Source organism: Oryzibacter oryziterrae (assembly GCF_021864535.1).
GTDB classification, from domain to species: Bacteria; Pseudomonadota; Alphaproteobacteria; order Rhizobiales; family Pleomorphomonadaceae; genus Pleomorphomonas; species Pleomorphomonas oryziterrae.
The window spans coordinates 1-55,606 of record NZ_JAKJIC010000013.1 but is presented as its reverse complement, the minus strand read 5'-3'; the positions used below and the strand labels follow the sequence as shown (position 1 = coordinate 55,606).

Genomic DNA, 55,606 nt, shown 5'->3' with positions numbered 1-55,606 from the left:
TCAAGGACACCACGTCGCGCTGGGGATCGGCCTCGGCACGCGGCGCGCTGGCCTTTTCCTGGCGTCTCGTGATGGCGCCGCCCTTCGTGCTCGATTACGTCGCCGCCCACGAGGTGGCGCACCTGCGCGAGATGAACCACTCCGACCGCTTCTGGGTCCTGTGCCGGCAACTGGCGCCCCGCACCGAGGAGGCCAAGGCCTGGCTCAAGGCGCATGGCCGGGAGCTGCACCGGGCGGTCTGAGGCGCCTCAGTTGCCGAACAGCGTCTCGAGCAGGCTCTTTTCCTTCCGCGTCGGGCCGCCGCTCACCTGCGGCGGGCCGGCGGGAATGTCGGCGGGCGGCATCAGTTGCGGCGCACCCGGCTGGGGCGCCATCTGCTGTGGCGGCGCCAGTTGCTGCGGGGCCATCTGCTGCGGAACGATCTGTTGCGGCACCGGCTGCTGGCCGGGGATCTGCGGGCCCTGCATGGGCAGACCGTCCGTCTCGCCCAGCGCCGTACCGACATTGACCGGCGGCGCCACCAGATCGATGCCGGGAAGCGGGCGGACGTCCAGGCTCGAGGTCGCCTGCGTCATGAAGCGGTTCCAGACGATGGCGGTCAGCGAGCCGCCGGTGGCCTTCTTGGTGGGCGAATTGTCGTCATTGCCGAGCCAGACGCCGGCCGTCAGGCCGTTGACATAGCCGATGAACCAGGCATCGCGGAAATCCTGGCTGGTGCCGGTCTTGCCGGCCACCTGCCGGTCCTTGAGCAGCGCCTTCTGACCCGTGCCCTGGGTGACCACGGCGCCGAGCATGCGGTTCATGGTGCCGACCGCCTGTTCGGAGATCACCCGACCGGGGCCGTCGCCCGAGCGCTTGAACAGCACCTGGCCGTCCTTGGTGCGGATCTCGTCGATCACATAGGGAATGACGCCCCAGCCGCCGTTGGCGAAGGGCACATAGGCCGAGGTGATCTCGAGCGGCGTCACCTCCGCCGTGCCGAGCGCGATCGAGGGATTGTCGTGCAGCTGGCTGACGATGCCGACGCGGCGCGCCGTCTGCACCACATTGGCCGGGCCGAGATCGGCGGCGAGCCGCGCCGCCACCGTGTTGAGACTGAGCGCCAGCGCCGTGGTCAGCGTCACCGGCCCCATGTACTTGTTCTCGTAGTTCTTCGGGCTCCAGCCCTTGATGGAGATGGGTTCGTCGACGACGACGCTGTCCGGCGTATAGCCGTGCTCGATGGCGGTCAGATAGACGAAGGGCTTGAAGCTCGATCCGGGCTGGCGGTGAGCGTCGACGGCGCGGTTGAACTGGCTCTCGGCGTAGTCCTTGCCGCCCACCAGCGCCTTCACCGCCCCGTCATTGTCGATGGCCACCAGCGCGCCCTGGCTGGCGGCGTGCTTGGCGCCCTCCTTGGCCAGCGTCGTGCGCAGCGCGTCTTCGGCGGCCTGCTGCATGCGCATGTCGATGGTGGTGTAGACCTCCACGTCCTGCTTCACATGCGAGACATAGCCCGGCAACAGGTCCATCACCCAGTCGGCGGCATAGTTGGCGGCATTGTCATTCTGCGCCGACTTGACCGGTGCACCGCCCTTGGCGGCGAGATCGGCGTCGGCGGCACTCACATAGCCCTCCTCCACCATGGCGCCCAGCACGGTGTGGGCGCGTTCGGCGGCCCGCTGAGGCGAGTTGGTCGGCGCATAGCGCGAGGGCGCCTTGAGGAGGCCAGCAATGGTGGCCGCCTCGGCCAGATCGAGATCCCGGGCCGACTTGCCGAAATAGCGCCGCGCCGCCGCGTCGACACCAAAGGTGCCGGCGCCGAGATAGACGCGGTTCAGATACATCTCCAGGATCTCGTTCTTGGAGAATCGCCATTCGAGCCACAGCGCCAGCACCACTTCCTGCAGCTTGCGCTCGATGGTGCGATCGGGCTGCAGAAACAGGTTCTTGGCCAGCTGCTGGGTCAGCGTCGAGCCACCCTGGACCACGCCGCCGGAGGTGAAGTTGGTGACCAGCGCGCGGGCAAGACCGATGGGATCGACACCCAGGTGGTAATAGAAGCGCCGGTCCTCGATGGCGATCACCGCCTTGGGCAGGAAGGGCGACATCTGTTCCAGTCTGAGCTGCTCGCCGCCGGTGTCGCCGCGGTTGGCGATCAGCGCGCCGGAGGCGTCGACGATCTCAACGTTGGGCGGTCGGTCCGGCACCTTCCAGTCGTCGAGCTTGGGCAGGGTGAAGAACACATAGGCGAGCAGGCCGGCGGCGGCGATGCCGCCCCAGAGCGCCATGACGAGACCCCAGTAGATGGTGCCGCGGATCAACCCGACCAGCGACAGGCTGCGGCGGGCGGGGCGGCGCTTGCCGCCGTCCCCCTTCTGCCTCTTCCTGCGCGGGCGCTCGACCATCTCGTCCTGCTCCTCGCTGATCTCGCTCAACGCCTCGAACAGTGGTTCGTGGCGATCGTCGTCGGACGCCCGGCGGCGACGCGCCTTGGTCGGCAGCTGCTCCGGGGCAAAGCGGTCGTCGGCGCGGGCCGACAGGCCGCCGTCACGCTTGTTGTCGCCGAAAGAGGGCTCGATCCGCCCCCGGCCCGTGCGTGACCCCTTCATACCCGTCCTGTCCCTGCCTGGCTGCATCGTTCGAAATGGTCGCCCAATCCGCGAATCGGTCGCGAAGATCCTTCCCGTTCCATCATAAATGCGGCGGTTTAAGGGGGCCTAAAGGCATGGCGCCCCGCTGCGCGTTGGTCGTTGTTGACAAGCCCCCCCGAGGGGCGCATCAGTGAAACTGCATTGGGTTCCCCCCGCATGGGGGGTGAAAAGGGAATGCGGTGAGACCTTCGGGCCGATGCCGCAGCTGCCCCCGCAACTGTAAACGGATAGCCGCATGCCATTTTGCCACTGGTCGACGACCGGGAAGGCGGCAGACGGCAGCAACCCGTGAGCCAGGAGACCTGCCCGCTGCCATATGTCCGCGATAGCCGCCGGTGGGGCGGGAAAGGATGCCGATCGTGCCTGAAGATGTGGCCCTCACGGGCCCTGCACCCAATGTTTTACCTCCCGTCACCTTGCATGTGTGCGTCACCTGCCGTGCGGCCGAGACGGCGGCGGATGCGCCTGCCGATGACCTGCGCCCCGGTCGCCGCCTCTACGAAGGGCTGGTGAGCCGCGCCGAGGGGATCTCCGTCGTCCCCGTCGAATGCCTCGGCGTCTGTCGCCGTCCGGCCAGCGTCGCCCTGTCGGCGCCCGGCCACTGGACCTATGTGCTGGGCGACGCCGCGCCCGACGATCCCGACGGCCTGCTCGGCGCGGCCCGTCTTTATGCAGCCGCGCCGCAGGGCATCGTGCCCTGGCGCGACCGCCCCGCTCTCCTCAAGAAGGGCATCGTCGCCCGCATTCCCCCGATTTCCCAGCCGGAGTGAACTCCTTGAACGCTTTCTCCAAGGTGCCCGTCACCATCGTCACCGGCTTCCTCGGCGCCGGCAAGACCACGCTGATCCGCCATGTGCTGGAAAATGCCGGCGGCCGCCGCCTGGCGCTGATCATCAACGAATTCGGTGACGTCGGTGTCGACGGCGACATCCTGCGCTCCTGCGGCATCGACAGCTGCCCCGAAGACAATATCGTCGAACTGGCCAACGGCTGCCTGTGCTGCACCGTCGCCGACGATTTCCTCCCCGCCATCGAGGCGCTGCTCGCCCGCGCCGACCGGCCTGACCATATCATCGTCGAGACCTCCGGCCTTGCCCTGCCCAAGCCGCTGGTCAAGGCCTTCGACTGGCCGGACGTCAAGGCCAGGCTCACCGTCGACGGCGTCATCGCCGTGGTGGATGGTGCCGCCGTCGCCGCCGGCCGCTTTGCCGACGATCCCGAGGCAGTGCTGGCCCAGCGCGCCGACGACGCTTCCATCGATCACGACAATCCGCTGGAAGAGGTCTACGAGGACCAGCTGCTCTGTGCCGATCTCGTGGTGCTAAACAAGGCCGATCTCCTCTCCCCGGCGGACCTCGCCGAGGTGCGCGCCTCCATCGCCGCCAGCCTGCCGCGCGCCGTCAAGACGGTGACCGTGCACGAGGGCCAGGTGGACGCCGCCCTGCTGCTCGGCCTCTCGGCCGCCGCCGAGGACGATCTTGCCAACCGGCCATCCCATCACGACGCCGAGGGCGAGCATGACCACGACGATTTCGACAGCTTTGCCGTCGACGTCGGCGCCACCGCCGCCCCGGATCTGCTGCTCGCCCGCCTGAAGGCGGTGACCGAGGCGCATGACATCCTGCGCATCAAGGGCTTCGTCGAGGTGACCGGCAAGCCCATGCGCCTGCTGGTGCAGGGGGTGGGCGCGCGCTTCCGCTCGAGCTTCGATCGTCCCTGGAAGGCCGGCGAACCCCGCGCCTCCCGTCTGGTGGTGATCGGCGAAAAGGGCATTGACCGCGCCGCCATCACGGCGGCGCTGGCCGGCTGATCCTCCCAATCTCAAGGCACGTCCGCCATGCACATTCTCGCCGAACAGATCCGCTCGCTGGACGACACCGTCCAGGCGGTGGACCTCGGCCAGAGCCCGGCGGACGTGATCTTCCTCTCCTTCTCCGACAGCGACCTCGGCCTGATGGCCGCGGTTTACGCGGAGCTTGCGGAAGAGGCGGCCCCGCCTCAGTCCCCTCCGCCATTGGGTGCGGATGTTGGCGGTGTGCCTGGTGAAGGCACACCCAGCAGCTCCGTTGACTCTGCGATCCAGCCAGTCCCTAGGCCGAACCATTCTCCAGTCAGCACTCCCTTCCAACCCGCGTCCCCTCCCCCCTTGTGGGGGAGGGACAGGGAGAGGGGTAACGCCCTCCCAACAGCCGCATCGCCGGACCAGGACACACTCCACGCCGCCTCACCGACATACGCCCCGGCACCGGACGATGGCGGAGCGGCACCCCTCTCCCTGTCCCTCTCCCACAAGGGGAGAGGGGACGCGGTTGGGGGCGGTGTGACCGGTGAAGCGACGTCCGACCGGGACCAGGCCGACATCGCAGCAGGCTCCAGCCCCCATCCAGCCAGCACCACGCTCCAACCCGAGTCCCCTCTCCCCTTGCGGGAGAGGGACAGGGAGAGGGGTGACGACCTTCCCGCTGCCACCCCGTTCAACGACAAGGCAATCCAGTCCCAACCCGACATCCTGTCAGACGTTGGTGGAAACCTACCCCTCTCCCTGTCCCTCTCCCGCAGGGGGAGAGGGGACGCTGTTGTTGGCGGTGTGCCCAGTGAAACGGTGTCCAACCGGGACCAGGCCGACATCGCAGCAGGCTCCAGCCCCCATCCAGCCAGCACCACGCTCCAACCCGAGTCCCCTCTCCCCTTGTGGGAGAGGGACAGGGAGAGGGGTGACGACCTTCCTGCTGCCACCCCGTTCGACGACAAGGCAATCCAGTCCCAACCCGACACCCTGTCAGAAGTTGGCGGAACCCTACCCCCCACCCTCCGTCTCGCCAATCTCGCGGCACTGCGCCACCCCTATGCGGTCGATCTCTATCTGGAGAAGACAGCGGCGCATGCGCGCGTCATCATCGTGCGGCTGCTCGGCGGCATGGACTACTGGCGCTATGGCGTCGATGAACTCTCGATGCTGGCCAGGGCGCGAGGCATTGCGCTTGCCTTCATCCCCGGCGACGATCGGCCCGACGCCAGGCTGACCGAAGCGTCCACGGTGCCGCCGGACGATCTTGGAAGGCTCGAAGCCCTGTTTGCCGAGGGCGGGCCGGACAATATCCGCAAGGTCTATCGCTGGATCGACCGCCGTCTCGCCGGCGATGCGACAGCCCAGCCACAGGGCGACTTAACCGCGACATCCCAGCCCGCCTGCGGGCGCCTGGCGCGACCAAAGCGTGACATTGGCGCCGCCGCGACACCGCGCTATCGGGCACTCGTCGTTTTCTACCGTTCGTTGCTAAATGCCGGCGACATTGCCCCGATCCACGCCCTCTGCGACGGCCTGGAGGCGCGCGGCTTCGAGGTGGTGCCGCTCTCTGTCACCAGCCTCAAGGATCGGACGATCGCCACGGACTTGTCGCGTGAAATCAGGGACTTCGCGCCAGATGTCATCCTGACCACCACCGCCTTCTCCGCCCGTCTGGATGCCGGCGGTACTCTGCTGGACGCTGCCGGCGTGCCGGTGATCCAGGTGCCGATGGCCGCCACCTTTGCCGCTGCCCGGGCCGGCAACAGGCGCGGCCTCACCGCCACCGATCTTGCCATGAACATCGTCCTGCCCGAGGTGGACGGGCGGATTTCCGCGCCGGCGATCTCCTTCAAGGCCGAGGATCGGCGCAGCCAAGCCCTTGAATTCACGCGTGTTGTCCATGCGCCCGACGCAAGCGGCATTGCGGCGGCAAGCGAGCTTGCCTGGCGCTGGGCCCGGCTCGGCGCCAAGCCGAGGGCGGAGCGAACCGTCGCTCTCGTCCTCTCCAATTATCCCGCCAAGGGCGGACGCACCGCCTATGCAGTCGGCCTCGACGGTCCGGCCTCCATTGTCACCATCGCCGACGACCTCAGGTTGAGCGGCTATGCCGTTCCGGCCCTGCCGCCGCCGGCACAGCTGATCGCGGCGCTCGAAGACAAATCCGCCCGCATTTGCGTCGATCTTGCTGACTATCTTGACCTTTTTTCGTCTCTCCCCGGCGCGCTCCGCCAGGCTATAATTGAGGCCTGGAGCGATCCTGCCGGCGATCCGGATTTTTGCAACGGCGCCTTCCATCTCCCGGCGCTGATCGCTGGCCGCCTGATCGTCGCCGTGCAGCCCGACCGGGGACGGTTCGACAGTCGCGCCGCCGATCATCACGACGCCAACCTGCCACCGCGCCATGCCTACGTCGCCTTTTATCTGTGGCTGCGTGAGCGGGCGGGGATAGACGCGATGATCCACCTGGGCGCCCACGGCACGCTCGAGTGGCTGCCCGGAAATTCCGTCGCCCTTTCAGAGACTTGCGCCCCGCTCGCCCTGACGCGCGGTGTCCCCGTCGTCTATCCCTTCATTGTCAACAATCCCGGCGAGGCCGCCCAGGCCAAGCGGCGGATTTCCGCGGTCTGCCTCGGCCATCTCACCCCGCCGCTCCAGCGCGCCGGCACCCATGGCGACCTCACCGAGCTGGAAGCGCTGGTCGATGAATTCTCCGCCGCCCAGTCGCTCGATCCGCGGCGGGCGAAGCTGCTGGCCGACGCCATTCTCGACAAGGCGGACGTGCTTGGCATTGCCGAGGAAGCCGGTCTCAGCGCCGATCTTGATCGCCCCGAGAAGCTCGCCAGGCTCGACGCCTGGATCTGCGACGTCAAGGACATGCGCATTGCTGACGGCCTGCATGTCTATGGTCGTCCGCCTGAAAAAGCCCGGATTTCCGCCCATCTCGCCGCCCTTGGCAGTGACGATGCGAGCCTTGGCGAGGCGCTCGCCACCTCTGCCGCGTCGGAGCGGTCCGGCCTGATCGCAGCCCTCGACGGCCGCTTCGTGCCCCCCGGTCCCGCTGGCGCGCCGGGGCCGCAGCGTCGCGACGTGCTGCCCACCGGGCGCAACCTCTATGCCCTTGATCCCAGGGCGATTCCCACCCGTACCGCCTGGGAGATCGGCTCCCGCACCGCCGAGGACGTGGTGGCGCGCTATGTGCAGGATCACGGCGACTGGCCGCGCTCCATCGTGCTCGACGCCTGGGCCAGCGCCTCCATGCGCACGGGGGGCGACGACCTGGCCCAGGCGCTCGCTCTCCTCGGCGTCCGTCCGGTCTGGGACGCCGCCACCGCCCGCGTCTCCGGCTACGAGATCCTGGCGCCGGCCCGGCTCGGCCGGCCGCGCATCGACGTCACCTTGCGGATCTCAGGGCTTTTCCGGGATATTTTCGAAAGTCAGATCAACCTCTTCAACAGCGCCGTTGCGGCTGTCGCTGCGCTCGACGAGCCCGAGGACGTCAACCCGCTGGCCGGCCATGCGCCCGGTCCGCGCGTCTTTGGCGCCGCGCCCGGCAGCTTCGGCAGTGGCGTCAACGCCGCCTTCGACAGCGGCGAAACCGACCGCGACCGGCTGGGCGAGCGCTATCTTGCGGCCTCCTCGCATGCCTATGGCGCTGAGGCCGATGCGCCGGCGCTCGAGGAATTCTCCAACCGGATCAAGGGCGCCAGCGCCTTCGTGCATGTGCAGGATCTCGACGGCCAGGACCTTCTCTCGGGCGACGCCTTCGTCGGCCACGAGGGCGGCTTTGCCGCCGCCGCCGCCGCCCTTGGTGCCCGGCCGACGCTTTATCATGTCGACGCGACGTCGCCGGAGCGGACCCGTGTCCGCACGCTCACCGAGGAAGTCTCCCGCGTCGTCCGGGCGCGCGCCGCCAACCCGCGCTGGATCCACGGACAGATGCGGCATGGCCACCGCGGGGCGGCGGAAATCTGCGAAACCGTCGCCAATCTCTGCGCCTTTTCAGCCACCTCTGACGCGGTTGGTACGCGTCAGTTCGATCTGTTGTTCGACGCCACCTTCGGCGATGATCAGGTGCGGGATTTCCTGCTGTCCGCCAACCGCGAGGCTGCCCGCGCCGCGATCGCCCATCTCAATCGGGCGCTGACCGACGGACGCTGGCAGAGCCGCCGCAACTCCGTGCTGGGGCGGCTCGCCGAGACCGAGGAGAGACTGGCATGAACGACGCGCATGTTCCGTTCCACGTCAAGGGCTGGTGCCCCGGAGCGCTCGCACCCATGCCGACCGGCGATGGATTGCTGGTTCGCATTCGGGCGACCGGCGGGCGGCTCAGCCCCCTCCAGGGCCAGGCAATCGCCTCGTTGTCCCGGCGTTTCGGCAATGGGATCATCGACTTGAGCCAGCGCGCCAATCTGCAGCTGCGCGGCGTGCAGGAACACCAGCTCAGCGAATTGCATTTCGAATTGCGCGCCCTCTGGCTGCTCGACACCGACCCGTCCGTGGAGGCGATCCGCAATGTGGTGGCCTCTCCGCTCTCCGGGCTGGATCCGCAAGCGGAGATCGACGGCACGCTGATCGACGGCGCCCTGGAAGCGGCACTGGTGGCCGATCCCGAGCTCAGGGCCCTGCCGGGCAAGTTCGGCTTCTCGGTCGATGACGGCGGACGGATCGGCCTGCAGGACGTCTCCGTCGACGTGCGCCTGATCGGCTGGCAGGGGCGGGTGATCATCGCGCTATCAGGCGAGGCCGACCAGGCGGCCATTGTCGATCTCCAGGATGCCGTGCCGGCAGCGGTTGCCGTTGCGCGCACCTTCCTCCGGCTTGCGGCCAGCATCACCCCGCCGGCCCGGCGCATGCGCACGCTGGTGGCGGCCATCGGGGCTGAACGCATTCTCACCGAAGCTGGCTTCGACCAGCTGTTTCCCGCCGACGAACTGCCACCGCGGCGCACCCATGCCAGCGAGCTGATCGGCGCCTTTCCGGCTTTCGTCGGCGTTGCCGCTCCCTTCGGGCGCCTCACCGCCGACCAGATGGAACTCCTCGCCGACGTGGCCATGCTCGATCTCAGGCTGACGCCCTGGCGGCTGGTCCTGCTGCCCGGCGCATCGGCCGAAGATCTCGAGCGGTTGCGCCAGGGCGGACTGATCGTCGAGCCCGCCGACCCGCGCCTCGGCATCACCGCCTGCCCGGGCCTGCCCTCCTGCTCGTCGGCCGAGGTGGATACCCGCCTTGCCGCCGAACGCCTCGCCCGGCTCAGCCCGCCGGTTCAGGCGGAAAACTGGCTGCATCTATCGGGCTGCGGCAAGGGCTGCGCGTCCATGGCCGAGCATCCGGTGACGCTGGTCGGGCGACGCGGACGCTTTGACCTAATTGTCGATGGACGGCCAGACGGCAAAGTCTTAAGGCATGACCTGACATTGGCCGAGGTGGAGGACATGCTGTCCTCGGAGACAACATTTGACGACATCACGGCCCTGGAGACGCTTGATCGATGAGTGAGACGGACCGGACTTCCTATATCCGCGACGGAGCGGACATCTATCGCCGGTCCTTTGCCATCATCCGGTCCGAGGCCGATCTTGTCCGCTTTGCGCCCGAGGAAGAGAAGGTGGCGGTGCGGATCATCCACGCCTGCGGCATGGTGGAGGCGGCGGCCGACATCCATTTCGCCCCCGGCGCGGTCAGGGCTGCCAAGGCGGCGCTTGCCGCCGGCGCGCCTATCCTGTGCGACGCCAAGATGGTGGCCAACGGCGTCACCCGCGCCCGCCTTCCCGCCGGCAACGAGGTGATCTGTACGCTCGACGACCCGCGCGTTCCCGACCTCGCCAAGGCGATCGGCAACACCCGCACCGCCGCGGCCATGGAGCTCTGGCGCGAGCGGATCGGCGGCTCGGTCGTCGCCATCGGCAACGCACCGACGGCACTGTTCCGCCTGTTCGAGCTGCTCGACGAGGGCGTGCCACCGCCGGCCGCCGTGATCGGCATGCCCGTCGGCTTCGTCGGTGCCGCCGAATCCAAGGAAGCGCTGATCGCCGACAATCGCGTGCCCTGGCTGGTGGTGCGCGGCCGCAAGGGCGGCAGTGCCATGGCCGCCGCCACCGTCAATGCTTTGGCGAGCGAAGCGGAATGACGAACCTTTCCCCCAAGACGGGCACGCTGCATGGGGTCGGCGTCGGCCCCGGCGATCCCGAATTGATGACGGTCAAGGCGGCGCGGCTGATCGCGACGGCGCCGGTGCTCGCCTATTTCGCCAAGAAGGGCCGGCGCGGCAACGCGCGCGCCATCATCGATCCGCAGGTGCGGCCGGGCACGCTCGAAGTACCGCTCTACTATCCGCTCACCACCGAGATGAGCTTTGCCGATCCGCTCTATGTGCGCGAGGTCGGCGGCTTCTATGCGGAGGCCGCGGCCGAACTGGCGGTCCATCTGGAGGCGGGGCGCGACGTGGTGCTGGTGGCCGAGGGCGATCCGATGTTCTACGGCTCGTTCATGCACCTGTTCATCCGCCTGAAGGACCGCTTCCCGGTGGAGGTGACGCCGGGCGTGACCGGCATGGCCGGCTGCTGGGCGGCGGCGCAACAGCCGATGACCTGGGGCGACGACATCCTGACCGTGCTGCCCGGCACGCTGGACGAGGCCGCCCTCACCGAGCGGCTGGCGGCCACCGACGCGGCGGTGATCATGAAGCTCGGCAGCAATTATCCCAAGGTGCGCAGGGCCATCGCCCGCGCCGGCCTTCTCGCCCGCGCGCTTTATGTGGAGCGCGGCACCATGGCCGGCGAGAGCGTCGAGCGGCTCGCCGACAAGACGGACGAGACCGCGCCCTATTTCTCGCTGATCCTCATTCCCGGCGAAGGACGGCGGCCATGAGCGGAGCGATCGAAGAAGGCAAGGGCAAAGCAATCGAGGCAGGCAGGAGCGGGGCGATCCTCGTCGTCGGGCTCGGCCCCGGACCGGACTGCTGGGTGACGCCGGAAGTGTCCGAGGCGCTCGCCCGTGCCACGGATCTCGTCGGCTACATTCCCTATGTCAACCGCTGTCCGGTGCTCGAGGGACAGGTACGGCACGCCTCCGACAACCGCGTGGAGCTCGACCGGGCCCGGCTTGCCATCGATCTGTGCCGGCAAGGCCGGACGGTGGCTGTGGTCTCGGGCGGCGATCCCGGCGTCTTCGCCATGGCGGCGGCGCTGATGGAGGCGCTCGACGCCGACCCGGCCGCGCGCGATCTCGACGTCACCGTCATGCCCGGCGTCTCCGCCATGCAAGCGGCGGCCGCCCGGCTGGGAGCGCCGCTCGGCCATGATTTCTGCGCCATCTCGCTGTCGGACAATCTCAAGCCCTGGGATCTGGTGGCTCGCCGATTGACCGCCGCCGCTCAGGGTGACTTCGTCATCGCCCTCTACAATCCCGCCTCCAAGGCGCGCCCGACGCGCATCTTCGAGGCCTTCGATCTCCTGCGATCGCTCAAGTCCGCGGAGACGCCGGTGGCCTTTGCCCGTGCCGTCGGGCGACCGGATGAGGCCATCGTGCTGACGACGCTCGGCGCAGCCGATCCCGGTGTTGTCGACATGGCGACGCTGGTGCTGATCGGCTCGTCCGAAACGCGGCTGGTAGAGCGGCCCGGGGCTACGCGGCCCTGGCTCTATACGCCGCGTTCGGCGACGAGCACCGCGTCATGAGCGTCGACGGCGCCCATCAGCAGGTCGAGATCGTGGAACACCGGCAGATTGCCGTCCTGCGGCGGCTCCACCAGGATCACCGGCAGGCCGAGCGAGCGCGCAGCCGCGATCTTGCCATAGGTGGCCAAGCCGCCCGAATTCTTGGTGACGACAACGTCGACGGCCTCGCGCTGCATCAGGCGGATCTCGCCGTCGGTCTCGAAGGGGCCGCGTTCGAGGATCAGCTTGTGGTCGGGCAGCGTCACGCCCTCTGGCGGATCGATGGTGCGGATGAGATAATGATGCTGCGGCGCCGCGTCGAAGGCGGAGAGCCCGAGCCGGCCCACCGTCAGCAGCACGCGGCGCGGCGCCTCGCCGATGGCGAGCGCGGCCTGTTCGAGCGATCCGACCGTCGTCCAGCGGTCGCCGGCAACGGCGGTCCAGGGCGCGCGGGTGTAGCGCAGCACCGGAATGCCGACCGCACGGCCCGCCTGGAGGGCATTGCGGGAGATCTGGGCGGCGAAGGGATGGGTAGCGTCGACCAGAAGGTCGATGGCTTCGTCATTGAGATAGTCGATGAGGCCGGGCACCCCGCCGAAGCCGCCGATCCGCGTGCGCAGCGCCTGTGGCGCGGGTTCGCGGGTCCGGCCGGCCAGCGACAGGCAGGCCCAGATGTCGCCCCGCACCGCCAGCCGTCCGGCGAGACGGGTGGCTTCGGTGGTGCCGCCGAGTACAAGTATGCGCATCGTCTCAACCTTGCAGGAGACCGATCGTGACCGCGCCCCATCCCTGGCTTACCCTGGTCGGCATCGGCGAGGACGGCCTCGACGGCCTCAGTCCTGCGGCAAGCCGCGCCGTCGCGCAAGCTGAAATCCTGTTCGGCGGCCGCCGTCACCTCGATCTGGTGCGCGCGCCGGTCGACAAGCGGCGTCCCTGGCCGTCGCCGCTGACCGACGCCTTCCCCGAAATCGAGGCGCGGCGCGGTCGGCCGACGGTCGTTCTGGCAAGCGGCGATCCCTTCTTCCATGGCGTCGGCTCGCTGATTGCCGGCTTCATCGACCCTTGCGAGATCCTTGCCTATCCCGCCCCCTCGGCCTATGCGCTCGCCGCCGCCCGCCTCGGCTGGGCGGGCCAGGATTGCGTGCGCGTAACGCTGCACGGCCGGGCGCTCGAGCGCATCCTGCCGCATTGCCAGCCGGGGGCCTGTCTGATCGCCCTGTCCTGGGACGGCTCGACGCCGCAGAAGCTGGCGGCGCTGTTGACGGCCCGCGGCTTCGGCCGCTCCGTGCTCACCGTCCTCGAAGCCATGGGCGGGCCGCGCGAACGCGTCCGCGCGACGCTGGCGCAGGACTTTGCATTCGGGGAAGTCGACCCGCTCAACACCATCGCCGTCGAGGTGGTCGCCGACGTGGAAGCGCGCATCCTGCCTCTGACGGGCGGGCTGCCCGACGACTGGTTCGAGCATGACGGCCAGATCAGCAAGCGCGAGGTGAGGGTGCTCACCCTGTCGGCGCTGGCGCCGCGGCGGGGCGACTTTCTCTGGGACGTCGGCGCCGGTTCAGGGTCGGTGGCCATCGAATGGATGCTGGCCGATCCCACCTGCCACGCGGTGGCGATCGAGGAGAATGCCGCCCGCGCCGCGCGCATCGCCCGCAATGCCGCCTGGTTCGGCGTGCCGGACCTGCGCATCCTCGAAGCCCGCGCGCCCTCAGGCTTTGACAGTCTGCCACCGCCCGACGCCATCTTCATCGGCGGCGGGGCCGGCGATCCGGATGTGCTGGAGAGCTGCATTCACCGGCTGAAGGCCGGCGGCCGTCTGGTCGTCAATGCGGTGACGCTGGAGACGCAGGGCGACGTGCTGGCGGCGCAGGGCCTGATGGGCGGCGAAGTCCGGCAGCTCTCGGTGTCCCGGCTTGAGAAGATCGGCGGCTTTCACGCGCTGAAGCCGGCGCTGCCCATCGTCCAGTGGATCTGGGAAAAGCCATGAGCGGCGGGAGGGGCAAACTTGTCTTCGGCCTCGGCTGCCGGGCCGGGGCTGCGGCGGACGACGTGCTGGCCTTGATCGCCAGGGCGGTTGCCACTGTCGGTCCCCCGGACGCTCTGGCGACACTCGCCGACAAGGCAGGCGAGACCGGTCTCAAGGCCGCTGCGGCGCAGCTCGGCGTGCCGCTGATCGCCCTGCCCCGTGCCGCGCTGGCCGCCGAGACCACGCGCGTCGAGACGCCGTCGGACGCCGCATTGCGCCATCTGGGCCTGCCATCGGTTGCCGAGGCCGCCGCGCTGGCGGCGCTTGGCCCCCGCAGCCGCCTCATCCTGCCCCGTATCGACAATGGCGCCGTCACGCTGGCCGCCGCCCGGGAGATCTCCATGACCGTTCATTTCATCGGCGCCGGCCCTGGCGCCGCCGATCTCATCACCCTGCGTGGTCGCGACCTGATCGCCCGCTCTCCGGTCTGCCTCTATGCCGGCTCGCTGGTGCCGGAGGCGCTGCTCAGCCATTGCCCTCCGGGCGCCCGCATCGTCGACACGGCGCCGCTGTCGCTTGAGGAGATCGAAGCGGAATTCGTCCGGGCCTTCGCCGCAGGCGAAGACGTGGCGCGGCTTCACTCGGGCGATCTGTCCGTCTGGAGCGCGCTCGGCGAACAGACCCGCGTGCTCGACCGGCTCGGTATTCCCTATACGGTGACGCCGGGCGTGCCGTCCTTTGCGGCGGCCGCCGCGCTGCTCAAGCGCGAGCTGACGCTGCCGGAAATCGGCCAGTCGGTGGTGCTGACGCGCACCTCGGGACGCGCTTCCTCAATGCCCGAGCGCGAGACGCTCGCTGCCTTCGCCGCCACCGGCGCGACGCTCGCCGTGCATCTTTCCATCCACGTGCTCGACAAGGTGGTGGCCGAGCTCACGCCCTTCTATGGCGTCGATTGCCCGGTAGCCGTGGTCTATCGCGCCAGCTGGCCGGACGAGCGGGTGATCACCGGCACGCTTGCCGGCATCGAGGCGGCGGTTGCCGCCGACCGGCCCGAGCGCACGGCGCTGATCCTGGTGGGGCCGGTGCTGGCAGCTGAGGACTTCCGCGCCAGCGCGCTTTATTCCGTCGATTACCAGCGGCGCTTCCGCGGTCGCGACCGCCGCGCCGGCGACGATTGATCACGCCGAGCGAAAGCCCGTGGTGGCGAGGATCCCGCCGCTTCGATCGAACAGGGCGACTTCGAGCTGGACCGGTGCGCCCCTGAGCGTGGCGGCGGCGGTCTGCCAGCCGCGCTCGGCGACGGCGGCGGCAATGGCAACGCCGGCGTCACGACAGATGTCCAGCACCTCGAGCGCCGTATTGGCGGCCCCGATGGCGCCGCATGTACCGGCGTCGGCACCAAGCGCCGCCGCCAAGCCGGCCAGGAAGGCGTGGTCGACGGCGCCGCGCTTGGAGTGGACGTCCAGCATGCCCTGGGCGAGCTTGACGCCCTTGGCAAAGCCGCAGGCGACGGTGACGCGCGGGACGGGGTTGAGGCGGATATATTTCAGCATGCCGCCAATGAAATCGCCCATGTCGATGAGTTGCACCTCATCAAGCCCATGCAGCACCTGCACGGCCTGTTCCGAGGTGTTGCCCGTCGCGCCCGCCACCTGTTCGAAGCCCATGGCGCGGGCGACGTCGATGCCGCGGTGGATGGCGTGGATCCAGGCGGCGCAGGAATAGGGCACGACGATGCCGGTGGTTCCCAGCACCGACAGTCCGCCGACGATGCCGAGGCGGCCGTTGAGCGTGCGTTGTGCCAGGCGTTCGCCATCGGCGATGGAGATCTCCACCACCACGTCCTCGGGACCGCCGATCACAGCGCGGGCCTCGGCAAGCGCCGTGGCGATCATCTGCCGGGGGACCGGATTGATGGCCGGTTCGCCGACGGCAAGCGGCAGGCCGGGGCGGGTCACGGTGCCGACACCGGGTCCGGCGCGAAAGCTCAGGCCACGGCCGGGTTCGCCGACCGAGACGCGGGCGAGGACCAGCGCACCATGGGTGACATCGGGATCGTCGCCGGCGTCCTTGACCACGCCGGCGCGCGCCCAGCCGTCGCCTGTTTCGGTGACGGCGAGCGCGAAGGCCGGCCTTTCACCGCCCGGCAAGGTCACGGTGACGGGGTCGGGGAAGGCGCCGGTGATCCAGGCTTCATAGGCCGCGCGCGTGGCAGCGGTCGCGCAGGTCCCCGTGGTCCAGCCGCGCCGCAGCGCCGGCGCGCCCTCGCCTTCGGTGGTATCTGTCAACGGCTCGCTCATGGCCCCAAAGAGCGCATTTGCAACGCGTCAGTCAATGACCCTGCCGATTTCAAACTCTAGAGCCTGGCCTGATCGAAGGCGGTGCCGGCGATTTCCGTGCAGAGCGCGTCCCATTCGCAGCCACGGCAAGCCGCGCGCAGCGAGCCGTCGGTGAAGGCGCGGCGCAGCGCGGCGATGCGGTGGCTGTCGAGCTGCAGCACGTCGCCCACGCTCAGCGGACCGTCGAGGCAGGCGCCGACCGCTTCCAGCGCCTTGGCGTCGCGCTCGAAGGTGGAGGCATTGCCGCAGTGGGCTTCGGCATCTTCAAGGCAGAGCGGTTCGCACAGATCATCCGGTCCGGTGACGATCCGCAGCAGCGCGCCACGGCCGATGGCGGCAACCACCTCGTCCATGCGCTGCACGAAGGCCGGCGAATAACCGACGCCCTTGTAGGTGAGGATGCAAAGGAGATGATGCCCCCGAAGACTGATCTCGGTTGCCAGCGTCATGGCGTCGTCCGTTCCAGAAACGAACCGGGCCGCGTGGGCCGGTCCTTATGTTTTCGTTGTGACCTGACTATGCCATCGCAGTTTTCGATTGGCATGCGAATGAATACGCAGACCGCGGCAACCCGGATCTGCGCTGAGTGCATGCGCGCCTTTCAAAACGACAACGGCGGCCCGAGGGCCGCCGTCGAAAGGACTTTATGGGATCGCCGTTCTCAGCCGGCAGCGCGACGGTCACGTTCGCGGCGACGCTCGGTCGACGGCTGATAGGCGATGCGCGCATGGAAGGCGCAATAGGGAATGCCAACGTCCGACTTGCGGCCGCAGAAGAAGAAATCGGGCTTGCCCGGATCGCCAACCGGCCACTTGCAGGTGGACTCGGTGAGATTGAGGATGGTCACGCGCTCGAAAGTCGGCGGCTCGATCTCGGTGACGCGCGCCGGAAGCAGCGCCTCTTCGGCCATGGAGTCGGCCTTCAGCGCCGTGGCGCCGATGCTGACCGGACGGGCGGTTGCCTGCGTCACGCGGCCGGAGGGCTGCGACTGCACGGCGGCGCGGGCCGGTGCGGCCTTCACCCTCTGCCCGGTGGCGGGAGCGGCGGTCGGACGCGAGGGTTGAACCTGCGGCTTGGCACGACCGGACAGACCGAGACGGTGCACCTTGCCGATGACAGCGTTGCGGGTCACGGCCCCGAGTTCCGCCGCGATCTGGCTTGCGCTCAAGCCTTCCGACCACAGCGTCTTCAGCCTCTCGACGCGCTCATCGGTCCAGGACATTTTGCTTACCCTCTCAGTTGCCGCGTCACCTGCGGAATCCCATGAGGCACGCCCGATCCATCATCTGGTTCGGAAACGCCAAATGCATCCGCGAATGTCTCGCTGGGTGACACCGCCACGAGATCTCGTGGTGGCCAAGGTCAAACTACAATACCAGTTGACTCGCACGCAACGCTCGGCGACTCACCAACTGTGCCCAAAATGACTTTTCCCCAAATATCGTGGCGAGGATTTGACCGTCCTGCCAATTGATCGGGGGAAGCTTCACAAAGCCTCAGCCCCGCCGCGTTTGTGGCGCCTTTCCCCGCAAAAACGTTGACAGAGCGCCGCTTTTCCGGTGTATAGAGCGCCCATGAGGCCGCGCCGCCGATAAAAGGGGGCGCGGCCTGAATTTTTCTGCCGGTCCGCGTGGCTAGAATGCGGTCGGCAAGAGCCCTGACCCCTCATCGACCCCAGCAAAAGAAGGACCTCAGTCATGACTGCCTCCGGCTCCACCTCTCCGCTCTACGCGACTTTCGCCCGCGCGGATGTGGCGTTCGAGCGAGGCGAGGGCTGCTGGCTGATCGACACGCGAGGAGAGCGCTGGCTCGACTTCGGCTCCGGCATTGCCGTCAACGCCCTCGGCCACGCCCATCCGCATCTGGTCGAGGCGCTGAAGGCGCAGGCCGAGAAGGTCTGGCATGTGTGCAACGCCTTCCGCATTCCCGAGCAGGAACAGCTGGGCGCGCGGCTCGTCGCGGCATCCTTTGCCGACCGGGTGTTCTTCACCAACTCCGGCGCCGAGGCGCTCGAATGCGCCATCAAGACGGCGCGGCGCTATCATTTCGGCAAGGGCCATCCGGAGCGCTTCCGCGTCATCACCTTCGAGGGCGCCTTCCATGGCCGCACGCTGGCGACCATCGCCGCCGGTGGCCAGGCCAAGTATCTCGAGGGCTTCGGCCCGAAGGTCGAAGGCTTCGACCAGGTGCCCTTCGGCGATCTCGACGCGCTGAAGGCGGCGATCGTCCCGGAGACGGCAGCCATCCTGCTCGAGCCCGTGCAGGGCGAGGGCGGCGTGCGTCCCTTCGATCCCGCCTTCCTCAAGGCCGTGCGCGCGCTCTGCGACGAGCAGGACCTGATGCTGATCTTCGACGAGGTGCAGACCGGCATCGGCCGTTCGGGCCATCTCTATGCCTATGAAGGAACCGGCGTGACGCCCGATATCCTCGCCTCGGCCAAGGGTCTCGGCGGCGGGTTCCCGGTCGGCGCCTGCCTTGCCACGGAAAGGGCCTCGGCCGCCATGACGGCGGGCGTGCATGGCACCACCTTCGGCGGCAATCCGCTCGCCATGGCGGTCGGCAATGCCGTGCTTGACGTGATCCTCGCCGACGGCTTCCTTGACCGCGTCAAGGCGGCCAGCCTGCGCCTCAAGCAGGCGCTCGGCCAGGTGATCGATCATCACCCGACCGTGTTTGCCGAAGTGCGTGGCGAGGGCCTGCTGCTCGGGCTCAAGTGCCTGAAGCCGTTGCCCGAGGTGGCCGCCGCCTTCCGCGGCCAGCATCTGCTGACCATTGGCGCCGGTGACAATGTCATGCGCCTGCTGCCGCCCCTCATCGTCTCGGATGAAGAGATCCAGGATGCCGTCCGCCGGATCGACCGCGCTGCCGCTCAACTCGAAGCCGCCGCGACCGACACCGCCCCCAAGAAGACGGCCTGATCCAGAGGTTCACCATGACTGCCCATAGCACACCCAAGCATTTTCTCGACCTGACCGAAGTGTCCAGCGCCGATCTGAGACGCATCCTCGACCGTGCCGGCGCCATCAAGGCGGCCCTCAAGGCGGGCGATCGGGACTTCCGCCCGCTGGCCGGCAAGATCCTCGCCATGATCTTCGAGCGGCCGTCCACCCGCACGCGCGTGTCCTTCGACGTGGGCATGCGCCAGCTTGGCGGCGAGACGCTGATGCTGACCGGCGCCGAAATGCAGATCGGCCGCGGCGAGACCATTGCCGACACGGCGCGCGTGATGTCGCGTTTCGTCGACGCCATCATGATCCGCATTCTCGATGTCACCGCCCTGCATGAGCTGGCCGAGAATGCCACGGTGCCGGTGATCAACGGCCTCACACGCGGCTCGCATCCCTGCCAGATCATGGCCGACCTGATGACCTTCGAGGAGCATCGCGGTCCCGTGAAGGGCCGGACGCTGGCCTGGACCGGTGACGGCAACAATGTTCTGAACTCCCTGGTGCATGGCGCCGCGCGCTTCGGCTATGCCATGCGCATCGCCACGCCCAAGGAATTCCCCGCCGCCACCGGCCCGATCGAATGGGCGCGCGCCAACGGTGCCACCGTCGAGGTCACCAACGACCCTTACGAGGCGGTGGACGGCGTTGACGCCGTGATCACCGACACCTGGGTGTCCATGGGGGACGAGGAAGGCGAACGTCGGCGGCACAACATCCTGGCGCCCTATCAGGTCAACGACCGCCTGATGGCCGCCGCCGCCAAGGACGCGGTGTTCATGCACTGCCTGCCGGCCCATCGCGGCGAGGAAGTCACGTCCTCGGTGATGGACGGCCCGCAGTCCATCGTCTTCGATGAGGCGGAAAACCGCCTGCATGCCCAGAAGGGCATCCTTGCCTGGTGCCTGGGAGCGCTTGATTGATGGCAGAGACCTTGCTCGAGGCTGGCGACGACACTGTCCTGCCCTTTGCCGTCGAGGCACTGGATGCGCGCGGTCGCGTGGTGCGCCTCGGCCCGGCGGTGGACGCAATCCTGCATCGCCACGACTATCCGCCGTCCGTCTCGCGCCTGCTCGGCGAAGCGGTGGCGCTGGCTGCCCTGCTGGCAACGTCGATGAAGTTCGACGGCCGCTTCATCCTGCAGACCCAGTCGGACGGCCCCGTGCACATGCTGGTGGTCGATTACGAAGCGCCGGACCGCATCCGCGCCTGCGCCCGCTTCGACCGCGAGGCGGTCACCGCCAGCGTCGCTGCCGGGCGTGACCGGCCCGAGCATCTGCTCGGCACCGGCCATCTCGCCATGACGGTCGACCAGGGGCCGCACATGAGCCGCTATCAGGGGGTCGTGCCGCTGGACGGCCGGTCGCTCGAGGATGCGGCGCATCAATATTTCACCCAGTCCGAGCAGATCCCGACGCGCGTGCGCCTCGCGGTCTCGGAAGTGCTGACGCGCGAACCCGGCCAGGAGCTGAAGCGCCTGTGGCGCGCCGGCGGCATTCTGGTGCAGTTCCTGCCGGAGGCGCCCGAGCGCATGCGGCAGACGGACCTGCATCCGGGCGATGCCCCCGAGGGGATCGAGGCGCATGTGCTCGACGAGGACGACGCCTGGGCGGAAGCGCACAGCCTCGTCGACACCGTCGAGGACGACGAGCTGACCGATCCGCGTCTTGCGGCGTCCGAGCTGCTCTATCGCCTGTTCCACGAACGCGGCGTGCGCGTCTACGATCCGCAGGGCTTGCGGGAACAGTGCCGCTGCTCGCGCGAAACGGTGGCCGGCATGATCGCCAGCTTCTCGCCCGAGGAGCGCCGCGACATGGTGGAGAACGGCCGCGTCGGCGTCACCTGCGAGTTCTGCTCGACCCATTACGATTTCGACCCGGCCGAGTTCGCCGATCAGGCCGACTGAGCGCCGCGCGGGTCACTGAACACAAAAGGGCGGTCTCTGAGGGGCCGCCCTTTTGCTTTCCGCACGGTGCAGTCGCCTTGTACCAATTCCGCCCAAGATGCTGACGCATCGACTCATTGAAGATATTTCTCATCTGCATCAAGGGCATGAGACATTCGAAGGCGGGATACCGAGAGTCATTTTCAATGACACTCGGTATTAGAGGACGAAATGCGCCGCTTCCTCGATCAAGGCCTCGGCCAGGGCCTCGACCTGACGGGTCAGGCGTTCGTTGGTGGGCTCGCCGCTCGCATCGAAGGCGCTGCCGACCGACGGCAACACCAGCTGATCGGTGAGCACGCGGCAGCCTAGGCCAAGCTCCATCACTTGCCGCAGATGAACAAGCGCTCGCGAGCCGCCGTAATAGCCCGGCGAGGCTGAACCCAGCGCGAAGACCCGTCCCTTCCAGGGGCTGGGGCTGCGCGGGCTTTCAGGCTTCAGCCGACTCATCCAGTCGAGCGTGTTCTTGAGAAGCGGCGTGATCGACTGGTTGTATTCCGGCGCGGCGATGAAGATGCCGTTATGGCCCGTGAAGAGTTCGACGAGCTTGCGGGCATTGTCCGGCACGCCCTCGGCGGCTTCAAGGTCGCCGTCATAGAGCGGCAGCGGGTAGTCGGCGAGCGAGATCTGCCGCACGTCGGCGTCGCGCAAGGCGATGGCCTTGGTGACATAGGCGGCCAGCGCGGCGTTGAAGCTCTGGCCGCGCGCCGAGCCGGCGAGCGTGAGGATGCGGGGGCGGGCACGGGCCATCAGGCGGCTCCTGGAATGGGGCAGCTCACGCCGGTGCCGCCGAGGCCGCAATAGCCGCCGGGGTTCTTGGCAAGATACTGCTGGTGATAGTCTTCGGCGAAATAGAACGGCTCTGCGGGCAGGATCTCGGTGGTCACGGTAGCCGGTCGGCCGGCGGCGGCGAGCGCCCTGGCATAGTCGGCCTTCACCGCTTCCGCCGTGGCGCGCTGGTCTTCGGAGAACACATAGACGCCGGACCGATATTGCGTACCCACGTCATTGCCCTGGCGCATGCCCTGCGTCGGGTCGTGGCTCTCGAAGAACAGGCGCAGGAGATCGGCATAGCTGACCACGGCGGGATCGAACACCACCTGCACCACCTCGTTATGGCCGGTCATTCCGGTGCAGACTTCCTGATAGGTCGGGTTGGGCGTGACGCCGCCGCTATAGCCGACCATGGTGGAGAGAACACCGGTCCGTTTCCAGAACAGGCGCTCGGCGCCCCAGAAGCAGCCGAGGCCGAACAGGGCGATTTCGCTGCCCGCGGGATAGGGCCCCTTCAGGGGCGAACCGTTGACGAAATGATGCGAGGCGGTCGGCAGCGGCGTCTCCCGTCCGGGCAGCGCGTCCGATTGCGAGGGCAGCGTGAGCTTCTTGCCCCACCTGTCGAGAAAAGTCATGGATCCCTCCTTGCCCACGGCCTCGTGCCTTTCGCATCAACCGGACCGACCACTCCGATGGATGACGGCGCCTGCCGTGGACTGCCCAATATAGGCACGATTCCGGCCAAAGCCAGAGCCGGACATGCCCGCGCGTTGCCGTCACAGCCAATCTCGGGGTGGTCCGGCCTCCTTCATTGCGGTAAGACGATGCACCGGCCGACAGAGCCGGACCCTGTGGACAGGACTGGAACCGCCGTGGCACCCCGCATCCTCGACCGCTCCCTGATCAGGGGCTTCGAACTCTTCCGCGACATGACCGAGGACAATCTCGACGCCGTGCTGACCACGGTGCAGGTGCGCCGCCTCGCGCCCGGCGACACCGTGTTCGAGCAGGGCGAGGCGGCGCGCGAGTTCTTCGTGCTGCTCAACGGCCATCTCAAGGTGATGCAGATCACCAAGGACGGTCAGCAGGTGGTGGTACGCCATGTGCATCCGGGCGACGTGTTCGGCATCGCCAAGGCGATCAAGCGCAACGACTATCCCGCCACCGCCGAAGCTGTGACCGAGAGTCTGGTGCTCGCCTGGTCGGCGAGCCAGTGGCAGGATTTCGTGGCGCTCAATCCGGCTCTCGCCGTCAACGCGCTGGAGGCGGTGGGCGAGCGGCTGCATGAAGCGCACACGCGCATTCGCGAACTGTCCACCGAGGAAGTGGAGCGGCGCGTCGCCAATGCGCTGCTGCGCATGGTGCGCAAGGCCGGCACTGCCACCGAGGACGGCATGCTCATCGACTTTCCGGTCACGCGGCAGGACATTGCCGAGATGACGGGGACCACGCTGCATACGGTGAGCCGCCTGCTGTCGGGCTGGCAGGATCAGGGCCTCGTCAAGAGCGCCCGGCGCAAGGTGACTGTGACCAACGTCGACCGGCTCAAGGCGATTGCCGATCAGACCTGACGGCTTCGATACCGAAGGCGGCGCCGGCGTGCAGCAGCGTCTCGACGAAGCTGTCGGCGTAGGACCGTGGCACGGCGAGGTGATAGCCGTCACCCCGCTGGGCGAGCTTCAGGGCGATGCCGTGGGCGTCGGTGCCGACAACGCTGTCCATCGGCAGGCTCTCGAGATCGAGGCGCACCAGACGGCTGAGGCACTCCCGGCTGGCAAGCCCGCTCAGGCGCAGCTCGGCCAGGTCGTCGTCGTCGCCCGGGGGCAACAGCGTCAGGGTGAGCGCCGGCGCAGCGGCGCCGACCGTCCGGGGCGTTGCGAGCGAAAAAGCATCCCTTGCCTCAAGCATCCTTGCCCCCTTCCGCCCGGCCGATGAAGGGCAGGCTCACGATCCTCGCCGGAAAATCCGTGCCCCGCATGCCGTCCCAGATCCGCACCGTGTCGCCGAGGCGATCGGGGCCGCCCTTGACCATGGCGAGCGCGATCGAAGTCCCAAGCGTCGGGGACCAGGCGGCGGAGGTGATCCAGCCAAGGTCGGCGTCAACAGTGGCCGGACCGTCGCGACCGAGCACATGGGCGCCGCCGCGCAGCCGGTTGGCAGGATCGACAGGGATGAGACCGACGAGGCGCGGCCGGTCGGCCCGCATCAGCTCGTCGCGCTGCGACAGCACGCGGCCCACGTGATCCTTGCCGAGGTCCATGAGGCCGGCCATACCGAGGTCATGGGCGGTGGTCTGGCCGTTGATCTCGCTGCCGACGGCATAGCCCATCTCGATGCGCATCACCGCCATGGCCTCGGTGCCATAGGCGGTGATGCCATGGGCTGCGCCGACGTCCATGAGGCGCGCGGCCAGCGCGGCACCATGGCGAGCGGCGACGGCGATCTCGAAGGCGCGTTCGCCGGAAAAGGACAGGCCGAACAGCCGCACCGGCACGCCGCCGACGGTCGCCTCACGCACGGCCTGGGGCGGCAGGCTGTGGGCGTCGACTGTAAATTCATCCAGGAGCGCCGTCAGCACGGCCTCGGCCTTGGGCCCGGCAAGCGCCATCTGCGCCCAGCGCTCGGACTGGTCGGCCAGCGACAGGTCGAGCTCCGGCCACAGCACCTGCCGGCAGAATTGCATGTGGCGCCAGACGTCGGCCACGTGCACCGTCGAGACGAAGACGAGGAAGCTCTGCTCGGTCAGACGGGCGATCATGCCGTCGTCTTTCAGGAATCCGTCCTCGCGCAGCATCAGGCCATAGCCGCAGCTGCCGACCGCGATGGCGCTCGGCCGGGTGGCAAAGACGCGATCGAGATAGGCGCCGGCGTCCGGTCCTTCCACCACGAACTTGCCGAGCGTCGACACATCCGTGAGCCCGACGGCCTTGCGCACCGTCGTCACCTCGCGATTGACCGTCACCTGCCAGTCGCTCTCGCCGGCGCGCGGGAAATATTGCGGTCGCTTCCACTGGCCGACGTCGGTGAAGACGGCGCCGAGCCCTTCGGCCCAGGGGTGCAGCGGCACCTTGCGGACGGGGCGGAAATGGCCGCCGGCGCGGGCGCCGGCCACGGCGCCGAGCGCGATCGGCACCACCGGCGGGCGGGCGAGTGTCACGCCGCTTTCCGCCATCGGCCGCCCTTCCAGATGGGCCATGATGGCGATGGCGTCCACATTGGCGGTGCGGCCCTGGTCGGTGGCCATGCCGAGCGTGGTGAAGCGCTTGAGATGCTCGACCGAGCGATAGCCCTCGCGGTGCGCCAGCACCACGTCGGAGGCGCAGACGTCATTCTGCGGATCGATGAAGACCTTCGCGCCGCTGTCTTCCAGTGTCGGCTTCCAGAACAGCGGCACCAGCCCGCTCGGCGTGTCCGGCAGGCCGGGCAGCGCCGGCGCTTGCGCGGCAAAGCCGAGGTCGGCGAGATCGACGAGCGTGCCGGCGATGGCCTGTTCCAGCCCCTCGCGCAGGCCATAGATGCCGGCGGCCGCGCCGATCGGGCGGATGCCTCCGGCCGGCTCCGGCATCACGAAGCCGGCGATGGCCTCGCTCCATACCGGGCGACGGCCCAGGTGGCCCATCAGCTGGATGGCCGGATTGAAGCCGCCGGAGAGGCAGAGGAGATCGGCGTCCAGCCACTCGCTCGCGCGGCCATGGCGGATGCCGACGGCGCTCAGCGACTTGCCGCCGCGCGTACCGATGACCGCACCGCCGGAGATGACGCGGGTCCGGCGGGCCACACCCTCCATGCCCGCCGGAACCTCGTTCCGCGGGTCGAGGACAGCAACCAGCTCGACGCCGGCGGCGAGCAGGCTCTCCGCCGTCTGCCAACCATCATCGGTGGCGGTATGGACAACCGCCTTGCGGCCGGGCACGGCGCCGAAGCGGTTGACGTAACTGCGCACGGCGGAGGCCAGCATCACGCCGGGCCTGTCGTTGCCGGGGCAGAGCACCGAGCGTTCGCCGGCCCCGGTGGCGAGCAGCACGCGCCGGGCCGTCAGCGTCCAGCGACGCTGGCGCACCTGATGCGGGCCGGGCACGGCGTGGTGGTCTGCCACGCGCTCGATGGCGAGGAAGGTGCCATGGTCGAAGGCCGCCGCCACGGTGGTGCGGCTCAGGACCGTGACGTTGGGAAGTGCTGTCAGCTCGTTCGCCCAGCCGGCGACAAGAGCCTGCAGCTCTTCCCCCCCATCCGCCAGCCAGCGACCGCCGAGGCGGAAATCGTCTTCGGCGAGGATCACGCGGGCGCCGCTGCGGGCTGCCGTCAGCGCGGCGGTGAGGCCGGCCGGGCCGGCGCCCACCACCAGGAGGTCGCAATGGGCGCTGGCTTGCTCGTAAGCGTCGGGATCAGGCAGACCGGAGGCGGCTCCCATGCCGGCGGCGCGGCGGATCATCGGCTCGTAGAGCTTCTCCCAGAAGCTCGCCGGCCACATGAAGGTCTTGTAGTAGAAGCCGGCGGCGAACACCGGCTTCAGGAGGCCGTTGACGGCGAGGAGATCGAAGTCGAGCGACGGCCAGCGGTTCTGGCTGCGCGCGATCAGGCCGTCATGGAGCTCGGCGACGGTGGCCTTGACGTTGGGCTCGCGACGCGCGCCCTCGCGCAATTCGACGAGGCCGTTGGGCTCGTCATGGCCGGCGCCGAGAAAGCCGCGCGGGCGATGATACTTGAACGAGCGGCCGACCAGCCGGACGCCGCTCGCGATCAGCGCCGAGGCGAGCGTGTCGCCGGCAAAGCCGGAGTAGGACTTGCCGTCGAAGGTGAAGGACAGCGGCTTGTCGCGGTCGATGAGCCCCTTGCTGGGATGGCGGAAGCCGGTCATGGCCTGTCCCCTCCGCGCGCGGCCCGCACGTCATGAACCTCGTGGCTGCGGGTGTCGCGGCGCACCACCAGCCAGGTGTCGCAGGGACCATGATACCAGTATTCGTCATGCGGGCCGGCGGGATTGCGGCGGGCGTAGACATAGTCGGTGAAGGCCGCACGCGCGGCGGCGCTGTCGAAATCGCCACTCAGCCGGGGGCGGGCCTGTTCGGCCTCGCCAAGGACATGGAACTCGTGGAGATCACGGCTCCCGCAGGTGGGGCAGGTGATGCGCATGTCCTCTCTGTCCTCAATGCAGGTTGGGCGTCGGACCGACGCCCTTTTCATCGATCAGCGCCCCGCGCGCAAAGCGGTCGAGGCGATAGGCCGAGGCGGCCGAGTGCAACTCGCCGGTGGCGAGCAGGTGGGCAAAGCACAGGCCCGAGGCGGGCGTCGCCTTGAAGCCGCCGTAGCACCAGCCGCTGTTGATCTTCAGGCCCTCGACGGGCGTGTGGTCGATGATGGGCGATCCGTCGAGGCTCATGTCCATGATGCCGCCCCAGGAACGCAGGATCCTCAGGCGCGACAGCATGGGCATCATGGCCAGCGCGCATTCGGCCACGTCCTCGAACACCGGCAGGCCGCCGCGCTGGGCATAGGAGGGGAAGGGATCGAGGTCGCCGCCGAAGACGAGACCGCCCTTGTCGGACTGGCTGATGTAGAAATGACCGGCACCGAAAGTGACGACGCCATCGACGAGCGGCTTGATGCCTTCCGATACGAAGGCCTGCAGCACGTGCGATTCCATGGGCAGACGCAGATCGGCCTTGGCCGCCAGCAGCGACGAACTACCCGCCACCGCCATGCCGACGGTCCTGGCGCGGATCGTCCCGCGCGTGGTCTCGACGCCGACGACGGCGCCGCCCTCGCGCAGGAAGCCGGTCACCTCGCAATTCTCGACGATGTCGACACCGCGGCGGTCGGCGGCGCGGGCATAGCCCCAGACGACACCGTCATGGCGGGCGGTGCCGCCGCGCCGGTGCAACAGGCCGCCCTTCACCGGGAAGCGGGCATTGTCGAAATCAAGATAGGGCACGCGGGCACGCACCGCCTCGCGGTCGAGCATTTCGGCATCGACACCGTGCAGGGCCATGGCATTACCGCGCCGGGCATAGGCGTCGCGCTGGCCGTCGCTATGGTAGAGGTTCAGCACCGAGCGCTGCGACACCATGGCGTTGAAGTTTATGTCCTGCTCCAGCCCTTCCCACAGCTTCATGGACAGCTCGTAGAAGGGAATGTTGCCGTCGAGCAGGTAGTTGGAGCGGATGATGGTGGTGTTGCGACCGGCGTTGCCGCCGCCGATCCAGCCCTTTTCCAGCACGGCCACATTGGTGATGCCATAGCGGCTGGCGAGATAATGGGCAGTGGCGAGCCCATGCCCGCCGCCGCCGACAATCACCACGTCATAGGCGGGTTTGGGAGCCGCCTTGCGCCAATGCTCGGTCCATCCCCGCTGGCCGTTCAGCGCCTCCTTCAGAAGCGCGAAGCCGGAAAACCCCATGGTCGTCCCCCGATCAACAATCCAGCGTGTGCTGGCGTTCCCAATGGCTGAGGTGGGCGGTGTATTCGTTCCACTCCTGCAGCTTCATCTGGGTGTAGGCCTTGGTGAACTCGGGGCCAAGCCTCTCCTTCAGCACCGTCGAGGCGGAGAAGACGCGGATGGCGTCGAGCAGGTTGAGCGGCAGCTTGGGCACGTCGCCGGCCAGATGACCGTCCGCATACATGTCGATGTCGAGCCGCTTGCCCGGATCGATGCGATTGGCGAGACCGTCGAGGCCGGCGGCGAGGATCGCGGCCTGCAGCAGGTAAGGATTGGCGGCGCCGTCGGCGAGGCGCACTTCGAAGCGGCCGTCGTCGGGAATGCGCACCATGTGGGTGCGATTGTTGCCCGAATAGGTGATGGAGTTCGGCGCCCAGCTGGCGCCGGACGAGCTGCGCGGCGCATTGAGGCGCTTGTAGCTGTTGATGGTGGGATTGGTCAGGGCGCAGAAGGCTTCGGCGTGCTTCATGATGCCGCCGAGGAAGTCATAGCCGAGCTGGGAAATGCCCAGTTCGCCCGAAGGGTCCTCGAAGGCATTCTCCTCGCCGCGCCACAGCGACACGTGGGAATGGCAGCCGGTGCCGGTGTGGCCAATGAAAGGCTTGGGCATGAAGGTGGCGCGCATGCCGTGCTGTTCGGCCAGCGACTTGACCATGTATTTGAAGAAGGCATGGCGGTCGGCGGTGAGCAGCGCCTCGTCATACTCCCAGTTCATCTCGAACTGACCGTTGGCGTCCTCGTGGTCGCTCTGGTAGGGCTTCCAGCCCAGGGTCAGCATGCACTCGGAAATCTCAGAGATGATGTCATAGCGGCGCATCAGTGCCTGCTGGTCGTAGCAGGATTTGACCTGGGTGTCGGCGTCGTCGGAAATGTGCGAGCCATCCGGCTTGATCAGGAAGAACTCGCATTCGACGCCGGATTTCATGGTGAGGCCGAGCTCGGCGGCGGCGGCAATGTTGCGCTTGAGCACCTGGCGCGGCGACTGTTCCACCAGCTTGCCGTCCATCCACAGATCGGAGGCGAGCCAGCCCACTTCCGGCTTCCACGGCAGCTGGATCAGCGACGCCGGATCAGGCCGGGCGAACAGGTCCGGATGGGCCGGCGTCATGTCCAGCCAGGTGGCGAAGCCGGCAAAGCCGGCGCCGGCCTTGACCATGCCGTCGATGGCGGCCGCCGGCACCAGCTTGGCGCGCATGACGCCGAGCAGATCGGTGTAGGAGATCAGGAAATTCTTGATGCCACGCTGGCGGGCAATCTCGGAAAGCGTCTCGGCCATGGTTCCCCTCGGTTTTTTCTGGCGATGGCACTTGAGATGAGATGCAAGGGGAATGCCCGGCTCCGTCCATGTGGCTGGGCATTCCGATAATCATCAGGCTTCCGGCTGATTGCTTGGCAATGCCGGAAGCAACTTTCGGGGAAATCCCTGTACCAAACGGAATGTCTCCGAAGAGGGCCTACGAAATTCCGGCTTGATCAGCCGGATTTCCTGTCAGAAGCCGGTCTTGCCCGGGATCCAGCTGGTGCCGGCCAGCGGCACGCCGGCCATGGCCGACGCCTCGATGGTGAGGGCGCAGAGATCCTCCGGCTCGAGGTTGTGCAGGTCGTTCTTGCCGCAGGCGCGCGCGATGGTCTGCGCTTCCAGCGTCATGACCTTGAGATAGTTGGCGAGCCGCCGGCCGGCGGCGACCGGGTCGACGCGGGCGGACAACGCCGGGTCCTGGGTGGTGATGCCGGCGGGGTCCTTGCCCTCGTGCCAGTCGTCATAGGCGCCGGCGGTGGTGCCGAGCGCGTTATAGTCGGCCTCCCAGCGCGGATCGTTGTCGCCGATGGCGACCATGGCCGCCGTGCCGATCGAAACGGCGTCGGCGCCAAGCGCCAGAGCCTTGGCCACATCGGCGCCGTTGCGGATGCCGCCGGAGATGATCAGTTGTACCTTGCGGTGCATGCCGAGGTCCTGCAGTGCCTGCACGGCCGGGCGGATGCAGGCGAGCGTCGGCATGCCCACATGCTCGATGAAGACTTCCTGCGTCGCCGCCGTGCCGCCCTGCATGCCGTCGAGCACCACCACGTCGGCGCCGGCCTTCACCGCGAGCGCAGTGTCGTAATAGGGACGGGCGCCGCCGACCTTCACGTAGATCGGCTTTTCCCAATCGGTGATCTCGCGCAACTCGCCGATCTTGATCTCGAGATCGTCGGGGCCGGTCCAGTCGGGATGGCGGCAGGCCGAGCGCTGGTCGATGCCCTTGGGCAGTGTGCGCATTTCGGCGACGCGGTCGGAGATCTTCTGACCGAGCAGCATGCCGCCGCCGCCGGGCTTCGCCCCCTGGCCGATCACCACCTCGATGGCGTCGGCGCGGCGCAGATCGCGCGGGTTCATGCCATAGCGGGAGGGCAGCACCTGGTAGACCAGCAGCTCGGAATGGCCGCGCTCTTCCTCGGTCATGCCGCCGTCACCGGTGGTCGTCGAGGTGCCGGCGATGCTGGCGCCGCGCCCGAGCGCTTCCTTGGCAGGCCCCGAAAGCGCACCGAAGCTCATGCCGGCGATGGTGATGGGGATCTTGAGCTCGATCGGCTTCCTGGCAAAGCGGGTGCCCAGCGTCACCGACGTGTTGCAGCGCTCGCGATAGCCTTCCAGCGGATAGCGGGAGATGGAGGCGCCGAGGAACAGCAGGTCGTCGAAATGCGGCACCTTGCGCTTGGTGCCACCGCCGCGGATGTCATAGATGCCGGTAGCTGCGGCCCGGCGGATCTCCGACAGGGTATAGTCGTCGAAGGTCGCGGACTTGCGGGGCGTGGTGGTCGGGTTGGAATAGCTCATGGTGAAAAGCTCTTCTCTCGCGGGGGCGGCGCCGGGGTCTTGCGACCCGTCGCAACTCAGTAGGCGGCGGCGTTGTCGATGTTGAAGTTGTAGAGCTTGCGGGCCGAGCCGTAGCGCTTGAACTCGGCGGCCGCGACACCCGTGATCCCGGCCTTGGCGAGCAGGGTCTCGAGCAGGGCGAGATGCTCTGGCCGCATCTCCTTCTCGATGCAGTCGGCGCCGAGGCTCTTGACCGAGCCGCGCACGAAGAGCCGTGCCTCGTAGAGGGAGTCGCCCAGCGAGTCGCCCGCGTCGCCCAGCACCACCAAATTGCCCGACTGGGCCATGAAGGCGGACATGTGACCGATGTTGCCACCGACGACGATGTCGATGCCCTTCATGGAGATGCCGCAGCGCGAGGAGGCGTTGCCCTTGATCACCAGCAGACCGCCGCGGCCGGTGGCACCGGCATACTGGCTGGCGTCGCCCTCGATCACCACGGTACCGGACATCATGTTCTCGGCAACCCCGGGGCCGGCAGAGCCGTGCACGGTGATGGTGCCGCCGTCATTCATGCCGGCGCAGTAATAGCCGGTGGAGCCGTGGATCTCGACGCTGACCGGGGCAGCGACACCGGCGGCCAGCGCGTGACTGCCGCGCGGGTTCTTCACCTCGAAATGATCGGTGCTGTCGGCGGCAACGTCATGCAGCGCCTGATTGAGGCTTCTGAGCGTGGTGGTCGCAAGGTCGAAGGTGGGCACGATCAATGCTCCCAGAAGTAGACAGTGGCCGGTTCCGGTTCCCAGACGCGGGCGGTTTCGATGCCCGGCAGGTCCACCAGCGCGCGATATTCCGAGCCGAAGGCGACATATTGGTCAGTCTCGGCCATGACGGCGGGCTTGCAGGCGATGGGGTCGCGCAGCACGCCGAAGCCGGTGCGCGTACCGACCACGAAGGTGAAGAAGCCGTCGAGATCGCCGATGGCGCCTTCCAGCGCTTCCCCGAGATTCTTGCCCTTGGCCATCTCGGCGGTGAGATAGACGGCGGCCACCTCCGAGTCGTTTTCGGTGGCAAAACTCATGCCGGCGTGGCGCAGTTCGCGGCGCAGATTGTTGTGGTTCGACAGCGAGCCATTGTGCACCAGGCACTGGTCCGGACCGGTCGAGAAGGGATGGGCGCCGTCGGTGGTCACGGCCGACTCGGTGGCCATGCGGGTGTGGCCGATGGCATGGGTGCCGGCCATGGTCTCGAGGCCGAAGGCGGCGGACACATCGGCCGGCAAGCCGACTTCCTTGTAGACTTCCATGTTGGCCCCGACCGAGGCGATGCGGGCGGCCGGTGCGATCTCGGCGATCGCCGCGGTGAGATCGGCGACGCTGGCCTCCGGAACCGTCAGCACCAGATGCGACGACCGCTTGGTGACGCCGAGGGCGCCGCCGAAGCGGGCGCCCAATCCGTCAAGAAGCGTGGCCTGCGCGTCGGCGCCGGCCAGACGGACGGTGACCTTGGCCAGGCCATCGGTGCCGCGTCCGTAGACGGCGAAACCGGCGCTGTCCGGGCCGCGATCGGTCATCACCTTGAGCATGGAGGAGAGATATTTGCCAAGCTCCGGCTCCAGCGCCGGGTCTTTCAGAAATAGGCCGACAATGCCGCACATGACGCGCTTGCCCCTTCGGAAAAGTTTCTGTGAGAGAAACTACTGATCCTCGGAGGAAAGTCAATATGAAGAAATTAAATTTCTTGTAGGGAAATTTTGTGTTCCCCTGACGCCCGTCCTTGCGCAGCAGGAGGCTGCGGCCGCGCCGCGCAGGGAGCGTCCGTCACAAGGATCCGGCTCACGCGAACCGACTCAGGTCTTGGGATAGATGATGATCGACAGATAGGTCATCGGCAGGCTGTCGAGCACTTCCGGGCCGTGCGGCGCGGCGGCGTCGAAGAACAGCGTGTCGCCCGGCTCCAGCCGATAGGTCTTGTCGGCGTGGCGATAGGTGACCGTACCCGAGAGCATGTGGATCATCTCCACGCCCTCGTGCTGAAAGGCCGAATAGGACTTGGCTTCCTCGGTGAGCGTGATCAGGAAGGGCTCGACGACGATGTCATTGCCGAGCGAATGGCCGAGCAGCTGGTAATGATGGCCGGCCTTGGTGCCGCGCCGCTCGATATTGACGCCCTGCCCCGCCTTGACGAAGGAGCAATCGCGCCGATCCTCGTAGGACTGGAAGAAGGCCGACAAGGGCATGTTGAGGGCGCGCGACAGCGACTGCAGCGTGCCGAGCGAGGGCGAGATCTGGCCATTCTCGATCTTGGAGAGCATGCCGGTGGAGATGTCGGCGGCGGCGGCCAGCTCCGCTCCGGTCATGTCGAGGCGCTTGCGGGCCTGACGGATCTGCGCGCCGATCGCCTGTTCGAGCGAATGTTCGGGCACACTCGGCGCGCCCGAGCCGGTGATGATGTCGCCTGCGTCTTCGCCCGATCCAGCCTTGCCCGTCACCGATCGTCCCCCTGTCAGCCCGCCCCGGCCCTGATGCCAAATCGGACTGTGCCATGCCCAATGCCGCAAGCCTGCGGGCCTTTGGCTGAAAAGACAAGCCTTTTTGCGCAGGTCCGCTCGCCCGCCCCCCTGCCGAGGTCGCAGCGCTGACCACTGGCATGATCGGGGGCAAGTCTGTAGATTCCCGCGGCATGGAACCGACGGAGAGCCGAACATTGGACGCCATTGAAACCGCCGTAGCCGAGATTGCTGCTGAGATGCAGGCCCGCGAGGATCGCGGCGAAGTCGCAAGCTATATTCCGGAGCTCGCCCGTGTCTCGCCGCAGCAGTTCGCGATTTCGGTGGCGCTGCGCGACGGACGGACCATTTCCGGCGGCGACTGGGAGACGCCCTTCTCGATCCAGAGCATTTCCAAGGTGTTCACCCTGGCGCTGGCGCTCGGCAAGGTGGGTGACAACCTCTGGCGCAAGGTGGGCCGCGAGCCTTCCGGCAATCCCTTCAACTCCATCGTCCAGCTGGAACACGAGCGCGGGCGGCCGCGCAATCCCTTCATCAATGCCGGCGCCATCGCGGTGACCGACATGATCCTGTCCGGCCACCAGCCCAAGGAGGCGCTCGGCGAGATCCTGCGCTTCCTGCAATTCGTCTCCGGCGACGACGCCATCTCCATCGACCGCTCGGTGGCCGCCTCCGAGAAGGCCACGGGCTTTCGCAACGCGGCGCTCGCCAATTACATGAAGAGCTTCGGCATCGTCGAAAACCCGGTCGAGCACACGCTCGGGGTCTATTTCCACCATTGCGCCATCGCCATGACCACGCGGCAGCTGGCCATGGCCGGGCGCTATCTCGCCTTCGAGGGCCGCAATCCCGACACCGGCCATTCCGTCATCTCGCTCGAACGGGCCCGGCGCATCAACGCGCTGATGCTGACATGCGGTCATTATGACGGCTCCGGCGAATTTGCCTATCGCGTCGGCCTGCCCGGCAAGAGCGGCGTCGGCGGCGGCATACTCGCCGTCGTACCGGGCGGCGCCTCGATCGCGGTGTGGTCGCCCGGCCTCGACCACAACGGCAACTCCAAGCTCGGGCGCGATGCGCTGGAACTCCTGGCCAGGCGCATGCACTGGTCTGTCTTCGGTTGACAGCTGACGGAAACGGGTGCGGTCTGGCTCTATGGGTATCGTCACGGAGCGCGGTGGTGCCGGAGGGCGGTCGCCCCTCGGGTCTTCGACCTGAGCGCCACCGCCCGTCAGAGGTTCGGTGAAAGCTTGCCGATCGCTGACGCAACCGCCCGGGCAACATCACCGGCTAGCAGCCGACCCAGGCCAACGCACACGAGGGAGGCAAAGACCCGACATGACCCGATATTCCGGCAGTTGCCATTGCGGCAAGGTCGCCTTCACCGTTGAAGGCACGTTTACCGAGGCTATCGACTGCAACTGTTCGCTTTGCCGCCGCCGCGGCGGCCTGCTGGCCTTCGTCCCGCGCGGGCAACTCGAGCTGCAAACCCCGGACGAGGCCGCCGCCACCTATACCTTCAACCACCACAGGCTGCTGCACCGCTTCTGTCCGACCTGCGGCATCGCCCCTTATAGCGAGGGCGAGGGTCCCGGCGGCGTCAGGATGGCCGCGATCAACCTGCGCTGCCTGCCCGACGTCGACCTGGACGCCCTGACCATCCGCAAGGTGGACGGCAAGAGCTTCTGAGGGGATGGAGACGGCAGCGAGTTTGTTACGGCAGGTGGCATGCTCCCCCCGATCGAACCAAATGCTGGGTCCTGGTCCCTTCATTCGTCCAAACGTTTCACAGGACTCTTTGGCAGGAGATGGTCTTCGTTGAAGGCCGATTTTCCTTTTGCCCGATCTGACAGCAGACCCGTACGGCTTTTCACTGCCGCCGTCCCTCGTGCAGCTTTGCCGGTTTTGCGACCGCGCGCAGGTTCAATTGGTAGAGGCGGGCACCCTTGAGTGTGGTGCCGATCAAAATGACCGCACCTCCCGAAAAAACAACCGTTCCGGCCAGCGAGCCAGCTAGGATCGCAATGACCGAGCCCAAAGTGAAGGTCAAGCACATGAGTCCTTGCGACAATAAAAAACGGCGTTGAACCTTGAGAGGAATGTTCCCGGCAAAGGCATAAGCCAACACCTGATAGCGATAGTCCGGCTCAGCCTGAAACTTCAAGGGCATCAGGTGGCGGATTTGATGCGTTGCAACCGCTCCCATATAGGCACCTGACATGCCACTAGCGATCGCCACGGCTACCAGAAAAATAATCATGGAAGCCCCCTCTCGGATCACCTTCGACGAGATCCATTGGCATGTCGGTAATCGTCCATGTTTTCACTTACCCTTTGCATACGGGATTGAAAATCCGGAGTAAACAGGCCCTTTCGAGAGTGTTCAATCCTCCCCCGCTTCGCGCAGCAGCCTCGCCTTGGTCTCCGGGGCGATCGCATTCCAGGCGCAGCCGCTCAAGGCGCCGTGGAGTCCCCACAGCGCGTTGCGGCTGACCTCGGAACCGACAACAAACCGCAGACGCCGATAGGCGGCCGCCGCGCCGAGGGACCGCAGGTCCTCGACGCTGTCGATGCCGGCCTCCCGGAGCCAGCCGATGGTCTTCGGGCCGATGCCCTTGAGGTCGTCGAGCCTCTCGCTCATCCCTGTCGTTCCCTCATGCCCAGACCCATGGCTCTGCCGGTGCAGGCCTTCGGGTGTTTTCTCCGACCTGTTCAGCGCGACCGCCAGTCGCCGGTCGCCGGCGGTGCCCCGCATCCCGATGCAGACAGTCCCTCACGCCGCCCGCGCCTTGCGGTCCTGCCCGGTGCGATAAGCCAGCGCCTCGCCGATGTGGACGCGGCCGACGTTGTCGTCGCCGTCGAGGTCGGCCAGGGTCCGGGCCACTTTCAGCACGCGGTGATAGCCACGGGCCGACAGGTTGAAGCGTTCGGCGGCCTGCTTGAGCAGCGCCATCCCGGCCGCATCGGGGGCGGCGACCACGTCGATCACGGCGGCCGGGGCGGCGGCGTTGGTATAGACGCCGTCGCAGCCGAACTCGGCATAGCGCTCGGCCTGTAGCCGGCGAGCGGTGCGCACCCTGGCCGCCACCGCCGACGAGGCTTCCGCACTGCCCGAGCGGCCGATCAGGTCGGCGGCGGAGACAGCGGGCACTTCCACGGTGAGATCGAAGCGGTCGAGCAGCGGGCCCGACAGCCGTTCCTGATATTCGGCAGCGCAGGCGGGGCCGCGCCGGCAGGTGTGGCCCGGCGTGCCGGCCATGCCGCAGCGGCAGGGGTTCATGGCGGCGATCAGTTGAAAGCGGGCGGGATAGGTGACGCGGTTGTTGGCGCGCGCGATCACCACGTCGCCGGTTTCGAGCGGCTGGCGCAGGCTGTCGAGCACCGCCGGGTTGAATTCGGGCAGTTCATCGAGGAACAGCACGCCGCGATGGGCGAGCGAGATCTCGCCGGGCCGGGCCCGGATGCCGCCGCCCACCAGCGCCGCCATGGAGGCCGAGTGGTGCGGCGCGCGAAAGGGCCGGCGATCGGAGAGCTTGCCGTCGGCCAGCGTGCCGGCGATCGAGGCGATCATGGAGATTTCAAGGAGTTCCTGCGGTGTCAGCGGCGGCAGGATCGACGGCAGGCGGCTCGCCAGCATGGACTTGCCCGAGCCAGGCGGTCCGACCATCAACATGTTGTGGCCACCGGCCGCCGCCAGCTCCAACGCCCGCTTGGCGCTGTCCTGGCCCTTGATGTCGGCGAGATCGGGCAGGCCCGTCGCCAGCTCCGCCGCCCTGGGTTCGGGCCGCGTCATCACCTGCGTGCCCTTGAAGTGATTGGCGACGGCGATGAGGCTCATGGGCGCAAGGATGGACATCTCGGCGTCCGCCCAGGCCGCCTCCGAGCCGGAGGCGCGCGGACAGAGCAGGCCGAGCCCCTGGCTGTTGGCGGCGATCGCCGCCGGCAGCACGCCGGCCACCGGGGCGATGGTGCCGTCGAGCGAGAGTTCACCCAGCACCACATAGTCTTCCAGCGCGTCGGCGGGCAGCGCGCCCATGGCGGCCATCAGCGCCAGCGCGATCGGCAGATCATAGTGGCTGCCTTCCTTGGGCAGGTCGGCGGGGGCGAGATTGACGGTGATGCGCTTGGCCGGCAGTGCGAGACCGGAAGCGGCGAGCGCTGCGCGCACCCGCTCCTTGCTCTCGGCCACCGCCTTGTCGCCGAGACCGACGATGTTGAACAGCACCTTGCCTGTGGCCATGTGCACCTGCACGTCCACAGGCGTTGCCTCAACCCCTTGAAAACACACCGTGCGCACGTGTGTGACCATGGCCCGCTCCCGTTCTGATCGCTACAACCATTGCGTATATCAGGTTGCATGTCAAGAACGGGAGAGGAACAAATACAGGCTTTTTGTTCTGGGGGCGACCCTCAGCGCTTCGCTTCGATCGCGTCCCAGACCATGGCGGCGATGTCGGGGCCGCCCAGGCGCTTGATGGCGCGCAGGCCGGTGGGGGCGGTGACGTTGATCTCGGTGAGGTTGCCGCCGATGACGTCGATGCCCACCAGCATCAGGCCGCGCCGCTTGAGTTCGGGACCGATGGTCTCGCAGATCTCGGCCTCGCGGGCTGAGAGTTCCGTCGTCTGCGCCGCGCCGCCGCGCACCATGTTCGAGCGCAGATCGCCGTCGGCCGGCACGCGATTGACGGCGCCGGCGAACTTGCCGTCGACCAGGATGATGCGCTTGTCACCGGCGCGCACCGCCGGCAGGTAGCGCTGGATCACCCAGGGGTCGCGGCTCTGGGCGAGGAACATGTCGATCATCGAGCCGAAATTCTCGTCGTCAGGGCGAACGCGGAACACGCCGGCGCCACCGTGGCCGTAGAGCGGCTTCATGACGATGTCGCCGAACTCGGCACGGAAAGCCTTGATGTCGTCGACGTTGCGGCTGATCAGCGTTTCCGGCATCAGCTCGGGAAAATCCATCACGAACAGCTTTTCCGGCGCGTTGCGCACTTCCGCCGGGTTGTTGACCACCAGCGTCTTGGGATGGATGCGCTCGAGATGATAGGTGGTGGTCAGATAGGCCATGTCGAAGGGCGGGTCCTGGCGCAGCAGCACCACGTCCATCGTGGAGAGATCGGTCAGCGCCGCCTCGCCGAGGGTGAAGTGATTGCCCACCTCGTCGCGCACGGTCAGCGGTTCGAGCGCGGCGGTCACCGTGCGGTTTCTCAGCGACAGGCGGTCGGGCGTATAGTGGAACAGGCGGTGGCCGCGCTTCTGGGCCTCCAGCATCAGCGCGAAGGCGCTGTCGCCGGCGATGCGGATGGTGGAAACGTGGTCCATCTGGACGGCAACGGCGAGGCTCATGGCAGGCTCCGGACGAAGATCGATCGGCGCCTGTTATGAAAGGCTTGGCCCGCAGGCGCAACCGCTAAAGGGATGCTGCCGATCACCAACGCGTCAGGAGAAGGCGCCCACCACATGCACCGGCCAGCGGCGGGGCGCGATCACCACGAGATCGAAGCGCACGTCGAGGCTGGCATGTGCGGGATGGCGCGCCAGATAGATGTCGGCCGCCGCCTCGATGCGGCGATAGCCCTCGGCGGCGATGGCTTCGAGGCCTGCTTCGACGCTCGATCGTGCCTTCACCTCGACGAAGGCGAGCACGCGGCCGCGCCGGGCCACCAGATCGATCTCGCCGAGCGCGGTCTTGTAGCGATGGGCGAGGATGCGATAGCCCTTGAGGCGCAGCCACCAGGCGGCGATCGTCTCGGCGACGAGGCCACGGGCATAGCGGGCGCGCCGGTCGGACATGGCGCCTCAGCTCCGCTCAAGCGCCAGATGCGCGCCCAGGCCCATCAGAAGCGAGCCGCTCAGCCGCTGCATCAGGCGGCGCGTGCCGGAAGCGGCGCGCAGGCGGTTCACCACATAGCCGGCCAGGAGCACGGCGACGATGTCGACGCTCGAGAATATCAGATTGGCAAGCGTGCCCAGCACGGCAAACTGCACCCACACCGGCCAGTTGGCGGCGGGATCGACGAATTGCGGCAGGAAAGCGAGGAAGAAGATCGCTGTCTTGGGGTTCAAGAGCTCGATCAGGACGGAATCGGCAAAGGCGCGGCGGGCGGATTTGGCCGGCACCAGTGTCGCAAGGTCCAGCTCGCCATCCTTGCCGCGAAACAACGTCAGGCCGAGCCAGATCAGATAGGCCGCTCCCGCGAGCTTGACCACCACATAGAGCGTCGGCACCGTGTGGAACAGGACGGACAAGCCGGCTGCGGCGGCGAAGACGTGGGCATAGCCCCCCAGATGCAGGCCGAGCTCGGCCATCAGGCCGGCGCGGCGGCCACGCGCCAGTGTCTGGGCGGCGGCATAGAGCATGGCCGGCCCGGGGATATAGGCAAAGAGAAACGTGGCAACGAAGAAGGCCAGCAGCAGATCGGCATGCGGCATGGGGTCAGTCTCCGCCGGCGTCCATCACCGCCTTGAGGCGCAGGGCGAGGGTGTAGAGTTCCTTGCGCGGGCGACCGGTGGCCTTGGCGATCTCGGCTGCGGCCTGGCCCGGCCCGGTGGTGGCGAGGGCGGCTTTCAGGAGCGCCTCGATGTCGTCGGCATCGGCGACCCGCTCCGGCGGCGGACCGGCGAGCAGAACGATCTCGCCGCGCGGCGGATCGGCCAGCGCTCCGGCGGCGAGTTCGGCCAGCGTGCCGCGGCGGAACTCCTCGAAATGCTTGGTGAGCTCGCGCGCCACCACGCCCTGACGGTCGGCACCCAGCACGGTGGCCATGTCGGCCAGCGTCTCGGCGACGCGATGGGGCGATTCATAGGTGATCAGCGTCGCCGGCACCTCGGCGAAGGCAGAGAGCTTCACCCGGCGCGATTGCGCCTTGGGCGGCAGAAATCCCAGGAAGACGAAGGCGTCGGTGGGCAGGCCGGCGCCGGTCAGCGCGGTGATCAGCGCCGAGGGGCCGGGAATGGGGATCACCTTAACGCCCTCGGCAAGCGCTTCGTCCACCAGCTTGTAGCCGGGATCGGAAACCAGCGGCGTGCCGGCGTCGGAGATGAGGGCGAGGCGCATGCCGCCCTTCAGCATGGCCATCAGGCGCGGCCGCTCGCGGGCGGCATTGTGCTCGTGATAGGCGGCCAGCGGCCTCGAAATGCCGTAGCGGTCCAGCAGCACGCGGCTGACGCGGGTGTCCTCGCAGACCACAAGGTCGGCAGCGGCCAGCACTTCCAGCGCGCGCAGGGTGATGTCGCCGAGATTGCCGATCGGGGTCGCCACCGCATAAAGGCCCGGCTCGATGGTCTTGGCCGGATAGGTGGTGCCGGCGATGGAATAGCTCTGGGGGGCCTCGGGTTTCATCGGTGGGCCTCCACGGGGCTCAGGAAATCGGCTGCAATGCGCAATTCGCGCAAGGGACGCACGCGGTCGATGGACGCCTGATAGCTCGGATGCGCCTTGTAGGACGCCAGCGCATCGGCATCGGAGAACTCGGCATAGACGATGAAGTCCACGTCGTTGCCGAGGCTGTCCTGTTTGAGATTGGTGCCGATCTCCACATGCTCGGCATGGGGATTGGCTTCCAGCAACTTCAGTCCGTCGTGCACGGCCTCCCGGTCTTCGCCCTGTTTCACGCTGAAAAACACGATGTGCCGCAACATGCCCTGCTTCCGCCGCTGTCCAACAATAGTCTTCTCAAGATCATACCTTAAGGCAAAAAGCGAGAACCTTGGGCAAAAGCGCCAGCCCGCCTCGGCGGAAATCAAGGAAAGAGTTGCATTTGAAGGCATTTGCCGGTGAAATGGCGGGCAAATTCCTGCGGCGGCGGAAGGTGGATCATGACAGTGCGTAACGAAGGCAAGCCGGCGGAAGCCGGAGGGGCAACCGCTCACTCAGCTCACGGCGCGATCAGCCGGCGTGGCCTTCTGGCCCTGGCGGGTGCGGCCGGCGTGGCCGCCTGTACGCCGACCACCAGTGGCGGGCCGGCCTTCCCCAACCCCGGCACGCTGCCCGTCCCCACCGGACCGGCCGTCACCGGCGAAACGCTCGGCACCGGTTCGGTGCGCGTTGCGCTGCTGTTGCCCAAGTCCGGCCAGGGCAACGGCCCGGCGCTGGCCTCGGCCATGCAGAATGCCGCAAGCCTCGGTCTCAACGACTTCACGGCCAACGATCTCACCATTCTCGTGAAAGACTCCGGCGGCACCGCCGGCACCGCCTCGGCGGCGGCACAGGCTGCCATCTCGGAAGGCGCAGAGCTGATCATCGGCCCGGTGTTTGCGGCGGAAGTGGGCGGCGTCGGCCCGGTGGCGCGCGCGGCCAACGTGCCCGTGGTCGCCTTCTCCTCCGATCCGTCGGTGGCCGCCTCCGGCGTCTACCTGCTCGGCTTCCTGATCGACGGACAGGCGCAGCGCGTGCTGGCGCAGGCCGCAAGCGCGGGCAAGCGTTCGGTGGCCGGCATCATCTCCACCAGCGCCTTCGGCAATCTGGCGGAAGCCGCATTGCGGCAAGCCGCCGGCCGCTATGGCCTGCGGCTCGCCCAGGTGGAGCGCTTCAATCCGGGCGATCAGGCCAAGGCCGTGGCCGCCGTGGCCGCCAACTCCTCGCAGATCGACTGCCTGTTCGTTCCCGAAGGGCCGGGCATCGCGCCGCAGATCGCCCAGGCGCTGCGGGCGCAGAATGTGGATCTCGGCCGCGTCAAGCTCTTGGGCACGGGCGTGTGGAACGATCCGTCCGTCTATGGCGACGCAACGCTGGCCGGCGGCTGGTTCCCCTCGCCGGAGATCTCCGGCTTTGCCAATTTCGCCGGTCGCTACCGGTCGAGCTTCGGCGCCGAGCCGCCGCTCACCGCCTCGCTCGCCTATGATGCGGTGGTGCTGGCGGCCGGTCTCGTCAAGACCGCCGGCGCGCAGCGCTTCCAGCTCTCCGTGCTCACCAACCCGCAGGGCTTCCTGTCGTCGGTGAACGGCCTGTTCCGCTTCAACGCCAACGGCACCAACGACCGCGGCCTCGCCGTCTACGAGGTGACCGGATCGAGCCCGTCGCTGGTGTCTCCGGCGCCGCGCGCCTTCACCGGCGCCTGAGCCGCAAGGCCCCTTGCAAGCCAAGCGGTTGCCGCCGGGCGTTCAGCCTCTCGGCGGGCCGCTTGAACCGCCGACGACCAGCGACAGCGGCAGGATCAGCTGCCGCTCGGTGATCGCGGCCGGGTCGCCCAGCACCAGATCGACGGCGGCCGCCCCCTTCTCGCCAACCGGCTGCCGGATGGTGGTGATGGGCGGGTTGAAGGTTGCCGCCTCCCGGGTGCCGTCAAAGCCGACAACGGAATAGTCCTCCGGAACGCGCGCGCCGATGCTCGCGAGGCGGTGGCAGGCGTGCAGGGCAATGCGGTCGGACATGCACAGGAAAGCGGTGATGGTCGGATCGTCGGCCAGAAGCGCATCAACGCCGGCGGAGACCGACGCCTCGTCGGCCTGGGTCTCGAAGGCGCGCGGCAGCGGCAAGCCGGCCTCGCTGATGGCCGCGAGATAGCCGCCCAGGCGACGGCGTACCAGATCGAAGCGGACGGGATCTTCGCCGGATACGTCGAGAAAACCGGCATGCGGCCCGTCGCTGGCCGGAATCATCAGGATGCCGAAGCGCTTGTGACCGAGCGACACCAGATGGCGTGCCGCTTCGCGTGCGCCCCATTCGTCGTCGATGCAGATATAGTCGACGTCGGGATCGCTGCGGAAGTCGATGGCGACAAAGGGCAAGCCGCGGCGCCGGGCCAGATCGACCAGGCGCGAGCCCTCCACCAGGCAGTTGAGAATGAAGCCGTCCACCAGGGCCGTGCGGATGTTCCAGGCGGCGATCTCGTCATCAAGAGCGGAGACCAGCGAGATGCCGGCGCCGCGTGCCTGGCAGCTGCGGGAGATCTCGGCCAGGAAAATGCGGGTATAGGGATCTTCGAAGAAATGGTGCAGCGGCGCGGAGGTGACGACACCGACCGCGTTGACCCGGCCGGCCCGGAGCAGGCGACCGCGCGGGTCGGGACCGCGATAGCCCAGTGTGGCGGCTGTCGCCTCCACCTTTTCCCTCAGCGACGGGCTGACCAGCTCGGGCCGGTTGAAAACGTTGGACACCGTCCCCTGACTGACCCCGGCCGCCCTTGCAACGTCGGCGAGCTTGACCGTCTTGCCCGCGCCTGGGGTCGGCTCATTGATCTCCGGCTGCTTCGTCATTGTGTCGCCTGGCAATGATAGATCGGATTTTGTCTGTTTCTGCCTGAGATTAGACCTGATCACCATCCACTGAATCGTGAAAAAACACAATTCGGCTTTGGACTTTCGGCTGCGTCCTGCCCCCGGGGGCTGCAGCCTCTGGGCGTATTGGTCGCAAAGGGGCTTTTCTCAGCCGGTGGAAGCGGTCCTTTCCGGTGAAAGCCCAGCTCCTTGCATCCTCCGCCGATTGACAGCGGGAGGATGCGGCACTATCGTTTGGAACGTTCCAAATTCAGGTTTGTCCCGTGCCCCGCAGCCCCACTGGCCATCGCGTCACCATGATCGACATCGCCGAGGCCGCCGGCGTGTCGAAGTCCACCGTTTCACTGGTGTTGCAGGGCTCGCCGCTGGTCAAGGCCGACACGCGCGACAAGGTGCTGAACGCCATCGACACGCTGGGCTATGTCTACAATCGCGGGGCCGCCTCCCTGCGCAATGCCCGCACCAATCTGGTGGGCATGGTGATCAACGATCTGGCCAACCCCTTCTTTGCCGAACTGGCGGTCGGCATCGAGCGGGTGTTCCAGACCGCCGGCTACATTCCCTTCATCGCCAACACCGCCGAAAGCCCGACCCGGCAAGCCGAAGTGTTGCGCTCCATGCGCGAGCATGACATTGCCGGGTTGATCCTCTGTCCGGCCCGCGGCACGCGGCAGGGCGATCTCGATGCCATCATCACCGGCGGTCTGCCGCTCGTGCTGGCCATGCGCCGCGTCGCCGGGGTCAAGGCATCCAGTGTGACGCCGGACAACTTCCGCGGCGCGCGCCGGGCCACCGAATATCTCCTCGAACTCGGCCATCGCCGCATCGCCTTCATCGGCGGCTATGCCGACATGACCGCGCAGACCGAACGCTGCGGTGGCTATCGGGCGGCACTGGAGGCCGCCGGCCTTCCCGTTGACGGCACCATGGTGATCGAAGGGCCGACGACGCGCGAGACCGGCGCGGCGGCGATCGAGCAGCTGCTCTCGCTTGGCGCGCCGCCCACGGCGGCCCTCTGCTTCAACGACGTGGTGGCGCTCGGCGCCAATGACGCGCTGCGCCGTCGGGGGCTTGCCACCGGCGCGGACTTCAGCCTCGTCGGCTTCGACGACATTCGTGAAGCGCGCCACATGTGGCCGCCCCTGACCACGGTGGCGGTGGACACGCTGTCGCTGGGCGAGAAGGCGGCGCATGCCATGCTCCGGATGATCCACGGCGACAGCCGGCGCGACGACTATCTCGGCGATGTCACGTTGATGATGCGCGATAGCGCCGGACATCCGAAAGCGGTGTGAAGCGCTGCGGCGCACAGGGAGGGAATGTCATGGCTACGGTGAAATGGGGATTGATCGGCGCTTCGAACATCGCCCGCGAGTGGATGATCGGCGCCATGCGCGAGACCGGTGGCGAAGTGGTGGCGGTGATGTCGGGCGACGCCGGTCGGGCGCGTGCCTTTGCTGACGCCAACGGCATCCTTGGTGCCACCGACAGCGTCGAGCGCCTGCTCGGCGACTTCGGTGTCGACGCCGTCTACATTTCCTCGACCAACGAGAAGCACCGCGACCAGGCCATCGCCAGCGCCCGGGCCGGCAAGCATATCCTCGCCGAAAAGCCGCTGGCGCTCAGCCTCGAAGACGCCATCGCCATGCGCGACGCGGCGCGGCAAGCCGGTGTGGTGATGGGCACCAACCATCACCTGCGCAACTCGGGCGCACACCGGGTGATGCGGGCCGCCATCAAGGACGGCCTGATCGGTCGGCCGCTGGCCGCGCGGGTGTTCCACGCCGTCTATCTGCCCGAAAACCTGCAGGGCTGGCGCATCGACAATCCCGGCGCCGGCGGTGGCGTCGTGCTCGATATCGCCGTGCATGACGCCGACACGCTCCGATTCGTGCTGGACGATGATCCGGTGGAGGTCACGGCGATGACGCAGAACTCCGGCATGGCCGGCGCAGGTCTCGCCGATGCGGTGATGACCTCGGTGCGCTTCCGCTCGGGCCTGATCGCCCAGACCCATGACGCCTTCACCGCCCGCTTTGCCGGCACCGGCTTCGAGGTGCACGGCACGCTGGGCTCGCTGATCGGCCGCGACTGCATGAGCCAGAGCGCCAAGGGCACGATCACGCTGGTCACCGCCGACGGCGCGCGGCAGCTACCCTGGGAGCCCGCCAATCTCTATGTGCGCGCCGTCGACGCCTTCCACAAGGCCATCGCCGGCGAGGGCGCCCCTGCCGCCACCGCCGAGGACGGCCTGCATTCCCTGGCCTTCGGCCTCGCCGTGCTGGAATCGGCCGGCAACGGTCGCGCCGTCGTCATCCGGGAGAGCTTCTGATGTCCGATCCGCATGGAACCGCCGAAGAGCCGCGGCTTCTGAGCGATGTCCGCGACGGCGTCGCCATCGCCACGCTCAACCGGCCCAGGAAGCTCAACGCCCTCGATCAGGCGGCCATTGCCGCGCTCGACGCCTGGGTGACGGCCACCGAGGCCAACCGCGACATCCGCGTTGCCATCCTCACCGGCGCCGGCGACCGTGCCTTTTCGAGCGGCGGCGACATCAAGGCCTGGGCCGGGCTCGACCCGGTCAGTTTCGGCCGCGACTGGATCCGCGAGGGGCACCGCGTCTTCGACCGGCTCGCCCGCCTGCGCCAGCCCCTGATCGTGGTGCTGAACGGCCCCGCCTTCGGCGGCGGGCTGGAACTGGCGGCCACCGCCGATCTGATCGTCGCCGAGGAACAGGCCGAGATCGGCCTGCCCGAGACCTCGCTCGGCATGGTGCCGGGCTGGTCGGGCACGCAGCGGCTGGTGCGTCGCTTCGGCAGCCGTACCGTCAAGCGCATGGCGCTGGCCGGCAAGATGTTCTCCGCCGACGAAGCGGCGCTCGAGGGGCTTGTGGACGAGATCTGTGCCGCCGGCACCGGGCTCGAACGGGCATTGCAGCTTGCCGGCGACATCTGCCGGCGCGGCCCGGTGGCGGTCGAGGTGGCCAAGGCGCTGATCAACGCGGCCGAGGGAGAGGAACAGTCGGCTGCGCTCGAAGCGCTCGCCGGGGCCTTCATCGCAACGACGGCGGACCTGCAGGAAGGCGTGGCCGGCTTCCGGGAGAAGCGGGCGCCGAAATTCGAGGGACGATGACCGACGCGGATCGGCAAATGCCTGTGACAGTTTCACAAGCAATGCTCTAAGGTGACGCCGAACAGGTTTCCCAGACGGTCGGCATGCACATCACCTTTGTCCTTGATCCCCAACGCATCTCGCTCTGGCAGGCGGAGGCCATCGGCCATGCGCTGAAGCATCCGGGCTGGAGCGGTTCGATCCTGTTCCGCGCCGGTCCCAAGCGGCCGACCGGGCTCGATCTCGTCTACCGGCTCGAGGAAATGATCTATGGCTTGCCTGAGGACCGGCCTCTGGCGCCGGTCGAGCGCGAGAGCCTCGCCCACCTGCCCGACATCACCAGCCGGCCGGATCTCAAGGCCGACCTGATGGTCGATCTGGTGGGCACCGGGCCGGTGCGCAACAGCCTCAGGCTGACCTGCGCCAGGCAACCGGTGGAGCTGGGCGCCGCCGACGCCATTCTGGCCGGAACGACGCCGATCCTGACGCTCACGGCCTTTGCCGATGGCGAGGGGACCGACCTTGCGGACTGGCCCATCGGCGTGGAAGCGCCGGACGTGCTGGCGCGCGGCGTCGGCACGGTGCTCGGCCGGGCGCTGCAGCTGATCGATCTCGCCCTTGAGCAGGTGGCCAATGGCACGGCGGCCCGCGACATCGCCCTGCCCTCCGGCATGGGCGCCGTGCGTGTCCATGCGCGTGCACCGCTCGGCCTGTTTCTCGGCGCGCTCTCGCGCCGCATCACCGCGCGCCTTCTCAAGCGCTCGCAGGAGCGCGCCCGCTGGATGACCGGCTGGCGCGTCAACGAGACCGCCGCCAATGCCCTGCCCGTCATCAAGGGCGGGCGCTTTCATCTTTTGCCGGACGACGGCAAGCGCTTCTACGCCGACCCCTTCCCCGTCACCTGGCAGGGCCGCAGCTTCCTCTTCGTGGAAGACTATCCCTATGCCACCGGTCGCGGCGTGATCTCGGCGGTCGAACTTGGCCCCGACGGCCCCGTTGGCACGCCCGAGCCGGTGCTGGAGCAGGCGTGTCACCTGTCCTACCCCTTCCTGTTCGAGCATCAGGACACGCTCTACATGGTGCCGGAGACCTCCGGCCGGCGCAGCGTCGAGCTCTGGCGCGCGATCGAATTTCCCGGTCGCTGGGAGCAGGTGGCAACGCTGATCGACGACATCGATCTCGGCGACGCCACGCTCGTCGAACGGGCCGACGGCTGGTATCTGCTCGGCGCCGTGCGCGAGCGCTGGTGTTCCAGCTGGGATGCGCTCGAAGTCTGGCAGGCGCCCAGCCTTCTCGGCCCCTGGCGCCGCGTCGGCCCGGGTCCGGTCATGGTCGACGTCCACACGGCCCGTCCTGCCGGGCGGGTGCTGACGATCGGCGGGCGGCTGTTGCGGCCGTTCCAGTCGTCGAGCGGCGGCTATGGCGCGGCCATGGGCTTTGCCGAAATCGACCGCATGGACGCTTCCGGCTATGGCGAGACGGTGAAGATCCGCCTCAACCCCGCCGCACCGCTGAAAGGCCTGCACACCTACAACCGCTCGGCGGGCTTTGAAGCCATCGACGTGTTCGGGACGGGCAAGCCGGACCCGATCGCGCCGTGACCCAGGTCGGTTACCAGCGGTGCCGGCGCGGACCGGTCCAATAGCACTGCATTTCCTTGGTCCGGACCACCTGCACCACATTGCCCCAGTCGTCATAGACATTGCGGTTGACCCATTGCGGCGCGCAGACCTGGCGCGGCGGCGGGGGCGGAGCCCAGCCGTAGGCCGGCGGCGGCGGGGGCGGCGCCCAGCCATAGGCCGGCGGCGGCGGCGCCCAGCCGTACATCGGCGGACGCGGGCCATGGTGGTGGAAGCCCCCATCGCCGTCGCCGAAGCCAAAGCCGAAATAGAGGCTGTCGGCTGCTGCCGGCGCCGTGGTTGCGGCAAGGCTGGCGAGACCGATGGCGAGGGCCCCGGCAGCGGAAACAATCAAACTGGACTTCATGGCCGTCTCCCTTTCAGGATCTGAAGCAACTGTCGATCTGGCGATCGAGCCAGATCGGAAGTCGCTCGTGCGGCGGGTTCTGCCGTCGCGATGATGCAAGGGATAGCAGGCGGCCACTGAACTCATCCTGAGCCAGTCGTTCATGGGACATTCAGCTTTTCGCGCGACGCTTCCGGCAACACGGGACTCAGCACGCATGGCCGACGACACGCTTCTCCTCATCATGGCGCCCGATCTGGCGGCGGCGGCACAACGCTGGCGTACGACGCTGGCCGATCTCAGGCGCATGAGCCCGAAGACAGTGGAGGCCTATGGTCGCGACACCGATCAGTTCCTGCGCTTCCTCACCGGCTATCACGGCGAACCGCCGACCATCGCACGCCTCAACGAGTTGAAGCCCGCCGATTTCCGCGCCTTCCTCGCCCGCCGCAAGAAGGAGGGCGCCAGTGCCGCGACGCTGGCGCGCGGTCTGGCCGGCATCCGCTCGCTCATCCGCTTCCTCGAACGCGAGGGGGACGGCAACAGCGCGGCCGTCACCGCCGTGCGCACGCCGAAGGCGCCGCGACGGCTGCCCAAGCCGCTCGGCATTGCCGACGCGCTGAAGGTGGTGGACGAGGACCGGCAGGTGACCGAAGAACCCTGGATCGCCGCCCGCGATGCGGCCGTGCTCGCCCTCCTCTATGGCGCAGGCCTGCGCATTTCCGAGGCGCTGGCGATCACGCCGGCCGACGCGCCGCCGGCCGAGGGCGGCATTCTTCGCGTCACCGGCAAGGGCGGCAAGACGCGGCATGTGCCTGTGCTGCCGCAAGTGGCGCGCGCCGTCGACGAATATCGCCGCATCTGTCCCTTCCGTCCGGCGGCGCATGAGCCGCTGTTCCGCGGCGCGCGCGGCGGGCCGCTCAGTCCGCGCCTCATCCAGGCGGCCATGCAGCGCCTGCGCGGCGCGCTCGGTCTTGCCGCCACGGCAACCCCGCACGCCCTGCGCCATTCCTTCGCCACCCATCTTCTCGGCGCCGGCGGCGATCTCAGAACCATTCAGGAATTGCTCGGCCACGCCAATCTGGGTACAACGCAGGTCTACACCTCGGTCGACGCGGCGCGCCTCGTCGCCGCCTGGGAAAGCGCCCATCCCCGGGCGTGAGACAACCCGGATCCTGCCTTGTCCTCCGCCTCCAGATCCGCGCCGCTCGCCGGCTATGCCTTCGCCATTCTCGGCGCGGTGCTGTTTGCCTCCAAGGGCATCATCATCAAGTTCGCCTATCGCACCGGGGTCGATGCCCTGACGCTCCTGATGCTGCGCATGGCGCTGTCGGTGCCGATCTTCCTCGCCGTCGGCCTGTGGACCTATGCGCGCGACCGCTCGCGAAATGCGGCGCCGGTCGAGAAATCCGCCCTCCTGCAAGCCCTCGTGGTCGGCATGGTCGGTTACTGGTTTTCCTCCTATGCCGACTTCAAGGGCCTCGAGACCCTGACTCCGCAGTTCGAGCGGCTGATCCTGTTCACCTATCCAGCCTTCGTCGTGCTCCTGGGCGCGCTCTTGTTCGATCTGCCGATCCGGCTCAAGTCCTTCGCCGCCTTCGGCGTCAGCTATCTCGGTCTCGCGCTGATCTTCCTCACCGATCTGGAACAGTCCGGCACGGTCGTCGTCGATGGCGCGCTATGGGTTCTGGCGGCAGCGGTGACCTTCGCGCTCTACCAGCTGCTCGCCAAGGGCGGCATCGCCCGGCTGGGCGCGCCGCTGTTCACCTCGGTGGCGATGACCGGCGCCGCGATCGCGGTGGCGATCCACTATGGCCTGACCCATGATTTCGTCGCCCCCAGCGTCAGCCCCGAGCTGTTTCACATCGCCCTTCTTCTGGCGATCGGCGCGACGGTGCTGCCGAGCTATCTGATGAGCTTTGCGCTCGCCCGCATCTCGGCCCAGGCCAATTCCACCATCGGCACGCTGAGCCCGGTGGTGACGCTGTTGTTGGCCGTCGCCCTGCTCGGCGAGCCCTTGCGGCTTGTGGATGCGGTCGGCACCACGCTGGTGATCGGTGGCGTCGCCCTGTTCACCTTTGTGGAGCGGCGCGCCTGAACGCCGGGGCGCAGGACCTCAGGAACTGGTGCGGGGCTGCGCCATCGGCGCGCTACCGCCCTTGCTCAAGGCCGGGAAATAGGCGGAGCGGCGCGCCATGCCGAAGCCGGCGAGGCTGATCAGCGGCAGCTTCCAGCGCGCCGACAGCCAGAGCAGAACCGCATAGGCCAGCGTCGGCAATAGAAGCGCCGCCAGGCTGTAGCCGATCACCAGACTTGCCGGCGTCAGCAGGCCGGCCTTGGCGAGCGCGACGCGCATGAGCACACCGCCGATGGACTGGGCGGCGTAGATGGCCAGGGACGCTTCGCCGATCAGCCCGACCAGCCGGGCAAAGCCACGTTCGGACGACGGAAGCAAGGACAGGAGCAGCAGCGACATCAGGCTGCCGGCGAGCGCAATGCCCGTCCGGTCGACGCCGAAATTGTCGTCGAGCAGATCGGTCGACCAGATGAGGCCGACAACCCAGACGACACCGGCGACGAGGGCCAGCGCCAGGCGGCGGGAGGGACGGATGCGTTCGAGGCTTGCCGGTGTCAGCAGTGTGCCGAGGCCGTAGAAGGCGGCCCAGAACAGCAGCCAGACGCCGAGAACGGCCGACGACTGGCCGAAGTCGACAAAGGCCAGGGTCAGCGGCACCAGAACCGCGAGGCGGCTCAGGATGCGATTGCCGATGGCATCCACCGCGATCCAGGCAAGGCGGATCAGGAACAGCGAATAGAGAAACCAGAACTGATCGACCGGCTGCAGATAGAGCACGCGCAGCAGGTCGGTGGTCGGCAGTTCCGCGCTGGACAGGCCGGTGAAGAGATGCTTGAGGCCGATCAGCACCAGCGACCACAGAAGATAGGGCCAGACCAGAGTCACCAGCAGCGACCAGCCCACCTGGCTCGGGCGCCGGGCGCTCGACAGCCCCTTGGTCATGCCGGCCAGCAGGAAGAAGAAGGGCATGTGGAAGGAATAGATCACCTTGTCGACGAGGGCGAGCAGGGCGGGATCAACCGTCAGCCCGTCAGCCCGTTCGAGGGCGCGGAAGGCATGCCCCGTGACGACGAGCACGATGCCATAGGCTCGCGCATAGTCCACCCAAGCGATTCTCGCCCCTGCCATGGGCTTTCCTTCCTTCGTCTCAAGCCCACCCGGGTGGCCAGCCGGCAAACAGGATACGGGGCAAAGCCTTAAGAAATCGAGGGTTGCTTGCCAAAGCGAAAAGCCCCGGCCGTCCCGTTCAGGGAGGGCCGGGGCTGCGACAGGGTCTCGCGGGGAGCGCGCCGCAAGCGCGTCCCCCTGAAGGTCAGATGTGGATGGCGCGCTTGTCGACGGCGAGCGCGGCTTCCTTGACGGCTTCCGACATGGTCGGATGGGCGTGGCAGGTGCGGGCGAGATCTTCCGCCGAGCCGCCGAACTCCATCAGCACCGCCGCTTCGTGGATCATCTCGCCGGCACCGGCGCCGATGATGTGCACGCCGAGCACGCGGTCGGTGGTGGCATCGGCCAGCACCTTGACGAAGCCGTCCGACTTCAGCTGCGCCTTGGCGCGGCCGTTGGCGGTGAAGGGGAACTTGCCGACCTTGTAGGCGACACCGGCGGCCTTGAGGTCTTCCTCGGTCTTGCCGACGGCGGCCACTTCCGGCTGGGTGTAGACCACGCCGGGGATGACGTCATAATTGACGTGACCGGCCTGACCAGCCAGCTGTTCGGCCAGGGCGACGCCCTCTTCCTCGGCCTTGTGGGCCAGCATCGGGCCGACCACCACGTCGCCGATGGCATAGATGCCGGCGACGGTGGTCTTGAAATGATGGTCGATCACCACGCGGCCGCGAGCGTCGACGGCGACACCGATGTCCTCGAGGCCGAGGCCGGCGGTATAGGGCTTGCGGCCGACAGCCACCAGCACGATCGAGGCGTCCAGCGTCTCGGAGGCGCCGCCGGCGGCCGGCTCGAAGGTGACCTTGCCGTCGGCGCTGACGGCGGTGACCTTCTGGCCGAGCTTGAAGGCGAGGCCCTGCTTTTCGAGCGTGCGCTGGGCCTGCTTGGCGACTTCGAGGTCCATGCCCGGCAGGATGCGGTCGAGATATTCGACGACGGTGACCTTGGCGCCCAGACGCCCCCAGACCGAGCCGAGCTCGAGGCCGATCACGCCGGCGCCGATCACCACGAGATGGGCGGGCACTTCGGCAAGCGCGATGGCACCGGTGGAGGAGACCACCTTCTTCTCGTCGATGACGATGCCCGGCAGGCTGGCGACGTCGGAACCGGTGGCGATCACCACGGCCTTGCCTTCGATCACCTTGACTTCGGAGCCGTCGAGCGGGCTGACGGCCACCTTGCCCGGGGCGACGATGCGGCCGGCGCCGTAGTGGACGTCCACCTTGTTCTTCTTGAACAGGAAGTCGATGCCGGTGACGTTGCCCTTCACCGTCGCGTCCTTGTGGGCCATCATGGCCGGCAGGTCGAGCTCGGGCGTGCCGACCTTGACGCCGAGCTTGGCGAGGCCATGGCCGGCTTCCTCGAACATTTCCGAGGCGTGCAGCAGCGCCTTCGAAGGAATGCAGCCGACGTTGAGGCAGGTGCCGCCATGGGTGCCGCGCTTTTCGACGACGGCGACCTTGAGGCCGAGCTGGGCGGCACGGATGGCGCAGACATAGCCGCCGGGGCCGGTACCGATGACGACGAGATCATAGGACATGCGGGACTTCCTTCGAAAATCAGCGGCCCTGGGGCCGGTGAGGCAGGTCGGTCACTCGGCGCGCGACAGCGCCAGGCGAACGGAAAAGGCGATGAAGACGAGGCCGGTCACCCGGTTGATCCACTGGCCGGCGCGGGCAAAGGCCTCGCGGACCCGGGGCATGGTGAGGAAGCAGGAAACGGCCGAGAACCAGGCGATCAGGCAGGTGGCCATGACGAGGCCATAACCGCCCTTGACGAGCGCCGGCGTCGCGGGGCTGACGAGCGTCGAGAACAGCGACAGGAAGAACAGGATCGGCTTGGGGTTCAGCGCATTGGTGATGAAGCCGAGGCCGAAGGCCTTGAGCGCACTCATGCGGTTCCCGGTCGCCTCGGCGGCGCCGGCTTCCGGCAGCACCGGCGCAGGCGCGCGCAGCGCCATCACACCCATATAGGCGAGATAGGCGGCGCCGGCCCACTTGATCAGCGAGAACAGCAGCAGCGACTGCGACACCACGAGGCCGAGGCCCAGGATGGTGTAGCTGAGATGAAATAGCAGCGAGGTGCCGACGCCGAAAGCGGTGAGGATGCCGGCGCGGCGGCCATGGGTCAGGCTCTGGCGCATCACCATGGCCGTGTCGGCGCCCGGCGCCACGATGGCGAAGGAAAACACCGCCATGACGGAGGCAAGTTCGACGAGGTAGTGGTTGATCATGGACCTCTCCGGGCAAACGCTATGGGCTCGCGTGGCCGTTTCGGCGCCGCGCCACTCGAACAGCAGCCTACAACCTGAGCCGGGACACTGTCATCCCGTCATGCGTGACAGGGCAAAGCGGGCGGCCAAAGGCCGCCCTGCTCGTTCTGTCGATCAGAGATCCAGCACCAGACGCTGCGGATCCTCGAGGTTTTCCTTGACGCGGACGAGGAAGGTCACCGCTTCCTTGCCGTCGACGATGCGGTGATCGTAGGAGAGCGCCAGATACATCATCGGGCGGATCTCGATCTTGCCGCCGACGACCATCGGCCGCTCCTGGATCTTGTGCATGCCGAGGATGCCCGACTGCGGCGCGTTGAGGATCGGGGTCGACATCAGCGAACCGTAGACACCACCGTTGGAGATGGTGAAGGTGCCGCCCTGCATTTCCTCGATCTTGAGGGCGCCGTCACGGGCGCGCTTGCCGAACTCGCCGATCTTCTTCTCGACGCCGGCGATGGACAGGTCGTCCGCGTCGCGCACCACCGGAACCACAAGGCCCTTCTCGGTGCCGACGGCGACGCCGATGTGGTAGTAGTTCTTGTAGATGATGTCCTGGCCGTCGATCTCGGCGTTCACAGCCGGAACTTCCTTCAGCGCCTGGATGCAGGCCTTGACGAAGAAGCCCATGAAGCCAAGCTTGACGCCGTGCTTCTTCTCGAACAGGTCCTTGTAGCTGTTGCGCAGGTTCATGACGCCGGTCATGTCCACCTCGTTGAAGGTGGTGAGCATGGCGGCCGAGTTCTGGGCGTCTTTCAGGCGGCGCGCGATGGTCTGGCGCAGCTTGGACATGCGCACGCGCTCTTCGCGGCCGGCATCGACGGGAGCCGAAGCCGGACGGGCCGGCGCCGCGGCGACCGGAGCCGGCGCCTGGGCGCCGGTGCAGCTCTTCGAGAGCCTGTTCTCGGCACGGCCGTCGCGCTGCCGCAAGCTGCACAATGTCGCGAACTCGGTCATCATACTCGACGAAGCACAGACCCTGCCGCGCAGCCTGCTCATTCCGAT

At 67.7% G+C, this 55,606-nt stretch carries 52 protein-coding genes, 4 pseudogenes and 1 riboswitch (1 of these 57 cut by a window edge); of the genes and pseudogenes, 25 read left to right on the top strand and 31 right to left on the bottom strand.

Going from position 1 to position 55,606, the window contains the following annotated elements; translation table 11 throughout:
• Positions 1-242: the 3' portion of a M48 family metallopeptidase gene (locus L2I41_RS14590; RefSeq protein WP_237154305.1), read on the top strand. The gene continues 511 nt to the left of window position 1, outside the view; the window shows 242 of its 753 coding nt (coding positions 512-753); the start codon falls outside the window, past its left edge; its stop codon occupies positions 240-242.
• A 6-nt stretch (positions 243-248) separates the two neighbouring features.
• Here L2I41_RS14590 and L2I41_RS14585 read toward each other — a convergent pair whose 3' ends face one another.
• The gene (locus L2I41_RS14585; RefSeq protein ID WP_237154304.1) at positions 249-2,591 is read right to left on the bottom strand and encodes a PBP1A family penicillin-binding protein; all 2,343 of its coding nucleotides are present in this window, start codon (positions 2,589-2,591) and stop codon (positions 249-251) included.
• A 168-nt stretch (positions 2,592-2,759) separates the two neighbouring features.
• Positions 2,760-2,957: riboswitch (cobalamin riboswitch) on the top strand.
• Positions 2,958-2,992: 35 nt separating this feature from the next.
• Between L2I41_RS14585 and L2I41_RS14580 the strand changes: the two genes are divergently transcribed.
• From L2I41_RS14580 to cobJ, 7 genes are all read left to right on the top strand, one after another.
• Positions 2,993-3,403, top strand: coding sequence for a DUF1636 family protein (locus L2I41_RS14580; RefSeq protein ID WP_237154303.1), 411 nt, complete (start codon positions 2,993-2,995; stop codon positions 3,401-3,403).
• A gap of 5 nt (positions 3,404-3,408) precedes the next feature.
• Entirely contained in the window at positions 3,409-4,443 is a 1,035-nt protein-coding gene (cobW, locus tag L2I41_RS14575; protein ID WP_237154302.1) for a cobalamin biosynthesis protein CobW, read from the top strand.
• A gap of 879 nt (positions 4,444-5,322) precedes the next feature.
• Positions 5,323-8,640, top strand: coding sequence for a cobaltochelatase subunit CobN (gene cobN / locus L2I41_RS14570; protein WP_237154301.1), 3,318 nt, complete (start codon positions 5,323-5,325; stop codon positions 8,638-8,640).
• A complete protein-coding gene (cobG, locus tag L2I41_RS14565; RefSeq protein WP_237154300.1) occupies positions 8,637-9,914 on the top strand; it encodes a precorrin-3B synthase in 1,278 nt (425 codons plus the stop codon). Before cobN ends, cobG begins: the two co-directional genes overlap by 4 nt.
• The gene (locus tag L2I41_RS14560) at positions 9,911-10,549 is read left to right on the top strand and encodes a precorrin-8X methylmutase (protein WP_237154299.1); all 639 of its coding nucleotides are present in this window, start codon (positions 9,911-9,913) and stop codon (positions 10,547-10,549) included. The genes cobG and L2I41_RS14560 overlap by 4 nt, the downstream gene beginning before the upstream one ends.
• Complete coding sequence (locus tag L2I41_RS14555; protein ID WP_237154298.1) at positions 10,546-11,289, top strand: precorrin-2 C(20)-methyltransferase; 744 nt, start codon at positions 10,546-10,548, stop codon at positions 11,287-11,289. The genes L2I41_RS14560 and L2I41_RS14555 overlap by 4 nt, the downstream gene beginning before the upstream one ends.
• The gene (cobJ, locus tag L2I41_RS14550; protein ID WP_237154297.1) at positions 11,286-12,098 is read left to right on the top strand and encodes a precorrin-3B C(17)-methyltransferase; all 813 of its coding nucleotides are present in this window, start codon (positions 11,286-11,288) and stop codon (positions 12,096-12,098) included. The genes L2I41_RS14555 and cobJ overlap by 4 nt, the downstream gene beginning before the upstream one ends.
• Here the strand turns inward: cobJ and L2I41_RS14545 are convergent.
• On the bottom strand, positions 12,062-12,823 hold the full coding sequence (locus L2I41_RS14545) for a cobalt-precorrin-6A reductase (protein ID WP_237154296.1): 762 nt from the start codon (positions 12,821-12,823) through the stop codon (positions 12,062-12,064). The genes cobJ and L2I41_RS14545 overlap by 37 nt on opposite strands.
• Positions 12,824-12,849: 26 nt before the next feature.
• On the opposite strand from L2I41_RS14545, the gene cbiE reads away from it, so the two are divergent.
• The 3 genes and pseudogenes from cbiE to cobM all read left to right on the top strand — a co-directional run bounded on the left by cbiE (position 12,850) and on the right by cobM (position 15,221).
• The gene (cbiE, locus tag L2I41_RS14540; protein WP_237154295.1) at positions 12,850-14,064 is read left to right on the top strand and encodes a precorrin-6y C5,15-methyltransferase (decarboxylating) subunit CbiE; all 1,215 of its coding nucleotides are present in this window, start codon (positions 12,850-12,852) and stop codon (positions 14,062-14,064) included.
• Positions 14,061-14,420 (top strand): annotated as a pseudogene (locus L2I41_RS14535) (cobalamin biosynthesis protein); the annotation flags it as partial. The gene cbiE and the pseudogene L2I41_RS14535, both read left to right, overlap by 4 nt.
• Before the next feature lie 24 nt (positions 14,421-14,444).
• Positions 14,445-15,221 carry a precorrin-4 C(11)-methyltransferase gene (gene cobM, locus L2I41_RS14530; protein ID WP_237154394.1) on the top strand — a complete coding sequence of 259 codons (777 nt, stop codon included), beginning with the start codon at positions 14,445-14,447 and terminating at the stop codon, positions 15,219-15,221.
• On the opposite strand, the gene L2I41_RS14525 is transcribed toward cobM, so the two are convergent.
• The 3 genes from L2I41_RS14525 to L2I41_RS14515 form a co-directional block, all read right to left on the bottom strand.
• Positions 15,222-16,343 carry a cobalt-precorrin-5B (C(1))-methyltransferase gene (locus tag L2I41_RS14525; protein WP_237154294.1) on the bottom strand — a complete coding sequence of 374 codons (1,122 nt, stop codon included), beginning with the start codon at positions 16,341-16,343 and terminating at the stop codon, positions 15,222-15,224. It lies immediately after the preceding gene.
• Between the two features lie 56 nt (positions 16,344-16,399).
• A complete protein-coding gene (locus L2I41_RS14520; protein ID WP_237154293.1) occupies positions 16,400-16,831 on the bottom strand; it encodes a DUF1284 domain-containing protein in 432 nt (143 codons plus the stop codon).
• Positions 16,832-17,043: 212 nt separating this feature from the next.
• Positions 17,044-17,604: a GcrA family cell cycle regulator gene (locus L2I41_RS14515; protein WP_237154292.1), complete on the bottom strand. Its 561-nt coding sequence runs from the start codon at positions 17,602-17,604 to the stop codon at positions 17,044-17,046.
• 475 nt (positions 17,605-18,079) lie between these two features.
• Between L2I41_RS14515 and L2I41_RS14510 the strand changes: the two genes are divergently transcribed.
• The 3 genes from L2I41_RS14510 to L2I41_RS14500 are packed head-to-tail and all read left to right on the top strand — an operon-like array spanning position 18,080 to position 21,233.
• Complete coding sequence (locus L2I41_RS14510; protein WP_237154291.1) at positions 18,080-19,300, top strand: aspartate aminotransferase family protein; 1,221 nt, start codon at positions 18,080-18,082, stop codon at positions 19,298-19,300.
• Between the two features lie 14 nt (positions 19,301-19,314).
• Positions 19,315-20,250 carry an ornithine carbamoyltransferase gene (argF, locus tag L2I41_RS14505; protein ID WP_237154290.1) on the top strand — a complete coding sequence of 312 codons (936 nt, stop codon included), beginning with the start codon at positions 19,315-19,317 and terminating at the stop codon, positions 20,248-20,250.
• Positions 20,250-21,233 (top strand): Hsp33 family molecular chaperone, encoded by a 984-nt coding sequence (locus tag L2I41_RS14500; RefSeq protein WP_237154289.1) that lies wholly within the window; start codon positions 20,250-20,252, stop codon positions 21,231-21,233. Before argF ends, L2I41_RS14500 begins: the two co-directional genes overlap by 1 nt.
• Before the next feature lie 198 nt (positions 21,234-21,431).
• Here L2I41_RS14500 and L2I41_RS14495 read toward each other — a convergent pair whose 3' ends face one another.
• Both L2I41_RS14495 and msrA read right to left on the bottom strand, forming a co-directional pair.
• Positions 21,432-22,022: an NADPH-dependent FMN reductase gene (locus tag L2I41_RS14495; RefSeq protein ID WP_237154288.1), complete on the bottom strand. Its 591-nt coding sequence runs from the start codon at positions 22,020-22,022 to the stop codon at positions 21,432-21,434.
• Positions 22,022-22,681 (bottom strand): peptide-methionine (S)-S-oxide reductase MsrA, encoded by a 660-nt coding sequence (gene msrA / locus L2I41_RS14490; protein ID WP_237154287.1) that lies wholly within the window; start codon positions 22,679-22,681, stop codon positions 22,022-22,024. Before msrA ends, L2I41_RS14495 begins: the two co-directional genes overlap by 1 nt.
• 294 nt (positions 22,682-22,975) lie before the next feature.
• On the opposite strand from msrA, the gene L2I41_RS14485 reads away from it, so the two are divergent.
• Positions 22,976-23,617: a Crp/Fnr family transcriptional regulator gene (locus L2I41_RS14485; RefSeq protein WP_237154393.1), complete on the top strand. Its 642-nt coding sequence runs from the start codon at positions 22,976-22,978 to the stop codon at positions 23,615-23,617.
• Here L2I41_RS14485 and L2I41_RS14480 read toward each other — a convergent pair.
• The 10 genes and pseudogenes from L2I41_RS14480 to L2I41_RS14440 form a co-directional block, all read right to left on the bottom strand.
• Complete coding sequence (locus L2I41_RS14480) at positions 23,592-23,954, bottom strand: aminomethyltransferase family protein (protein ID WP_237154286.1); 363 nt, start codon at positions 23,952-23,954, stop codon at positions 23,592-23,594. The two genes, L2I41_RS14485 and L2I41_RS14480, sit on opposite strands and share 26 nt — an antisense overlap.
• Positions 23,947-26,904, bottom strand: a complete 2,958-nt coding sequence (locus tag L2I41_RS14475; RefSeq protein WP_237154285.1) for a 2Fe-2S iron-sulfur cluster-binding protein — start codon at positions 26,902-26,904, stop codon at positions 23,947-23,949. The genes L2I41_RS14480 and L2I41_RS14475 overlap by 8 nt, the downstream gene beginning before the upstream one ends.
• Complete coding sequence (locus L2I41_RS14470) at positions 26,901-27,179, bottom strand: sarcosine oxidase subunit delta (protein WP_237154284.1); 279 nt, start codon at positions 27,177-27,179, stop codon at positions 26,901-26,903. The genes L2I41_RS14475 and L2I41_RS14470 overlap by 4 nt, the downstream gene beginning before the upstream one ends.
• A gap of 13 nt (positions 27,180-27,192) precedes the next feature.
• Positions 27,193-28,443 carry a sarcosine oxidase subunit beta family protein gene (locus L2I41_RS14465; protein ID WP_237154283.1) on the bottom strand — a complete coding sequence of 417 codons (1,251 nt, stop codon included), beginning with the start codon at positions 28,441-28,443 and terminating at the stop codon, positions 27,193-27,195.
• Positions 28,444-28,456: 13 nt separating this feature from the next.
• Positions 28,457-29,758 carry a type III glutamate--ammonia ligase gene (gene glnT / locus L2I41_RS14460; protein ID WP_237154282.1) on the bottom strand — a complete coding sequence of 434 codons (1,302 nt, stop codon included), beginning with the start codon at positions 29,756-29,758 and terminating at the stop codon, positions 28,457-28,459.
• Positions 29,759-29,971: 213 nt separating this feature from the next.
• On the bottom strand, positions 29,972-31,300 hold the full coding sequence (locus L2I41_RS14455; protein WP_237154281.1) for an FMN-binding glutamate synthase family protein: 1,329 nt from the start codon (positions 31,298-31,300) through the stop codon (positions 29,972-29,974).
• 56 nt (positions 31,301-31,356) lie between these two features.
• Positions 31,357-32,040, bottom strand: a complete 684-nt coding sequence (locus L2I41_RS14450) for a GltB/FmdC/FwdC-like GXGXG domain-containing protein (protein ID WP_237154280.1) — start codon at positions 32,038-32,040, stop codon at positions 31,357-31,359.
• 2 nt (positions 32,041-32,042) lie between these two features.
• A pseudogene (locus L2I41_RS14445) lies at positions 32,043-32,636 on the bottom strand (class II glutamine amidotransferase); the annotation flags it as partial.
• A gap of 137 nt (positions 32,637-32,773) precedes the next feature.
• Positions 32,774-32,936: pseudogene (locus L2I41_RS21645) on the bottom strand (glutamine amidotransferase); the annotation flags it as partial.
• Between the two features lie 192 nt (positions 32,937-33,128).
• Positions 33,129-33,770 carry a helix-turn-helix domain-containing protein gene (locus tag L2I41_RS14440; RefSeq protein ID WP_237154278.1) on the bottom strand — a complete coding sequence of 214 codons (642 nt, stop codon included), beginning with the start codon at positions 33,768-33,770 and terminating at the stop codon, positions 33,129-33,131.
• 191 nt (positions 33,771-33,961) lie between these two features.
• On the opposite strand from L2I41_RS14440, the gene L2I41_RS14435 reads away from it, so the two are divergent.
• Positions 33,962-34,912: a glutaminase gene (locus L2I41_RS14435; protein ID WP_237154277.1), complete on the top strand. Its 951-nt coding sequence runs from the start codon at positions 33,962-33,964 to the stop codon at positions 34,910-34,912.
• A 214-nt stretch (positions 34,913-35,126) separates the two neighbouring features.
• Positions 35,127-35,477 (top strand): GFA family protein, encoded by a 351-nt coding sequence (locus tag L2I41_RS14430; protein ID WP_237154276.1) that lies wholly within the window; start codon positions 35,127-35,129, stop codon positions 35,475-35,477.
• Between the two features lie 181 nt (positions 35,478-35,658).
• Here the strand turns inward: L2I41_RS14430 and L2I41_RS14425 are convergent, their stop codons facing one another.
• The 8 genes from L2I41_RS14425 to L2I41_RS14390 all read right to left on the bottom strand — a co-directional run bounded on the left by L2I41_RS14425 (position 35,659) and on the right by L2I41_RS14390 (position 41,432).
• Positions 35,659-36,048 carry a hypothetical protein gene (locus L2I41_RS14425; RefSeq protein WP_237154275.1) on the bottom strand — a complete coding sequence of 130 codons (390 nt, stop codon included), beginning with the start codon at positions 36,046-36,048 and terminating at the stop codon, positions 35,659-35,661.
• Between the two features lie 123 nt (positions 36,049-36,171).
• Positions 36,172-36,429 carry a TfoX/Sxy family protein gene (locus L2I41_RS14420; RefSeq protein WP_237154274.1) on the bottom strand — a complete coding sequence of 86 codons (258 nt, stop codon included), beginning with the start codon at positions 36,427-36,429 and terminating at the stop codon, positions 36,172-36,174.
• A 132-nt stretch (positions 36,430-36,561) separates the two neighbouring features.
• Positions 36,562-38,097 (bottom strand): YifB family Mg chelatase-like AAA ATPase, encoded by a 1,536-nt coding sequence (locus L2I41_RS14415; protein ID WP_237154273.1) that lies wholly within the window; start codon positions 38,095-38,097, stop codon positions 36,562-36,564.
• 101 nt (positions 38,098-38,198) lie between these two features.
• Positions 38,199-39,137: a glutathione synthase gene (gene gshB, locus L2I41_RS14410; RefSeq protein ID WP_237154272.1), complete on the bottom strand. Its 939-nt coding sequence runs from the start codon at positions 39,135-39,137 to the stop codon at positions 38,199-38,201.
• A gap of 93 nt (positions 39,138-39,230) precedes the next feature.
• Positions 39,231-39,584 carry a YraN family protein gene (locus L2I41_RS14405; RefSeq protein ID WP_237154271.1) on the bottom strand — a complete coding sequence of 118 codons (354 nt, stop codon included), beginning with the start codon at positions 39,582-39,584 and terminating at the stop codon, positions 39,231-39,233.
• A 6-nt stretch (positions 39,585-39,590) separates the two neighbouring features.
• A complete protein-coding gene (locus L2I41_RS14400; RefSeq protein ID WP_237154270.1) occupies positions 39,591-40,223 on the bottom strand; it encodes a LysE family translocator in 633 nt (210 codons plus the stop codon).
• 4 nt (positions 40,224-40,227) lie between these two features.
• Positions 40,228-41,133, bottom strand: coding sequence for a 16S rRNA (cytidine(1402)-2'-O)-methyltransferase (rsmI, locus tag L2I41_RS14395; RefSeq protein WP_237154269.1), 906 nt, complete (start codon positions 41,131-41,133; stop codon positions 40,228-40,230).
• Positions 41,130-41,432, bottom strand: coding sequence for a Dabb family protein (locus tag L2I41_RS14390; protein ID WP_237154268.1), 303 nt, complete (start codon positions 41,430-41,432; stop codon positions 41,130-41,132). The genes rsmI and L2I41_RS14390 overlap by 4 nt, the downstream gene beginning before the upstream one ends.
• 177 nt (positions 41,433-41,609) lie before the next feature.
• Here L2I41_RS14390 and L2I41_RS14385 point away from each other — a divergent pair, with 177 nt between their 5' ends.
• Positions 41,610-42,851 carry a penicillin-binding protein activator gene (locus L2I41_RS14385; protein WP_237154267.1) on the top strand — a complete coding sequence of 414 codons (1,242 nt, stop codon included), beginning with the start codon at positions 41,610-41,612 and terminating at the stop codon, positions 42,849-42,851.
• A 42-nt stretch (positions 42,852-42,893) separates the two neighbouring features.
• Here L2I41_RS14385 and L2I41_RS14380 read toward each other — a convergent pair whose 3' ends face one another.
• Positions 42,894-43,988: a LacI family DNA-binding transcriptional regulator gene (locus L2I41_RS14380; protein ID WP_237154266.1), complete on the bottom strand. Its 1,095-nt coding sequence runs from the start codon at positions 43,986-43,988 to the stop codon at positions 42,894-42,896.
• 317 nt (positions 43,989-44,305) lie between these two features.
• Between L2I41_RS14380 and L2I41_RS14375 the strand changes: the two genes are divergently transcribed.
• From L2I41_RS14375 to L2I41_RS14360, 4 genes are all read left to right on the top strand, one after another.
• Positions 44,306-45,304 carry a LacI family DNA-binding transcriptional regulator gene (locus tag L2I41_RS14375; RefSeq protein WP_237154392.1) on the top strand — a complete coding sequence of 333 codons (999 nt, stop codon included), beginning with the start codon at positions 44,306-44,308 and terminating at the stop codon, positions 45,302-45,304.
• Positions 45,305-45,333: 29 nt separating this feature from the next.
• Positions 45,334-46,341, top strand: coding sequence for a Gfo/Idh/MocA family protein (locus L2I41_RS14370; RefSeq protein ID WP_237154265.1), 1,008 nt, complete (start codon positions 45,334-45,336; stop codon positions 46,339-46,341).
• Positions 46,341-47,141, top strand: a complete 801-nt coding sequence (locus tag L2I41_RS14365; protein WP_237154264.1) for an enoyl-CoA hydratase/isomerase family protein — start codon at positions 46,341-46,343, stop codon at positions 47,139-47,141. The genes L2I41_RS14370 and L2I41_RS14365 overlap by 1 nt, the downstream gene beginning before the upstream one ends.
• A gap of 83 nt (positions 47,142-47,224) precedes the next feature.
• On the top strand, positions 47,225-48,721 hold the full coding sequence (locus L2I41_RS14360; RefSeq protein WP_237154263.1) for a glucosamine inositolphosphorylceramide transferase family protein: 1,497 nt from the start codon (positions 47,225-47,227) through the stop codon (positions 48,719-48,721).
• Between the two features lie 10 nt (positions 48,722-48,731).
• Here the strand turns inward: L2I41_RS14360 and L2I41_RS14355 are convergent, their stop codons facing one another.
• Entirely contained in the window at positions 48,732-49,106 is a 375-nt protein-coding gene (locus tag L2I41_RS14355; protein ID WP_237154262.1) for a hypothetical protein, read from the bottom strand.
• Between the two features lie 196 nt (positions 49,107-49,302).
• Between L2I41_RS14355 and L2I41_RS14350 the strand changes: the two genes are divergently transcribed.
• Both L2I41_RS14350 and L2I41_RS14345 read left to right on the top strand, forming a co-directional pair.
• On the top strand, positions 49,303-50,247 hold the full coding sequence (locus L2I41_RS14350; protein ID WP_390634252.1) for a tyrosine recombinase XerC: 945 nt from the start codon (positions 49,303-49,305) through the stop codon (positions 50,245-50,247).
• A gap of 18 nt (positions 50,248-50,265) precedes the next feature.
• Positions 50,266-51,183, top strand: a complete 918-nt coding sequence (locus tag L2I41_RS14345) for a DMT family transporter (RefSeq protein WP_237154261.1) — start codon at positions 50,266-50,268, stop codon at positions 51,181-51,183.
• 18 nt (positions 51,184-51,201) lie between these two features.
• Here the strand turns inward: L2I41_RS14345 and L2I41_RS14340 are convergent, their stop codons facing one another.
• The 4 genes and pseudogenes from L2I41_RS14340 to odhB form a co-directional block, all read right to left on the bottom strand.
• A complete protein-coding gene (locus tag L2I41_RS14340; protein WP_237154260.1) occupies positions 51,202-52,290 on the bottom strand; it encodes an acyltransferase family protein in 1,089 nt (362 codons plus the stop codon).
• A 184-nt stretch (positions 52,291-52,474) separates the two neighbouring features.
• The gene (gene lpdA / locus L2I41_RS14335) at positions 52,475-53,869 is read right to left on the bottom strand and encodes a dihydrolipoyl dehydrogenase (protein ID WP_237154259.1); all 1,395 of its coding nucleotides are present in this window, start codon (positions 53,867-53,869) and stop codon (positions 52,475-52,477) included.
• Between the two features lie 51 nt (positions 53,870-53,920).
• Positions 53,921-54,559, bottom strand: coding sequence for a LysE family translocator (locus tag L2I41_RS14330; RefSeq protein ID WP_237154390.1), 639 nt, complete (start codon positions 54,557-54,559; stop codon positions 53,921-53,923).
• A gap of 156 nt (positions 54,560-54,715) precedes the next feature.
• A pseudogene (odhB, locus tag L2I41_RS14325) lies at positions 54,716-55,480 on the bottom strand (2-oxoglutarate dehydrogenase complex dihydrolipoyllysine-residue succinyltransferase); the annotation flags it as partial.
• On the opposite strand from odhB, the gene L2I41_RS14320 reads away from it, so the two are divergent.
• The coding region (locus tag L2I41_RS14320; RefSeq protein ID WP_237154258.1) for a hypothetical protein at positions 55,392-55,606 on the top strand (215 nt) is incomplete at its 3' end. The pseudogene odhB and the gene L2I41_RS14320 sit on opposite strands and share 89 nt — an antisense overlap.

Excerpts from the sequence above, each read along its gene's own strand:
- L2I41_RS14500 (WP_237154289.1), top strand. The coding sequence starts at position 20,250 with ATGGCAGAGACCTTGCTCGAGGCTGGCGACGACACTGTCCTGCCCTTT.
- L2I41_RS14520 (WP_237154293.1), bottom strand. The coding sequence starts at position 16,831 with ATGACGCTGGCAACCGAGATCAGTCTTCGGGGGCATCATCTCCTTTGC.
- L2I41_RS14555 (WP_237154298.1), top strand. The coding sequence starts at position 10,546 with ATGACGAACCTTTCCCCCAAGACGGGCACGCTGCATGGGGTCGGCGTC.
- L2I41_RS14420 (WP_237154274.1), bottom strand. The coding sequence starts at position 36,429 with ATGAGCGAGAGGCTCGACGACCTCAAGGGCATCGGCCCGAAGACCATC.
- cobM (WP_237154394.1), top strand. The coding sequence starts at position 14,445 with ATGACCGTTCATTTCATCGGCGCCGGCCCTGGCGCCGCCGATCTCATC.
- L2I41_RS14430 (WP_237154276.1), top strand. The coding sequence starts at position 35,127 with ATGACCCGATATTCCGGCAGTTGCCATTGCGGCAAGGTCGCCTTCACC.
- L2I41_RS14405 (WP_237154271.1), bottom strand. The coding sequence starts at position 39,584 with ATGTCCGACCGGCGCGCCCGCTATGCCCGTGGCCTCGTCGCCGAGACG.
- L2I41_RS14415 (WP_237154273.1), bottom strand. The coding sequence starts at position 38,097 with ATGGTCACACACGTGCGCACGGTGTGTTTTCAAGGGGTTGAGGCAACG.
- L2I41_RS14380 (WP_237154266.1), bottom strand. The coding sequence starts at position 43,988 with ATGACGAAGCAGCCGGAGATCAATGAGCCGACCCCAGGCGCGGGCAAG.
- cobJ (WP_237154297.1), top strand. The coding sequence starts at position 11,286 with ATGAGCGGAGCGATCGAAGAAGGCAAGGGCAAAGCAATCGAGGCAGGC.
- L2I41_RS14470 (WP_237154284.1), bottom strand. The coding sequence starts at position 27,179 with ATGCGCATCACCTGCCCCACCTGCGGGAGCCGTGATCTCCACGAGTTC.
- glnT (WP_237154282.1), bottom strand. The coding sequence starts at position 29,758 with ATGGCCGAGACGCTTTCCGAGATTGCCCGCCAGCGTGGCATCAAGAAT.
- L2I41_RS14455 (WP_237154281.1), bottom strand. The coding sequence starts at position 31,300 with ATGAGCTATTCCAACCCGACCACCACGCCCCGCAAGTCCGCGACCTTC.
- L2I41_RS14510 (WP_237154291.1), top strand. The coding sequence starts at position 18,080 with ATGACTGCCTCCGGCTCCACCTCTCCGCTCTACGCGACTTTCGCCCGC.
- L2I41_RS14425 (WP_237154275.1), bottom strand. The coding sequence starts at position 36,048 with ATGATTATTTTTCTGGTAGCCGTGGCGATCGCTAGTGGCATGTCAGGT.
- L2I41_RS14585 (WP_237154304.1), bottom strand. The coding sequence starts at position 2,591 with ATGAAGGGGTCACGCACGGGCCGGGGGCGGATCGAGCCCTCTTTCGGC.
- L2I41_RS14525 (WP_237154294.1), bottom strand. The coding sequence starts at position 16,343 with ATGAGCGAGCCGTTGACAGATACCACCGAAGGCGAGGGCGCGCCGGCG.
- L2I41_RS14480 (WP_237154286.1), bottom strand. The coding sequence starts at position 23,954 with ATGCTTGAGGCAAGGGATGCTTTTTCGCTCGCAACGCCCCGGACGGTC.
- L2I41_RS14435 (WP_237154277.1), top strand. The coding sequence starts at position 33,962 with ATGGAACCGACGGAGAGCCGAACATTGGACGCCATTGAAACCGCCGTA.
- L2I41_RS14515 (WP_237154292.1), bottom strand. The coding sequence starts at position 17,604 with ATGTCCTGGACCGATGAGCGCGTCGAGAGGCTGAAGACGCTGTGGTCG.
- L2I41_RS14375 (WP_237154392.1), top strand. The coding sequence starts at position 44,306 with ATGATCGACATCGCCGAGGCCGCCGGCGTGTCGAAGTCCACCGTTTCA.
- L2I41_RS14350 (WP_390634252.1), top strand. The coding sequence starts at position 49,303 with ATGGCCGACGACACGCTTCTCCTCATCATGGCGCCCGATCTGGCGGCG.
- lpdA (WP_237154259.1), bottom strand. The coding sequence starts at position 53,869 with ATGTCCTATGATCTCGTCGTCATCGGTACCGGCCCCGGCGGCTATGTC.
- L2I41_RS14390 (WP_237154268.1), bottom strand. The coding sequence starts at position 41,432 with ATGTTGCGGCACATCGTGTTTTTCAGCGTGAAACAGGGCGAAGACCGG.
- L2I41_RS14400 (WP_237154270.1), bottom strand. The coding sequence starts at position 40,223 with ATGCCGCATGCCGATCTGCTGCTGGCCTTCTTCGTTGCCACGTTTCTC.
- msrA (WP_237154287.1), bottom strand. The coding sequence starts at position 22,681 with ATGACTTTTCTCGACAGGTGGGGCAAGAAGCTCACGCTGCCCTCGCAA.
- L2I41_RS14560 (WP_237154299.1), top strand. The coding sequence starts at position 9,911 with ATGAGTGAGACGGACCGGACTTCCTATATCCGCGACGGAGCGGACATC.
- L2I41_RS14465 (WP_237154283.1), bottom strand. The coding sequence starts at position 28,443 with ATGGGGTTTTCCGGCTTCGCGCTTCTGAAGGAGGCGCTGAACGGCCAG.
- L2I41_RS14485 (WP_237154393.1), top strand. The coding sequence starts at position 22,976 with ATGACCGAGGACAATCTCGACGCCGTGCTGACCACGGTGCAGGTGCGC.
- L2I41_RS14355 (WP_237154262.1), bottom strand. The coding sequence starts at position 49,106 with ATGAAGTCCAGTTTGATTGTTTCCGCTGCCGGGGCCCTCGCCATCGGT.
- L2I41_RS14365 (WP_237154264.1), top strand. The coding sequence starts at position 46,341 with ATGTCCGATCCGCATGGAACCGCCGAAGAGCCGCGGCTTCTGAGCGAT.
- L2I41_RS14340 (WP_237154260.1), bottom strand. The coding sequence starts at position 52,290 with ATGGCAGGGGCGAGAATCGCTTGGGTGGACTATGCGCGAGCCTATGGC.
- L2I41_RS14385 (WP_237154267.1), top strand. The coding sequence starts at position 41,610 with ATGACAGTGCGTAACGAAGGCAAGCCGGCGGAAGCCGGAGGGGCAACC.
- cobG (WP_237154300.1), top strand. The coding sequence starts at position 8,637 with ATGAACGACGCGCATGTTCCGTTCCACGTCAAGGGCTGGTGCCCCGGA.
- rsmI (WP_237154269.1), bottom strand. The coding sequence starts at position 41,133 with ATGAAACCCGAGGCCCCCCAGAGCTATTCCATCGCCGGCACCACCTAT.
- gshB (WP_237154272.1), bottom strand. The coding sequence starts at position 39,137 with ATGAGCCTCGCCGTTGCCGTCCAGATGGACCACGTTTCCACCATCCGC.
- L2I41_RS14360 (WP_237154263.1), top strand. The coding sequence starts at position 47,225 with ATGCACATCACCTTTGTCCTTGATCCCCAACGCATCTCGCTCTGGCAG.
- L2I41_RS14495 (WP_237154288.1), bottom strand. The coding sequence starts at position 22,022 with ATGGCCCGTGCCCGCCCCCGCATCCTCACGCTCGCCGGCTCGGCGCGC.
- L2I41_RS14475 (WP_237154285.1), bottom strand. The coding sequence starts at position 26,904 with ATGACCGGCTTCCGCCATCCCAGCAAGGGGCTCATCGACCGCGACAAG.
- argF (WP_237154290.1), top strand. The coding sequence starts at position 19,315 with ATGACTGCCCATAGCACACCCAAGCATTTTCTCGACCTGACCGAAGTG.
- L2I41_RS14545 (WP_237154296.1), bottom strand. The coding sequence starts at position 12,823 with ATGCGCATACTTGTACTCGGCGGCACCACCGAAGCCACCCGTCTCGCC.
- L2I41_RS14370 (WP_237154265.1), top strand. The coding sequence starts at position 45,334 with ATGGCTACGGTGAAATGGGGATTGATCGGCGCTTCGAACATCGCCCGC.